At 64.1% G+C, this 40,641-nt stretch carries 35 protein-coding genes, 1 pseudogene and 2 CRISPR repeat arrays; of the genes and pseudogenes, 22 read left to right on the top strand and 14 right to left on the bottom strand.

The window, feature by feature from the left end; genetic code table 11:
• The 5 genes from cas5 to JZ791_RS28460 form a co-directional block, all read right to left on the bottom strand.
• Positions 1-658 (bottom strand): CRISPR-associated protein Cas5 (gene cas5, locus JZ791_RS28480; RefSeq protein ID WP_216898427.1); only part of this gene is annotated, 658 nt, incomplete at its 3' end.
• Positions 659-702: 44 nt separating this feature from the next.
• Entirely contained in the window at positions 703-1,752 is a 1,050-nt protein-coding gene (gene cas7i / locus JZ791_RS28475; RefSeq protein ID WP_216898426.1) for a type I-B CRISPR-associated protein Cas7/Cst2/DevR, read from the bottom strand.
• Positions 1,749-3,197 (bottom strand): hypothetical protein, encoded by a 1,449-nt coding sequence (locus JZ791_RS28470; protein ID WP_216898425.1) that lies wholly within the window; start codon positions 3,195-3,197, stop codon positions 1,749-1,751. Before JZ791_RS28470 ends, cas7i begins: the two co-directional genes overlap by 4 nt.
• A gap of 12 nt (positions 3,198-3,209) precedes the next feature.
• Positions 3,210-3,887 (bottom strand): CRISPR-associated endoribonuclease Cas6, encoded by a 678-nt coding sequence (locus tag JZ791_RS28465; RefSeq protein WP_216898424.1) that lies wholly within the window; start codon positions 3,885-3,887, stop codon positions 3,210-3,212.
• 553 nt (positions 3,888-4,440) lie between these two features.
• Positions 4,441-4,936: a CRISPR direct-repeat array (repeat unit 30 nt; unit sequence GTCCGCATCCGCCCTACGAGGGCTCGCAAC).
• Positions 4,937-5,036: 100 nt separating this feature from the next.
• Positions 5,037-5,605: direct repeats of the CRISPR family, unit length 30 nt; unit sequence GTCCGCATCCGCCCTACGAGGGCTCGCAAC.
• A 444-nt stretch (positions 5,606-6,049) separates the two neighbouring features.
• Positions 6,050-6,454, bottom strand: a complete 405-nt coding sequence (locus JZ791_RS28460; RefSeq protein WP_216898423.1) for a hypothetical protein — start codon at positions 6,452-6,454, stop codon at positions 6,050-6,052.
• A gap of 549 nt (positions 6,455-7,003) precedes the next feature.
• Between JZ791_RS28460 and JZ791_RS28455 the strand changes: the two genes are divergently transcribed.
• The 5 genes from JZ791_RS28455 (at position 7,004) to JZ791_RS28435 (ending at position 12,286) form a co-directional block, all read left to right on the top strand.
• Entirely contained in the window at positions 7,004-7,243 is a 240-nt protein-coding gene (locus JZ791_RS28455; protein WP_216898422.1) for a hypothetical protein, read from the top strand.
• Complete coding sequence (locus JZ791_RS28450) at positions 7,236-7,688, top strand: hypothetical protein (protein ID WP_216898421.1); 453 nt, start codon at positions 7,236-7,238, stop codon at positions 7,686-7,688. Before JZ791_RS28455 ends, JZ791_RS28450 begins: the two co-directional genes overlap by 8 nt.
• A gap of 87 nt (positions 7,689-7,775) precedes the next feature.
• Positions 7,776-9,716 (top strand): ParB N-terminal domain-containing protein, encoded by a 1,941-nt coding sequence (locus tag JZ791_RS28445; RefSeq protein ID WP_216898420.1) that lies wholly within the window; start codon positions 7,776-7,778, stop codon positions 9,714-9,716.
• Between the two features lie 129 nt (positions 9,717-9,845).
• Positions 9,846-10,964, top strand: a complete 1,119-nt coding sequence (locus JZ791_RS28440; RefSeq protein ID WP_216898419.1) for a DUF932 domain-containing protein — start codon at positions 9,846-9,848, stop codon at positions 10,962-10,964.
• An 878-nt stretch (positions 10,965-11,842) separates the two neighbouring features.
• Positions 11,843-12,286 (top strand): DUF6968 family protein, encoded by a 444-nt coding sequence (locus JZ791_RS28435; protein WP_216898418.1) that lies wholly within the window; start codon positions 11,843-11,845, stop codon positions 12,284-12,286.
• 755 nt (positions 12,287-13,041) lie between these two features.
• On the opposite strand, the gene JZ791_RS28430 is transcribed toward JZ791_RS28435, so the two are convergent.
• Positions 13,042-13,482, bottom strand: a complete 441-nt coding sequence (locus tag JZ791_RS28430; RefSeq protein WP_216898417.1) for an MmyB family transcriptional regulator — start codon at positions 13,480-13,482, stop codon at positions 13,042-13,044.
• A gap of 13 nt (positions 13,483-13,495) precedes the next feature.
• Positions 13,496-13,633, bottom strand: coding sequence for a hypothetical protein (locus tag JZ791_RS28425; RefSeq protein WP_216898416.1), 138 nt, complete (start codon positions 13,631-13,633; stop codon positions 13,496-13,498).
• 664 nt (positions 13,634-14,297) lie between these two features.
• On the opposite strand from JZ791_RS28425, the gene JZ791_RS28420 reads away from it, so the two are divergent.
• Complete coding sequence (locus JZ791_RS28420) at positions 14,298-14,681, top strand: hypothetical protein (RefSeq protein WP_216898415.1); 384 nt, start codon at positions 14,298-14,300, stop codon at positions 14,679-14,681.
• 541 nt (positions 14,682-15,222) lie between these two features.
• Positions 15,223-16,089, top strand: coding sequence for an NYN domain-containing protein (locus JZ791_RS28415; protein WP_216898414.1), 867 nt, complete (start codon positions 15,223-15,225; stop codon positions 16,087-16,089).
• 55 nt (positions 16,090-16,144) lie between these two features.
• On the opposite strand, the gene JZ791_RS28410 is transcribed toward JZ791_RS28415, so the two are convergent.
• Together JZ791_RS28410 and JZ791_RS28405 are read right to left on the bottom strand one after the other, a co-directional pair.
• The gene (locus JZ791_RS28410; protein ID WP_216898413.1) at positions 16,145-16,543 is read right to left on the bottom strand and encodes a hypothetical protein; all 399 of its coding nucleotides are present in this window, start codon (positions 16,541-16,543) and stop codon (positions 16,145-16,147) included.
• A 281-nt stretch (positions 16,544-16,824) separates the two neighbouring features.
• Positions 16,825-17,703 (bottom strand): hypothetical protein, encoded by an 879-nt coding sequence (locus JZ791_RS28405; protein ID WP_216898412.1) that lies wholly within the window; start codon positions 17,701-17,703, stop codon positions 16,825-16,827.
• A gap of 417 nt (positions 17,704-18,120) precedes the next feature.
• Here JZ791_RS28405 and JZ791_RS28400 point away from each other — a divergent pair, with 417 nt between their 5' ends.
• The 4 genes from JZ791_RS28400 (at position 18,121) to JZ791_RS28385 (ending at position 22,686) form a co-directional block, all read left to right on the top strand.
• Positions 18,121-18,630 carry a MobC domain-containing protein gene (locus tag JZ791_RS28400; protein ID WP_216898411.1) on the top strand — a complete coding sequence of 170 codons (510 nt, stop codon included), beginning with the start codon at positions 18,121-18,123 and terminating at the stop codon, positions 18,628-18,630.
• 26 nt (positions 18,631-18,656) lie between these two features.
• Complete coding sequence (locus JZ791_RS28395; RefSeq protein WP_216898410.1) at positions 18,657-20,342, top strand: relaxase/mobilization nuclease domain-containing protein; 1,686 nt, start codon at positions 18,657-18,659, stop codon at positions 20,340-20,342.
• A gap of 175 nt (positions 20,343-20,517) precedes the next feature.
• A complete protein-coding gene (locus JZ791_RS28390) occupies positions 20,518-21,627 on the top strand; it encodes a M20 family metallopeptidase (RefSeq protein ID WP_254206440.1) in 1,110 nt (369 codons plus the stop codon).
• A gap of 21 nt (positions 21,628-21,648) precedes the next feature.
• The gene (locus JZ791_RS28385; protein ID WP_216898409.1) at positions 21,649-22,686 is read left to right on the top strand and encodes an NAD-dependent epimerase/dehydratase family protein; all 1,038 of its coding nucleotides are present in this window, start codon (positions 21,649-21,651) and stop codon (positions 22,684-22,686) included.
• Positions 22,687-22,691: 5 nt separating this feature from the next.
• Here JZ791_RS28385 and JZ791_RS28380 read toward each other — a convergent pair whose 3' ends face one another.
• Entirely contained in the window at positions 22,692-23,984 is a 1,293-nt protein-coding gene (locus JZ791_RS28380; protein WP_216898408.1) for an NsdA family TPR-like regulatory protein, read from the bottom strand.
• Between the two features lie 790 nt (positions 23,985-24,774).
• On the opposite strand from JZ791_RS28380, the gene JZ791_RS28375 reads away from it, so the two are divergent.
• The 11 genes and pseudogenes from JZ791_RS28375 to JZ791_RS28325 form a co-directional block, all read left to right on the top strand.
• Positions 24,775-24,969: a hypothetical protein gene (locus tag JZ791_RS28375; RefSeq protein ID WP_216898407.1), complete on the top strand. Its 195-nt coding sequence runs from the start codon at positions 24,775-24,777 to the stop codon at positions 24,967-24,969.
• A gap of 11 nt (positions 24,970-24,980) precedes the next feature.
• Positions 24,981-25,796: a hypothetical protein gene (locus JZ791_RS28370; protein WP_216898406.1), complete on the top strand. Its 816-nt coding sequence runs from the start codon at positions 24,981-24,983 to the stop codon at positions 25,794-25,796.
• A gap of 125 nt (positions 25,797-25,921) precedes the next feature.
• Positions 25,922-26,290 carry a DNA-directed RNA polymerase subunit beta gene (locus JZ791_RS28365; RefSeq protein ID WP_254206438.1) on the top strand — a complete coding sequence of 123 codons (369 nt, stop codon included), beginning with the start codon at positions 25,922-25,924 and terminating at the stop codon, positions 26,288-26,290.
• Positions 26,284-26,916: a hypothetical protein gene (locus tag JZ791_RS28360; RefSeq protein ID WP_216898404.1), complete on the top strand. Its 633-nt coding sequence runs from the start codon at positions 26,284-26,286 to the stop codon at positions 26,914-26,916. The genes JZ791_RS28365 and JZ791_RS28360 overlap by 7 nt, the downstream gene beginning before the upstream one ends.
• A gap of 46 nt (positions 26,917-26,962) precedes the next feature.
• Positions 26,963-27,913, top strand: a complete 951-nt coding sequence (locus JZ791_RS28355; RefSeq protein ID WP_216898403.1) for an NAD-dependent epimerase/dehydratase family protein — start codon at positions 26,963-26,965, stop codon at positions 27,911-27,913.
• Positions 27,910-28,197 carry a ubiquitin family protein gene (locus JZ791_RS28350; protein ID WP_216898402.1) on the top strand — a complete coding sequence of 96 codons (288 nt, stop codon included), beginning with the start codon at positions 27,910-27,912 and terminating at the stop codon, positions 28,195-28,197. The genes JZ791_RS28355 and JZ791_RS28350 overlap by 4 nt, the downstream gene beginning before the upstream one ends.
• A 3-nt stretch (positions 28,198-28,200) precedes the next feature.
• Positions 28,201-29,148, top strand: a complete 948-nt coding sequence (locus JZ791_RS28345) for a formylglycine-generating enzyme family protein (protein WP_216898401.1) — start codon at positions 28,201-28,203, stop codon at positions 29,146-29,148.
• Positions 29,132-29,542: an NUDIX hydrolase gene (locus tag JZ791_RS28340; protein ID WP_216898400.1), complete on the top strand. Its 411-nt coding sequence runs from the start codon at positions 29,132-29,134 to the stop codon at positions 29,540-29,542. The genes JZ791_RS28345 and JZ791_RS28340 overlap by 17 nt, the downstream gene beginning before the upstream one ends.
• Before the next feature lie 140 nt (positions 29,543-29,682).
• The gene (locus JZ791_RS28335; protein ID WP_216898399.1) at positions 29,683-29,874 is read left to right on the top strand and encodes a hypothetical protein; all 192 of its coding nucleotides are present in this window, start codon (positions 29,683-29,685) and stop codon (positions 29,872-29,874) included.
• 330 nt (positions 29,875-30,204) lie between these two features.
• Positions 30,205-30,933: a hypothetical protein gene (locus tag JZ791_RS28330; RefSeq protein ID WP_216898398.1), complete on the top strand. Its 729-nt coding sequence runs from the start codon at positions 30,205-30,207 to the stop codon at positions 30,931-30,933.
• Between the two features lie 185 nt (positions 30,934-31,118).
• A pseudogene (locus JZ791_RS28325) lies at positions 31,119-31,567 on the top strand (IS21 family transposase); the annotation flags it as partial.
• 213 nt (positions 31,568-31,780) lie between these two features.
• Here JZ791_RS28325 and JZ791_RS28320 read toward each other — a convergent pair.
• The 4 genes from JZ791_RS28320 to JZ791_RS28305 all read right to left on the bottom strand — a co-directional run bounded on the left by JZ791_RS28320 (position 31,781) and on the right by JZ791_RS28305 (position 40,544).
• A complete protein-coding gene (locus JZ791_RS28320) occupies positions 31,781-32,326 on the bottom strand; it encodes a Pycsar system effector family protein (RefSeq protein ID WP_216898397.1) in 546 nt (181 codons plus the stop codon).
• A gap of 1,105 nt (positions 32,327-33,431) precedes the next feature.
• On the bottom strand, positions 33,432-37,295 hold the full coding sequence (locus tag JZ791_RS28315; protein WP_216898396.1) for an NACHT and WD40 repeat domain-containing protein: 3,864 nt from the start codon (positions 37,293-37,295) through the stop codon (positions 33,432-33,434).
• A 3-nt stretch (positions 37,296-37,298) separates the two neighbouring features.
• Positions 37,299-37,619 (bottom strand): hypothetical protein, encoded by a 321-nt coding sequence (locus tag JZ791_RS28310; protein ID WP_216898395.1) that lies wholly within the window; start codon positions 37,617-37,619, stop codon positions 37,299-37,301.
• Positions 37,620-38,306: 687 nt separating this feature from the next.
• Entirely contained in the window at positions 38,307-40,544 is a 2,238-nt protein-coding gene (locus tag JZ791_RS28305; RefSeq protein ID WP_216898394.1) for a hypothetical protein, read from the bottom strand.
• Positions 40,545-40,641 lie beyond the last annotated feature (97 nt).

Below are 40,641 nucleotides of genomic sequence, written 5' to 3'. Positions count from 1 at the left end.
GGGCGGGGTGAACGGGTGGCAGCAGCGCGACGGCCTGCCCGGATGCGGTGACCTGTCCGGCGTCGATCGTCTGGTTCGGCGGGGCGCCGGTACGGGCGTATTGGTATGTGTCCCAGCGTGTTCGGGTGCGGTCGAAGGATATCGCGGTACTCAGCCGCATCCTCGTCCCGGTGGTCTCGGGCAGATCGACCGGCAGGACGGCGTGGCCTTGGGTGCCGGGGCCGGGGTGCAGGGTGGTCGGTGTGGTGCGGGCGGTGGCGAGGTCTTGGCTGCGTCCGAGGCGCAGCGGGCAGACCGGTCGGCGGAACGCGTGCGCCCACAGGTCGATCTCACTGGTGAGCCACAGGGTCAGGGTGATTTGGGCCAGGAAGTTGCGGTCCTTGATCGTGGTGTTGGTTGGCACGCCGGGGGCGGCCAGGGGATGATAGGTCTCCAGATCGACTCCGGTGCCCTCGGCGCGGAAGGTCATCGCGAACCGGGTGTGCAGGGGAACGTGCTGCCAGCCGCCGACGGTGGCGGCGAGCATCCCGCCGACCGTCGAGGGTGGCGGGCACGGCAGGTCGACCTGGAGTCCGGCGTAGAGGTCGTTGCGGAAACTGACCACGGGGCAGGTGACCACGACTTCCAATGCCGGGGTCGGCTCCAACGCCTGGGTCACGATGGTGCTCCTCACTGTGGTGTCAGCCAAGGCGCGGGGCGCGGTCAGGCGGTGGGGTCCTCGAACCAGTGATCGTGGTCCCCGGCGACGAATTCGTCGGCCAGAGCGCGCAATACGGTGCGGGGATGGTCGAACAGGACCCGGCCGGAGTCGAGCAGGTCGGTCAGGTCGTTGCGGACGTTGTCGCGCTGTTCGCCGAGAAACCCTGGTGCCCAGCCGATCCGGACCGGTCCGTCGAGCTGGTCGGCCCAGGCGTCCAGTTCGGTGCGCAGGATATCCGCATCGACGTGGGTTTGCCCGCCGCGGTTGCGCACGATCCTGGTGAACGGGTTGATACCGCCGAGCATGGGCGCCAGGATCACCAGCGCCGGTGTCCGGTCCCCGTAGTGCAGGGCTTGCTTTGCCCCGCCCCGCATTTCGGCGATGGTCCGCAGCAGCACCGCGACCCGGTGGCGGCGTTGCTCGATCGGCAACCGCGCACAATCCACACCCCGCAACGCGGTCTTGTGCGCGGACCCGGCGAGGAGTTCGGTCGCGACCGTCGGCGACAGGGCGGCTTTGCCGATACTGGATCCGAGTTCGAAGGTGCCCACGCGCGGCAGATCCAGCAGGATGTCCCCGGCCAGATCGGCGGTGTACATCTGGTGCTCGTGGATGACCGGGTTCTCCTCCGAGCCGAAACCCCGGCTCATGGTCCCGAAGTCGATCACCGGCGGGTTCGGTACCACCGCTACCAGGGTGCCGGTCGCGAACACCGTGTCCCGCATGAACGTCTTGGACTCCTTGGCCCCGGAGGTGTCGGCCTTGACCGCGATCATGTACCCGAACAGGTCGTCGTCCAGGTACTGGTCCGGACGCCCGCTCGTGTACGCCTGCTGCTTGGCGCCCTTCCCGCTGCGCAGCACCGGCGAGGCCGTCTCGCTCGCCGGTAGCGAATCCCGAATCCACCGGCGGCACGCCTGCGCCGAGACGTACGGGTAGGTGTCGCGCCCGGCCCGGAACTGTTTGACCATGGACACATTCCCGTCGCCGCGCCCGTTGTTCGGCGCTCCGGCCTTGACTTGCAGCACTATCTGCCCCACGACGTAGGTCACGGTTGATCCTCTCCCTCACTTGCCGCGTCTCGCGCTTCTTCACTCATGTCGATGACCTGATCCTCGAACCCCTCGGGCACCCACCCCCTGTTCGCCAACGCCTCCAGTACGGCGAACACCAGCAAGCGGCGATGCGACCACCAGCCCTCGTCCTCGAACAGCAACCGATAATCCAGCGCCGACACCAGCACCGTCGGTGCACCGTTCGAAGGCGTCGTGAGCTGCCAGGAAATCGCCTCGGACTTCAACCACCGGTACAGATCGTTGGTGGTGCGCGTCGCGTGCAGGAATCCCTGCACCGGCCCCGGACGATTGTCTTTGCTCAGCAGGCTCGCCAACCGGTCCGCCAGGGCCAGGACCCGGTCGAAGTCTTTGGTTTCCATGTTCAATACCTCGCGGCAGTAGGAATACAGCAACGGCGCCAGCACAGCGACCTCGTCCGGGGGAGCCTTCCGGGACGAAAACCGTTCCAGGACAAAGTTGACCGACCGATAGAACACGACGGCCGGATCGGTGAACAGTCGCTTGGCCAGCCACGCCTCGCCATCGATGTCTTTAGAAGCCTGCGCGGTGAGCAAGGTCCGGTAGCCGGCGCGGTGCTCCGGTTTCGAGGAGCGAGTCGTGCGCAACCATCGCGCGATCGGCTGACTCATCAGTTTGGTGTGCAGGAATTGCTCCCGGTTGGAGTTCGACAGCACCATCAACTCCACATCCGCGGTGATGCGTCGCGCGGGATAGTCGCGCACCTGCTCGAGCACCATCCGTTCCCGCGCGTAGGGACCGAGTTTGGCTTTGCTGTACCCGGCCACCATCGCCGCCAACGTCCGATCGACCGCCAACCGGACCGTCCGGCCCAGAAACTGCTCGTCCCAGGAATGGACCGCGGCGACCCGGCCACCGGCCAGCTGGCACCCATACGGGAACGCCCACAAGCAGGCCACGCACGCGAAACACAGCGGTGTCCCCAGATGCCCCGGCGCCGTGGTGTTCCGATGCTCGATGCTGGCCCCCAGCGGGATATCCATCTTGCCGAACCAACCGCACGCCGCACGCTCGCAATACGCGCACGGCGCACCGGGCCACAGCTCGACGGGAGGGCAGGTACGCCAATCCTCCAGCAACGCAGCACGAGCGGGTTGCGGCTTGCGTTTACGGCTGGGATGCGTCAAGCCATCCACGTTCGGCCACAACCCGTACCCGGCCGACAGCCAAAACCCGCCCGGATCGGTCGCTTCGTTCACTGTCACAGTAGTTTTCAGATGATCGGTCATCTTCCCGACTGCGGATTCGAACCGCTCTACCGTCAACTCGTCCGGCGTTTTCACCTGCGCCAGAGCCGCCAGGGCGTAGGCGCCGATGCGTTGCAGCGGACTGGAGGTCAGCAGCACCCGATGCTGCTCGGCGTCGAACACTGTATCCGCATGCGGATTCGACGTATCGATCACAGCCACGCCTCCTCAGACTGCGGCGCCAGCGTGCGCCGACAAGAGTTTCGAGGCCGGCGAGCGCGGGGACTCGATCCAGCCCATCCCCGTGGCGTTGGCCTGACCCAACCCCCAGCTGTGAATGGCGGCAAGAGTTTCCGGCGCCCCGACCACCTCCACCTCGACACACGCACCGGGCTTCTTACCCGCCACACCCGACTGGCCCGCCACCGCGAAGGCGCGACGCGGGCCGACCCACCGCACCCTTTCCAGGGCCACCGCCGGATCCAGACCGAGGGTCTCGGCCTTGCGCTGGAGGTTGCCCGTGAAGTACACCTCCCACTCCGGGGCACCGGGCAGCACCCACGCCTGCCTCGTCGTACGCGCACCGGAGTCATCCCGCCCGGAGCCCTTCATCACCACCGGTGTCGATGTCCTGAAAACCGCGGTACCAGAACCGAAATCAGGTACATCGAGCAGCTCGACCTGGTCGACGATGAACGCGACCGGACCCCACGCCAGCACCGGAGTCGACTCCAACGCCCGCGCCCACGCGAGAATCACCTCCGGCAACGGACTGCCGAACTCGATCACCCCCGGACCACCCACCGGATACGCGCCCGGGCCTCGACGGCCCGCCGGAAACACCGGCGCCGAATAACCGAACGGTACAAGTCGATGCCGACCGAAACCGTTGTCGTGCAAGCTCACACCTAACTCCGGGTCTGTCCGATGGAACAGTGAATAGCACACCGCACGCCCCGGACTGAGCACGTGATCCCACGGCAACGTCCGCGCCGAGGTATGGCCCGTTACACGAATACGCATAGTTCGTACCTGATTTCGGAATCCCCACGGACGGCCACCGGGCCGTCGCGAACCGTTTCTGTCGGTGCCAGCTGTCACAGTGTGCAAGCGGCCAGCCCGCAGCAAGGCTAGCTGAAGCTTCAAGCCGGTGCAATACCATTGCCAGACCCGAAAATTGGGATCCGGACAACCCCGACAAGGACCCTCGAGGCAGCGAAAGCTATTGTGAGAACGTTCGATACATCGCCCCGCCCGCCAAGCAGCGAACACGGGCTCGCAACGGCCTCGCAATCGTCTTCACTCGCTTGCGAACCGCGTCATCCGCCCTTCGAGGGCTACATCGGACATCCCGGATTGCAGCGACACGCCGCGGTTCGGTGCACAACCGGAGGTACGCTGCAAAATCGGAGCGCAACACTGCCTGAAAACTATTCTCTGCCTGCTGTTTTACCTTCGGGTCCGCATCCGCCCTACGAGGGCTCGCAACGTTATCGCGGATTCGGTGAGTTGGTCGTCCGGCCCGGTCCGCATCCGCCCTACGAGGGCTCGCAACCGGGGTTCGTGGGCGAGCCCTGCTGCGTCGTCGTCCGCATCCGCCCTACGAGGGCTCGCAACATCTGCTCGGCCAATCCCATCATCGCGGGCGCCAGGAGTCCGCATCCGCCCTACGAGGGCTCGCAACATGAACTACGGGCGCATTCACCGGGGCGAGATGTCCGGTCCGCATCCGCCCTACGAGGGCTCGCAACACTTGTCCGCCGAGTACCTGGACCTGTCGCTGCGCACGTCCGCATCCGCCCTACGAGGGCTCGCAACGGGGAGAACTCCGAGGGCGCGACGCGCAGGGCGCGGGCCAGTCCGCATCCGCCCTACGAGGGCTCTCAACTACAGGTAGGCCACCTGCGGGCGCCCATACCGGTAGAGTCCGCATCCGCCCTACGAGGGCTCGCAACGCAGGTAATCGGCAGGTAATCGGCAGCCCGTCGGCAGGTCCGCCGCCCTACGAGGGCTCGCAACGTCTTCATCACGCACACGCGGGTGCCGTTGGCCGGCGGTCCGCATCCGCCCTACGAGGGCTCGCAACAGATAATGCGTCGTGTGCTGACCACCGATCGGGTACGTCCGCATCCGCCCTACGAGGGCTCGCAACCTCATCAGTGCGTTCCGCACCCGGGCGAGGTTGACCGTCCGCATCCGCCCTACGAGGGCTCGCAACCTACTAGGCACGATAGGCAAGCGCAGGAATCCACTCGGGGTCCGCATCCGCCCTACGAGGGCTCGCAACGCGGTCATCGCGGCAGCGGGAGTAGAGCCTCCGCGTCCGCATCCGCCCTACGAGGGCTCGCAACACAGGCACATGCGTGACGGCCATGATCCGGGAGGCTTGTGTCCGCATCCGCCCTACGAGGGCTCGCAACAGCATGCGGCGCAGCTGATCGGCCTGCGCGAGAACTGGGTCCGTACTCGCCCTACGAGGGCTCGCAACGTGCCCGGTCCCAGGATCGACAAGCACAACCGTCCGATGGTCCGCATTCGCGCTACGAGGGCTCGCAACGTCAGACCGACCGAACGGGCGTATCGGACGGCGCCGGGTCCGCATCCGCCCTATGAGGGCTCGCACTACAGCAAGTCCCGGCAGGTCGACCTGGGGCGGGTGGCGCCCGGTATCCGCCCTACGAGGGTGTAAACGGCGCGCCAAACGTATTCACGTGCTGTCGAGTGCGCCAGGCGGGCGCTGTTAATTCGAATGGAGGTGAGAGACCTTCGACGCTCAATCGCGCAGGTACCGCGCACCATCGGTGCTGATCGACATCATCAACAGTACGCGCGTTCCAAAACCAGGCGCACCATGCAGGTCGGCCACAAAAGGCGTGACCGACCCACGAGCAGAACGCGTTACGTGTTGCGGTCCCATCACCTTTCCGTTTCTGGGCGCACCGGACATGCAAGACCCCCCGGTTCAGGGGGATGTAATTCATTAGGGAATGGATTGCGGGCGTCGGGCGTTCATCGCTCTCGATGCTGGCCCCGTTCCCGGGACAGTCCCTCGCGCTTTCTGGCCTGTTTCATTCGGAGGGCGTCATCGGGATCAGGCCCTGTGCTTTGTCCCGGGCCACCTCACCGGGCGAGGTGGGGAACTCGATCTCCAGACGCACCCGCATATCGTCTTCACGGATTTGCTGGGTGCGGACCAACTCCCGCAGCGTCTTCTCCCGCTCCACGCGCCGCGCCTGCCATTCCGTATCCCGTTGCGCGACAACACCTCGCTCGCGCGCCTCCCGCCCCATCGCCTCGATGCCACGTGTCACCCCCTCGCGCTGACACTCACGCCCCTCCGCTAACGAGTTCTCCATCTCCCGCGCCGCCTGCCCCGTCAACCCCAAACCCGCCACGAGTTCACGCGCGTCGGACCGTTCGAACGCCCGCACCTGCCGCAACGACTTCACCGCCGACCGATGCGCCTCCGACAAGTCCCGTACCGAAAAGAATCTCCCGCCAACACGTCAACCCCGCTGACCTTCACCGACAAATCCCGCCGGGATTGACCGTCGTAGCCAGCGCCTAGAGCCACGGAAGCGATGGCTCTCGCTTCGCAGACGTACTCGGATCGCTGGCGCACCTTTTTCCGCCAGTGACCCGCGTAGATCACAGCGAGGGAACGTGACTTCAGATCATCGTGACGCCCGGATGCGACAGCCTCCTGCGGTGAGAATCGGAAAACGCCCGGTTCGACCGGCTCCGGCGTCGCCGGACAATCGTTGCCCGGGTGGGCGTTTCGCTGAAGGTTTGTTTTCTTTTTCCCTTCCGGCGACCGATTTTTGGCCGGGCCTCCGGCGGTCCGCAACCCCGGGTCAGGAAATTTCCGCTCCTGGCGGCGGGCTCGCTTCGCTCGTGCGGAATTTTCCAGTCCCGGGGGTTGCGTCCCGGCGGATCTCCCGGCCCGAAATCTCTTTCGCCGGAAGGGCAAAAAGAACGGGCGGTTGGGGGACCGTTTACGACAGTTTGGAGGCGAACGCACGATGAGTGATACGACCGATGTGTTGACCCGCAGTGAGTACACCCGTAAGCGCAAGGCGCAGCAGGCCGGGCCGGTATCGGAGTTGATGCCCGGGACCGTGGAGCGGTTCAAACAGCTGTATCCGGATTGGAAGGCCAAGAATTGGCATGTCTCGCCGGGCGCGTACGGGCTGCATTTGGGGCCGGTGAACCTGGTTCGCGACACCCCGCAGGACGAGGTGGCGGGGAATAGCGATGTATGACGGGGAGATCCTGGGACTGTTCCCGAAGAATCGTGTGTACCGGTATCGGTCCGATCCCACAGCGGAAAACCCGTACGCGGATGTCAGTGCCGAGGCCACGCGGTTCGGGTTCCGGTTGCCGGTGACGTTGACCGAACCGGTGTGGCGGTCGGTGATCTGTTGGGACGAAACGAATTACATCCGTCCCGTCACGCAACCGCGCCCGTCGACGCGGCATCACATGCGTCGAGTCGAGGCACTGTTAGCGCACGCTGATTCGGCGTTGAAAGCCGCCCGCAACCGTCGCACGGCCGGATATCCGCCCGCCCCGACCCGGTTCGACCATGACGTCCATGCCGGTCCGGCAGCCGATCGGTACATGCTGGGGCTTTTCCTCGGGTACTGGCACAACGGCAAACCGATCCTGGTCATCGATATGGACCCCGACGGCTCACGACCCCTATAAGCCGTTTCCCTCTGCGGCACAACCTCATTCCATCCGGCGCACACCCATCGTTCGCGCCGATGACCACTCACCAGAAAGCACACCATCATGACCCCGAACACCGACACCGCGAACACCACCGACTCCGGCGACATCGAGACCACCAGCACCCCCGCCGAACCCAGCACGGCCGAGGACGAAACCAGCACGGCCGAAGCCGATTCCGGTAGCGAACTGGCGGTGTTCGATGCTGCCGGACTGGACGCCGCCGCCGTGGTCTACGAGGCGGAACTGATCGAGGAGCAGCCGAACGAGTTCCGCCCCCTGTATCTGCGCCCCGATCTGCTGGATTTCGATGTCCCCGAGGACGAACCACGCTACGACCTCGACAACGATCCGGAATTCGTGGAGTCCGTACGAATGTGGGGCGTACTCGAGCCGGTCACGGTGTACCCCCTCTCCAATGGCCGATACCAGGTAGCGCGAGGCCGTCGCCGGGTGCTGGCCGCCCAAGCGACCGGGCACACGGTTCCGGTCGCCGTCCAAGCTCCCGCGCGGGCAGATCATTCGGAGACGATGATTCAAACCCTCGCGGCCGAGGTGCACACCAATGACCGCAGGCGTGAGTACACCGATCGTGAACGCGCGAACCGGTGGGCGCAGATGTCGCTCTACGGGGCGAGCGTGACCCGTATCGCGCGTGACACCGCCTGCAAGCGCGAGGAGGTGAAAGCCGCTCTGACAGCGGTCGATTCACCGTCTGCAATGGACGCGGTGGATTCGGGTCAGCTCACCTTCGAGCAGGCGGCCGTGGTCGCGCGGTACGAGCAGGCCGGGGACCTCGATGCGGTGGTGCGGTTGATGCAGGCTCCGACCGCGCGGTTCGGGACCGTCGCGGGGGAGATCGCGGCCGATCGCGAGCAGATCGCCGAGCAACTGCGCGAGTCCCTGCCGTATGCCGAACGCGGATTCTCGTTCGTTCTGCGTGAACCTGGTTGCAGTGCAACCGAATTGCCGGATGGTGAGTTCCTACATCATGAGGAGTTACGAAACCCGGACGGGGGCGAGGTGACCGCCGTGCAGCCGTCGCTGTGGACGGTGTGTCTGGAGGTGGAGCCCGAATCGGTGGCCGTGGACGCCGAGACCGGCGAGCCGGTCGAGTTCGCCGAAATCGATTGGGACACCCGCCATGACCGCAGCGCGCCAGCCCAGGAGGGATTACGGCACTTCGACAGCATTTTCCTGCGTGATAGCTGGGTACCGGATTTCTGGCTCCCGCTCGAGCACCTGGGCGCGTCCGGTCTGATCGTTTACGAGGAATACGCCCCCGGTCTGATTCCCGACACCGACACCCCCGACACCGACCGCGAGGCCAGCGACCCCGAGGAGACCGGCACCGAGGCCAGCGAGAGCGAGGAACAGCGCCGGGCCGACCCATCGGCAGCGGCCGAGACAGCCGAGGCGGCGCGGCGGGCAGCCGAGGAGCAGCGCGAGAAGGACCGCCAGAAGCGCCGGATGGTGATCGCGCTCAATATTCAGGGCACGGTCGCCAAAGAGGAACGCTGCGCGTTCGTGCGCCGCCTGCTGTCGCGTAAGACGTTGCCGACCGGTGCCGCTGCGTTCGTGGCCGAGTCGCTGTTGATCGAGCCGGAGTTGGTGAACCGGCACCTCGCGCAAGCCACCGCGCTCGAGCTACTGCGGTTCGATGACCGGGAGTCCGCGCAGGAGTGGAACGCGACGGAGGCGTCGGCTGGTCAGAGTTTGGTGCTGGTGTACGGGTTGGTGCTCGGTGCGCACGAGGCACGCATGGATCAAAGCCATTGGCGCGCCGACGCGGGCGGATGGTGGGGAGACGGGCCGGGCTACCGCCGGTATCTGCTGCACCTCGCCGGGCAGGGCCACACCCTGACACCGGTCGAACAGGTCACCACCGGAGCACTCGAGTTGACCGACATCGACATCGACGCCCTGCGGGCCGAACAGAAAGCCGCCCGCGAGGAAGAAAAAGCTCGCGTCGAGGAACAGAAGGCCCTCACCGCCGCAGCCTGACCACCCTCGCTGTTCAACCGGTCCGCCCCGCAAGGGGTTCGGGGTGGACCGGTTGCACCCCAACCGTAACCCCGCGCACCCGCTAGCCGACGCGGACACAACGAAACATGTTGTACGAAAGGATTTTTCATGTCACAGGAAACCAGCGAGTGGTTGAACACGCAAACATTGATCGGGATGACCGACCAGCGCGGCACCGCATGGCACTACCGCGCCGAGGACCAGGGCGCAGAACCCAACCACTACCCCGGATACATCCCCGCCGCCGACGTGCGCCGACGACTGTTCGCCTGGCGAGCTGAAGCGGTCACGCCGCACTACCCAGTGCCGTTCGGCACGACGCCGGAGACCCCGGCAGACCCTGCCAATCCTGAGTATCAGTTGGTGCAGGCCCCCGGTTCACCGGTTCCGATGATCGCTGATCTGTCGCGGCGCATGGTGTTCCGCTCCGACACCGGTCGCCCGCTCGGAGTGTTCTCGGCCAAGTACCCGATCATGCAGTACGAGCAGATGCTGTTGGAGGGGTTGGCTGCGCTGGTCACCCCGGACGGGTTGGCGGTCTCGGATGACTCGCTGGGGATCGGGTCTGCCGGACTGCTCAAAGGCGGCGCGGTCGCATGGGTACAGATCGAACGCCCCGACACCGTCACCACCCCCGAAGGAGTCGACTTCCGCACCTCGATCCTGGCCACCGCCTCCATGAACGGCACACTGCCACTGTCGTACGCGGCCGTGAATCAGGTTGTCGTGTGCGACAACACGCACGCCTGGGCGTTGGACGAGGCCGAACGCTGCGGGCGGATCTGGAAACTACGCCGCCGCACCACCTTGTCCCAGCTCGATCTGAAGGACGCCCGCGAGGCGTTGCGGATGATCGTGCGGGCCGAAGACTCGTTCGCGGCCGACATCGCGAAACTGTGCGACCTGACCGTCACCAGCGGCCAGTTCCGTCGATTACTGGACGACTTCGCGTCGCTGCCCGAGGACGACACCGCCAAAGCCGCCCGCACCCGCGCGGAGACCAAACGCGAACAGATCGAACTGTTGTGGACCTCCGACGAGCGGGTGAAGCCCTGGACGGGAACCGGTTTCGGATGGCTGCAAGCGGTGAACACGTGGCAGCACCACATCCGCCCCGGCCGCACTGATCGCGCCGGACGCAACACCACCAACGCCGTCACCGGCAAGACCGCCCAAGCCGACGCCGAAACTCTCGAGCGCATGTTCCGCGTACTCACCCCCGCCTGACCGGAGATGATCCCGAACAGCCACCGATCACGCTGACCAACGCCCGCCCCGCATCCAGCGGGGCGCGGCGCGGCCCCGCCCCGGGAGGACCCGAGGGCGGGGCCGCGCCCGCAACGGGCACGCCGACGTGCCCCCATCGAGCCCGCCGCCGACCCCAGGCGGCGGGCCGCGACATCTCAAGGCCCAAGGGCTCCGACCATCGGTCGGAGCCCTTGCGGCACGGGTCTGTCACCTCACACTGGTGAGGTGACAGACCCGCCAGAACGGCGCGCATGCTGCGACCGATAGAGACCACCCTGTCGAAAACGGACCCTCAGCCTGACGCCCCAATACAACACCAGGGCCTGCCCAGGCCGCAGTTTAGTGGTTGGTGGAGGGAACTCGGATCATCCGGTCCCGCAAGAAAATTCGGCTGCGGGCTCTGCGTTCCATGTTATTCTTATCCCTGGTAAGACCGGCCGATCCGGCCGGCAACTCTCACGGGGGATCGGTGGGGCATGGGGAAATCATCGGGTACGTCGCGTCGGCTGGTCCGTGTTGGCCTGCTGTTCACGCTCATCACGATCTGGACGGTCATGTTCGGTGCGGGAGCCGCCTTCGCCGATTACTGCGACGAGGGCCATCAACAACTCATCAACGAGTGCAACCAGGACTACCCCGCGGGCTCCCGCGGGCGGGCGGTCTGTTACAGGAACGCTCAGGACTGGTATTCGAATTGTGTTGCACGCAAGTGCAATCCGAATGCCATGGGCTCGATGCTCGGCTGCTGAACATCACGCCGCTCTCTGCTCGCAGCGTATGGGCCGGGCTTACCGGCCCATACGGGTTCTCTCTGCGATACTCGTTGCACAACCGACAATGGAGAAAGGCAGTCTCTGGTGGCCAACCTCGGGATGCCCGACGATATCGGGACGGCCATGGCCACCCGGGAACTCGAATCCCCCACGGGGCCGGTAGTCGTGGAAATCGGGGCACCGAAACAGATGCCCACCGGTGAACCGAAAACCTGGATGTGCGGCACGAAGATCACCGGTTTGACACCCGACCCGGTGATCACGTGGGCACCCGGCAGCGACGCCATCCACGCACTGATCCTGGGTCTACGCATCGTCGGTGAGCAGTTGGAGGGCTCCGGGATCTCGTTGACCTGGGACGGCATTCCCGCACTGGGCTTTCCGGTCGGCTTGCCCGGCGGCGACATAATCGTCAAGGCACCGACCGACGACCAACTCGCGGTCGTTCTCGGTCCGGAGGCTGTAAAACGAATGCGGCAACGAGGACAGCAACTGCTCGATGACATGCCACGCGAAGACGACAACTAGCGAACACGACGGTCGGGCGCCGACCGGATTGGTGTCAACACTCTCGACGCGCTTGCGCGAGCGCGCCTCGCGTATTCGACTCGCACGGGCCCTCGTGGTTGATCGCCGCAGGCAGGCCGCGTGGACTCAGACGTCAAACCAAACGCTGGCACGTCGTACAACTAGCCTGACGTCATCGTGTGTCGCCACAGCGCGAATTCCTACTGTCGTGCAGCCTCCGGTGGCGCCACGAATGTAAAACGATCCCCGCACGCGCGGGGCGGGTTGCCGCATGTTGTTGACCCACTGGTCCACGTCGGGCCAATCCCCGCACGCGCGGGGTGTGACCGGATAGACGATAACAGCGCGCGGGCCGAGCCGGGTAGTCAGCACCGGAGTCGCCGGAATTAGCGCCGAACTCCGGCCCGGCCGCCGCGACGGGGCGTATGCACTCCGGTGACCGCTACCCCGTACTCTCCGGTCGGTGTTGCAGCTGCACCGCCTCAATCCGCTATCGCGCTCCTCGGGCAATCACCTCGTTGTAGATCTCCGCATGCACTGTCAGATCAGCCAGCTTCCGGCCTTGTTCGTCGGACCGAGCGCCCGGGGTCGGCGAGGGTGGGCTGCTCACCGAATCACGGTATGGCCAATGACCGTAGCCGCGACAGTCCGTCCGAGGACATCTCCCCACGTGTGACAGCCCACAGTGCGGTGTGATCTGAGCATTTGCTTCCGGCACTTCACCGCCGTGCCGCGAATCGCACCGGGGATGACCGTCAGGGAATGGGGACTGCGACCTGTAGCGTCAGCCATTCGGTGCCGGGCACGGGTTCTTCGCTTACACGAAAAATGTTCCCGGTGTCGTGATCGTGCCAGCACATGGGTGTCACGGCGGGACCGTCGGCGAGCACGGTGACCGCGTCCTTCCATCCTCTCGCGAACAGAGGATCGCCAGTGAGGTGCTGTAGCAGTTCCATGATCTCGGGGTCGTCGCGGTGGGCAACGCACACGAATCGGAACCGTCCGATCAAATGGAGGGCCTCGCTCGGATAGTCGATCACTACCGACCGAGAGTTGTCGTCGAGGAACAACCAGTCCAGGAAGTTATCGTCCTGGGCATCGAGTCCTTGGAGCACTCGCAGGTAGTCGGTGTTGGCGTAGAGGATGTTCCAGCGGCGATCCAGTAACGCGGCCGGGTTCGGTGAGTAGGCGTCCACGAGGCGCCGGTGGTCATCGTTTACGGTGGTGTCCGGGATCGGTACGGGTCCCTGGGTTTTCGACGCGGTACAGCAGTTCGGTGAACCGACGCTCCACCGGGGTCATCTCGTAGTGATCCTCGAACGCGATGAGTTCGTTCGGGGTCGGCACGAGTTCACCTGCCTCAAGGCGACGAAGGTATTCCTCGGTGATCGGTCGGTCACGCTGTGGCTCACCTGATGTGCGCTCGGTCATGTCATCCCTCCCAGATGGTGCCGATGCAGAACCGATCAGAATGCCGGGCTGCGACCAGGATGCCAGGAGCCGATCCTTCTGTGCTGTATCCCTCTGTGAGTCCCGCGGAATCAGCGAGAACGTTCTTCTTCCCTCCTGTGCTGTAGCGGCTCAACTTGCTTGCCATGGTGGACTCGTCGCCAGCCCGCCGGATGATGCAACCGGTGCCCTGGGCAGGTTCTCCCGGCCCAGCTGACGGGCCGTCGTGGGCCGTGACCAGGCAGTGTCTGTTTGGTAGGCGCGGTGCCGCTGTGGGTGGTCGTCGCGCTCTCGGCGAGGGGCGCGTCGGTGTGGCCCTTTCGGTGGATCCTTCCCGGCAGATCTCGCGACTGTAGTGCGGGCGTCCTCGAGGCCAAACGGGGCTCGCGTTGCTCGGCCGGGCGGGCGAAAACTTTCTTTTCCGGACACGGTCCGGTCGCTCGCGGGCTCGCTGAAACAAACTTTGTCGTCCCTTGCCCGGCACCCCCGTGTGGCATCTCCGCCGTCCCGCCCTGGGCCCCGAGACAAGCCAGACAGGACACCAACCGAAAGGGACATTCCGATGAGCACCATCGTCAAGGGCAACATCGCCAAGATCAGCGACCTGGTCACCTACCAGGCCACCGCCACCCAGCCCGAAACCGTCGCGGTCTACGTGACGATCATCGACAACCACCAGCGCCGCACCGAGGACGGCTATCAGGACACCGGTTCCACCTCCTACGAGGTCCGCTACGCCGGCACCATGGCCATGCGGGTGCTGCACACCTTCGACAAAGGCGACGCGGTCAGCGCCGAAGTCCGCAACCTGCGCACCGAGATCTTCACCTCCCGCAAGGGCGAACCCCTTGCCACTATTCGAGCCCTGGGCATCGACCTGAGCCTGAGCTGCCGCTACCGCGAGTTCCAGGTTCTTCGCCCCACTCGTGAGGACACTGCGGCCTGACCCGGCCCCGGTCCAACCCGCCACCGCGCGGGTGTGGATTGCGGGGGTCGTGTCGGCACTCGACTCGCTGTCACCCGCCGCAAGGAGGGTGGCTATGCGACCCGCCCGGCACGGGCCCCGGAGTCAATACCCGTACGCGATCACCACCTCCAGGAGCACCGTCATGTCGAACAGCGCCCACGCGCCCGGAGGCGCGCGCGAATCCCGAGGACAGCCCGTACGCCTTTCTCCTGTCCGACGCTCGCCGCGTCTGCCACGAACCGGTGGTGGACCGTCACGGCGAGGGCAGTCAGGACCTTCAGCACAGCCGCCGAGGCGATCGAGGTAGCAGCGTTCCGTTCGATCACTGACTGTCCCGCTCGTCCGCCCCGGCGGTGCGGGGTTCGAGCGAGCCCCGGCGCGCCCGGACAGCCCGGAATGCGCTGGCTCGGTTGCGGTGGCGATTACCTTCCTCGAGGTGATATTCACCCAGACCAGCGAGGCAATCGATCCGGTTACGGGGCACCGTCGCCCGCGGGGCATCAGGGGATGGTTGCGGTCGGTGTCGCGCGCTGCCGCCGCACCGCCCGATCGCGTGCCCGTGGTCCAGCGTCCCGCCGCGAGGGGCGAGGAGATTGCGGTGCTGTTCGACGCGGACAATATCGCGCCGGCCAAGGCGGGCGCGATTCTGGCTTCGGTGCGGGAGTTGGGTTCGGTGCGGTTCGTGCGGGCGTACGGCGATTTCTTCCAGACGCACCTGGCCGGGTGGCGGCCCGCGATGATCGCGCACGCGATCCGGGCTCACCAGGTCACCACCGTGATGCCGGGCAAGGACACTGTCGACCACGCGATCGTGGCGGATGCCATCACGCTCGCGTACACCACGGACATAACTACGATGGTGATCGTCTCCAGCGACTCGGATTTCGTCGACCTCGCCCTGCGACTGCGCGAAATCGGGCTGTCGGTACACGGGTACGGGGAACGCAAGACACTGTCCGCGATGGTCACCGCGTACGACCGTTTCGTCTACCTCGAGGACCTCCCCGCCCGCACGGCAGCCGCGCAGACCTCGAGGGCAGCAGCGCCGGTCAAGGCGGCGAAGCCAACCACCAAACCGAAGACCGCTGCCGCGCCGAAACCGAAGACCGGTGGTGCCGAGCCGCTCCGGTGCGCCGGGCTGCCCGACACGGTGGCGGCCTCGGTGTGTGAGGTGGTCAACGCTCTGGCCAAGAAGAACAGCTGTGGCGCGGATCTGGCCACGGTGTGCCATCGCCTGCACGCGAAGGGAATCACCGCCCAGCTACCCGAGAGCACCCGCGTTCAACTGGGCCGCTTTCTCAAGGAGTGCGGCCTGTTCGATGTCGACGAGCAGGAAAACGGGAACTCCAAACACATATACCTGCGCACCAAGACCCGCCACCGGTAGCCGCCTGGCGTCGCAGCGAGTGAATAGCTCGACAACGGTTTCCAGCGAGACAGGGTTACCCGGTCGACGCCGATTGTTCCGACCCGGCGGAGCGTGAGGCTGCATCCGCCCCCCTCGGCGGTGCTGCGGCGGCGACTGGCTTGCGCGTGCGCCGCCGGGTAGCGGGGGTCTTTTTCGCGGCGGGTTTGCGCGCGGTCGCCGGTCTGGTCAGTTCGGTGGTCTGCCGGTAGCCCGCCTCGTTCAGCGCGCGCTCGGTGAACCCCGCCTTCAACGCCGCCGCGCGTGCGGCGCGCACGGCGGCCACGTTCTTCGCATCGCGTGCCGTGAATTCCTCGCGGTCGGCGACGAGTGCGCGGTAGGCGTCCGCGAGTGGCTTGACTGCGGCGAGCTTGGCGTCCGCTTCGGCGCGCACCAGATCCTCGAGCTGAGTATGTTCCGGTGTCGGTGTGCTCACCCCTCCAATGTAGACCGGACGGTCTCTAGCTCTGCGGAAGACGCGCATTTCCGGCGGCCGAACTGCCTGCCGGTAGCGGGTCGCGCCGCAGGGGCGTATGTGCTGGCGGCGGGGCGGACGAGGCCATCATGGCATCGAACATTTCCGGTGTGCGTGTAGTCACCCGCCCAAATGTAGACCGCACGGTCTCAAGTTTGGTCGAAGGCGGCCGGAACGGTCCTCCGGCGTGGGGGTATTGAGGTCAGCTTGCCCCGCCCCAACAGGGTGATTCGATCTTTTGGTCAACCTCGAAATATGCACTCGCCGCGCACCGGCAAATGAGGTGAGACGAGACCCTCCCGCCGCACTGTTCGCACAGGGACCTTTGCTACCTGGCCCAGACCCCAGGTATCAACCGGAACATCCACTAGCAAGCGCCAGGCTCCGACCGGTGGCCACCACATCGTGGGCCTCTGCGGCGGCCAGATCGGCATAGTAATTGATCGGAACTTGTTGTCGATCTGTTCCTTCATCGGGATTGTTTCCATGTGACCGAGGATGCAGAACACGACGTTCAGCAGGCAGATGGTGATGCGGTACAGACTGAAGTTGATGGTGCTGTCATCGGTAATCGGGGTGCCCTCGATGGGCGTCAACGAGTATGCGGCAACGTGTTCACCCTTCGATGGGTCCAAGGGCGGGACCGTGCTCATACCCATCCGGACCCCTACGTGGCGAGGCGGCTCGTCGTTCTCGTAGAACTCACGGCGGTGTTCCTTGGGAATGAGTTCCAGCTGACTCTTGTCAGAGTAGGCGCACACCACCGCAGTCTTGAACGCCCAACGCGCCAGGGTGAGCTGGGCATCCGTTTCGAGTGGGATCGACCTGCCATGCGACCTGAACAAACGGATAAGGAGCGGCTTCGTATCCTGTTCCAGTCGGCTCATCCACCCGTTGTTGCAGGAAGCGCAGACGATCTTGACCTTCTTGGTGAAAGGGCCGCCTCGCTGGACGATCGGAGGGTCACCGATCTCTCGAAGACCCTCACCGTTGTAACCCAGCTTGCGTAGCCAATCACCGAAGATGTGTTCCTCGGTCAACCGACTCGGCACGCCACAGAACGCGCAGGTCTTTTTCGTTTGCACTGCAGTGCGACGGGAAGCATGCAGTTCGTGATCCACGAGCGAAAACGCTAGCCGAACGCACACCCACGCGGCCACTGCAATACTCCTGACACCACTGCAAAGTTGGCTGCAATATTCTCAGCGGCGTACTGCTATCCCTGACCAGCATTAGATAAGGCTAGCCATATTAATCCCGGAGTCGCTTAGCAAGCTGGGGTCTTGGATATCCAAGTGGCTGTGGGTTCGCTCACGCTCCAGTACGCCACTCGGGGCCGGGCCGTCTGTCGACGTGGCGCTGCGCTGGGCATTTCCAAGGCTAACTACGGTGCGGCGGTCTGGAGGATTCGAATTGCAGGCGTGTAATTAGTGGTGAAAGCCTTGTGAAGCCCTGTGGCGCCTCCGTAGCGTGGGGCGGCACCCCGTTAGACTGGCCAGTTCGGTTAGCGGGCAGCTAATGAGAGGTATCGCAGATCCATGGCTTCGTCCGAACCCGGCCCCAGGAACAGCCCGCTGGTCGACGGCGTGCAGCCGCAGACAGTCGACTCGTTGTCTGATCGGGGAGCGGGCGACGCGTCTGTGATCGCGTTGCCGGTGTCGGTGCGGGCCAGGGCGCGGCGGCGGCAGCGGCAGGCGAACACGCCGGGCGGGCGGGCGAAGTCGCATTGTGTGAAGGTCACCGCCGAGCAGGAACTCGAGCTCGTCGCGCGGGCACACCGGGCGAAGGTGTCGGTCTCGCGGTTGCTGGTCGAGGCCGCGTTGTCCGAAGCCGGGCGTGAGGTCGGCGCGGCGCGGGATATCGCGGACCGGTTGATGGGGATCGAGCGGTTGTTGGCGAATGTGGCGAACAACGTCAACCAGATGGCGGCGACAGCGAATTCGGGCGGCGGCATCGATCACCGGCAGCTCGCGGCGAACATGGCGTTGCTGCGGCGGATGCGGGAGCGCCTCGATACCGTGCTGGACGGGTGGAGCGCCGCCGCGTGATGCCCAACGTGACCCGCGGAGCGAACATGGCTGGACTGTTGGCTTACGTCGTGGGTCCGGGCCGCTCCGACGAGCACACCTTTCCGCACCTGGTCGCCGGGGACGCCACGATCACCGTCGATTATCCGACCGGTGTCGAGCTGTCCCACGCCGGCGCCCTGGCCATCGCTCGTCGGTTGGACCGCGCACGGCGATTGTTCGGTACCCAGGTGAGTGTGCCGAATTACCTGCGCGAGAGCGACGGCCGTATTCGGCTCGATGCCGAGGGCCGCAAACTCAAGGACCCCGCACGCCCGATGACGCGCGGCGATGTGTGGCACTGCTCGCTGTCGCTGCGCGTGTCCGAAGGTCAGCTGACCGAGGCGAAATGGGCCCGGATCGCGACCGGGTTCATGACGAAGATGGGGTTCACCGCCGACGGGTCCGGCCGGTCCCCGGCGCGCTGGGCCGCGGTCCATCACGGGCAGTCCGCGGGCGGGAACGACCACATTCACATCATCGCGACCGCCGTGCGTGACGACGGCACGAAAGTGGATCTGTGGCGGGACGAGAAACACTCCCAACGCGTCGCCGGGGAACTTGAGCTCGAATACGGGCTCGAGGTACTCGAATCCCGGCACACCGGTCTCGGCGAACGCGGCCTGGCCCCGATCGAGCTCCCAACCCGGACCCCGGAACGCCGCACTGCGGAACCGGCCCGGCGACGGCTGGAACGCATCGTGCGGGCGTGCGCGGTCGCCTCGCGCGACGAGGGCGAATTCGTGCGCCGCCTCCGCGGTGAGCAGCTCGCGGTCTTGCCTCGCTACGCACACGGCGACACCAGCCGGACCGTCGGCTACGCGGTCGCCGATACCAGCCGGACCGTCGGCTACGCGGTCGCCGACCCCGCCCTGGGCGGCGGACGCGCGGTGTATTACGCCGGTGGCCGTCTCGCGCGTGATCTCACCCTTCCGGCGCTGCGCCTGGAATGGGACACTGCCCCGCGGACCGACGCCGAAGCGCGCGCCGAGTGGCGTGCCGCGCACCGCAACCGCCCGGTCGCCAATACCGACGGTGTGGAGACCGTGCGGGTCTCCCCGGCGCAGATCCAGCGGGCAGCGCAAGACCTGCAAGCGTGGAACCGGTACCTCGCCCGGATTCCCTTGGATGACCGGGACCAGTGGGCACGCGCCGCCGCCCGCGCCGCCGGCGTGGTGGCCGCGTGGTCCCTGCGCACCGAACCGACCCCCGGTCCTCTGGCGGCGACGGCCCGCGCGCTGGCCAGGTCAGCGCAGCGCCCGGCGCATACCCGCTGGCACAAACCCGCCAAAACCCTGACCGCCTCCGGGGCCGCGCTGATCATGCTCCAAACCCGCCATCGACCCGCCGCCGCGTCGTATCAGCTTGTGCTCGTGCAGCTCACCCGTACCGCGCAAGCGCTGCGTGACGCGCACACTGCCTTGGGTGATCTGCACCGCGCCGCCGAACTCGACCACACCCTGCGCACCGAGCTGGCCGCCGTCCACGCCCGCTACACGGCTGGGCGTGATCGGCAGCTGTCCCCGCAGATGCAACGCATCGTCGAGGGTGTGCGCGAATTCAGCAACGGCACCATCCCAGGCGAACACCATCTCCAGGCACAGCAACCATCCTCTGTCGACATCAGCCAGCCGCCGCGCGATCGGGAGCAAGACCTTCGCCGCCCGGGAGATGATCCAGAGCTTGAGCGGTAGATGTGTTCCGAGGTACTGACTGCACCACAGACGACTTCGCCCGAGGCGGAAATACAGCTTCGGCACTAGGACATGATGATCCCGTCGTATCTCTTCCAGATGGCTTTCTTCTGCGCGGTCGCAAGGGGGAGCATCACGTGGAAGTATCGATTTGATGAGTAGTGGTAACCACTTTTTGAAGGGCGCCGCCGACCTGTTGCCGGTCATGCTGGAGCGGTTGGAAACGCTAGTGAACTGTGAGTCACCCTCACGATCGCTGAAGCACCTCCGCGCGTGTGCCGATCTTCTGCACCCGTGGTTGTCGTCCGCCGTGGCGCGCCCGGTGGAGGTTGTGGCGGTTGGTCAGCATGTGCATTTGCTTGCGCCCGCGGTCGAGCCGACGGTCTTGTTGCTCGGGCATTTCGACACAGTGTGGCCTGCTGGGACCACAGCGGAGTGGCCATTCTCTATCCAGGACAGGATCGCTAGCGGTCCCGGCGTCTTCGACATGAAAGCGGGCATCGTGCAGCTGATCGCCGCGCTCGACCTACTCGAGGACACCAACCATGTGAGTGTGCTGCTCACCAGCGACGAGGAGATCGGCTCCGAGACCTCCCGGGCGTTGATCGAGGAACAGGCCAAGCTTGCTGGAGCAGTGCTGGTCTGTGAACCGAGCGCCGACGGAGGTGCGGTGAAGATCGGGCGAAAGGGCATCGCAAATTATCGAGTGACTGTGCACGGCAGAGCTGCTCACGCTGGGTTGGAGCCTCATCTCGGTGTCAACGCTGGTATCGAACTTGCACACCAAGTGTTGTCGATTGCCGGTCTCGCGTTCGGTGACACTACGGTCACCCCAACAGTTCTTGCCGCTGGCACCACTGTGAACACGGTTCCAGAACAGGCTCAGTGCGACGTGGACGTGCGGTCGTGGACGAAGACCGAACTCGAGACAGTCGACCGAGCCATGTTCGCGTTGTCACCGCGACTACCAGGAGCCGAGGTCGTGGTCACAGGAGGAATCGACCGTCCACCATTCGAGGAGCACGCCGCTCGCGCTCTATTCGCCGAGGCTGAGACGGCGGCGAAGAAGGTCGGACTGGAACTCGACGCGGTGAAATCCGGTGGCGGTTCGGACGGCAACCTCACTGCGGCTGTCGGCGTTGCGACGCTGGACGGACTTGGTGCGGTCGGTGGCCATCCACACGGTCGTAGCGAACACGTCGATGTCTCGACGATGCCCGAGCGGACCGCCTTGCTGGCCGCGCTCCTCGCGCAGCTCGGCGACGGCCACTCGCCCCGGCCGTGAAAGTCAACAACAATGGGCGATGTGACACGGACGATACTGATCTTGGGTGGCTCCTGGTTCCTCGGCCGGACGATCGCTGAATCGGCTGTTGCGCAGGGGTTCGAGGTGTCGACATTTCGGCGCGGCGTGAGCGGCGTTGATGTTGACGGCGTCACCACTTTGCGCGGTGATCGCACCAATCCGGACGACCTGGTCCGGTTGGCATCGTCGGGCACCTGGGACGCGGTGATCGACACATCGAGTTACATCCCGCGGGAGACGCTTCAGCTTGCGCGGGCGCTCGAGCCGGTGACCGCCCGATATGTGCTCGTGTCCACCGTGTCCGTTTACGAGGGTTGGCCGCTGGACCCGCTCACCGAGTCGTCGACCGTGCTGGACTGCCCGCCCGACGCTGGGCCGGATTTCGGATATGACGGCGATCCAGGGCCGTCCAAGTACGGGTTCGGCAAGGCAGGCTGCGAGAACGCGGTGACCGCCGTGTTCGGCAGCGAGAGGACCACGATCCTTCGGCCGGGAGTGATCCTGGGGCCGAACGAATACGTAGGGCGCTTGGAATGGTGGCTACGGCGGATGCAGCGTGGCGGTCGCATCCTCGCCCCCGGTAGTCCGTCTCGTTTCGTCCAGCCTATTGATGTGCGGGATGTTGCAAGTTTCGCCCTCAGTCTCGACCGTGGGGGGATCTGGAACGTTGCGTCATCCGGGCGCGAGACGATGGGGGACATGCTCGGTGCGTGTCGCGTGATCACCGGGAGTGGCGGTGCCCTGGAGTGGATTACCGACGAGGAATGGTTGGCGTCCCAACGCATCACCCAGTGGACCGAACTGCCGCTATGGCGAACATACAAAGGGGCATGGGCCGTTGATTCGACAGCAGCACGCGCCGCAGGTCTGACCTGTCGCCCCGTCGCGGAGACGGTTGCCGACACATGGGCGTGGCTGTCCGACGGTGGCGCAGCGATCGACCACGAACGTGCTGGAGAGCTGGGGATTTCACCCGAACGCGAGCGAGCAGTGCTGGAGTCGTGGGATGCGTACCAGCTCGACCACTGCGGAGCCTGAGGGAGTTACGACGGAGGGGCGATCGCGCGCATCCCCGTTGTCCGCGCCAGCGAAATAGACGTGAAGTCCTCGATCGCCAAACCGAGGTCGCGGGCCTCGATCGCCCCGCGGAAACGATTCGTACCCAGAACGTGAGCCAGGGAGTTCAGCCGCTGTACGACTGCTTCGGTCCGCTGGGCTGGGCTTACCTCGAATACTGATTCCAGGGCATCCTGGGCACCCGCGAGATCACCTCGGAGGGTGCGGGCGGCCCCAAGGTCGACTTGCGCTCCCAAAGAGCCTCCGCCCCAACGCAGGTCGTCAGGTATAGCCGCGAACAGCTCGAGAGCGGCTTCCGCTTCTCGCTCGGCTTGATCGCCATCGCCGAGGCACACGTAGGCCGCGCCCGCGCACAGCGCGCGGCGTGCTCGGTCAAAGGCCAGTTCGCCGCCGATCTGATCGAGAAAACTGTCATCGCCTGCGCGGTCCAGCTCATTTTCGGCGGCATTGAGTTCGGCGCGGACTTCGTCCCGCGCGCCGACCATAGCGAGCGCCCTCGCATGCACGCTGTGCAGTCTCACTCGTGCTGTCCCGGTCGGCGCCTGCGGGATCGCGGCGGCCGCGATTGGCGCGGCGCGGCGGGGCCGACCTGACCAGAAAGCGGCGGTGACTTGAAGTGACCGTGCCCACGCCTGAAGCGACGAGTGGTCAATGATCGATCCATACGTCAGCGCTGCTCGAGCCTGCTCCTCGGCAGCGCCCACTCGTCCGAGATCCCAAGAGACCGAGGACAGCAAACCGCACACCTCACCGGCCATGAGGTACAGCTGAGCCTGTTGGATGGGTTTGTGCGTACGGTCGAGCTGGGCGTAGATCGTGTCCCGCAGTGCGACGAGGTCGCTCAGCATCTCCAGCGCCGGGGTGGTGTAGTAGGCCCGAGCGGCTTCGTCCGCGGCATTTTGCATGAGTTCGAGCGCCGAGGGATCCAGTGCCGTCGCCGCGGCGATCGCATGTCGGACCGAATCGTGTGCGGCATCCACTGCAAGCTCCTGTTCAATGCCCGTGGTCTGATGACGCGGCGGCCCGAGTAGGACGTGGACAGGCTCGCCGAACCAGGCTTCCAAAACGCGTTGCGCCGCAGAGCGCGGTACTCCTGATCCACCATGAAGCCAGCGTTTTGCCTGACTCCGGGATACATGGATTCCTTCACCGAGATTCGCGGCAGTAGCGGCGAACTGTTCTATGAAGTCGGCCAGTCGCAACTTGCGCTGTACGGCCAGTTGCTCCAAGCGGGTATGCGGCTTCCTGTTTCCGTCCATCCCCTACCTCCGCCAACGAGTTCCACGGTAGACACATTCCACCCTATTACGGGAGTCGGAAACAGAAATGGGCCACAAATGGACCCCAATGAACCTCAAATGGACCCCCCATGAACCTTGCTTTCCGGGAGAAGGTGAGACCGGCCCGTCGCCGACCCCTCTTTTGATCGCTCTGGGCGGCGGACGTTTCTTCCAAGACGAGCAGGGAGGGAAGGGCAATGGGTTCAGCCGGGCAAGAGATCACCGGTCTCGTTGTTGCGGGCCTCGGGGTATTCGTTGCGGCCGTGTTCGACGTCCTCGCGGTGTCGGCTCGTAACGATCGACGCCGACCGCGATCCCAAGGCGTGGTCAGCCTGATGCCGGCGCGTCCGGCCGGAGTCTCACTGCACGAGACCCCGAAACGGCCGCTCACCATCTGCCAGGCACATTCGACCATGCAGCAACACTGTGGGTGTCGCCGCAGTCAGTGCCGCCAGAAGGACGCGGCGTACATGACCTTGGTTGATGTCGGACACATCAAACCTGCCTGGCGAAGTGACTGGTCATGAGCGGCTGCACCACTTCCAGATCGATCCGACAGACACGGACCGTAACTAGTGCGGCAAGAACACATCGTGACTGCGAGACAGATCCGAGCGGGTTCGCCACCACTGACGAGGCATACGCGGTTCTCCGACAGCACGACGCGCACGGTTTTGGGTGCATGCCTTTTCTGGCAGCCCACGCCTACGTCTCAGCCGATCTAAACGACGACTGAGGCCCGCGCGGCGGACGGGAAGGTGAGACGGACATGCAACTGCACGTGATTGTCGAGTTCCTGGAGATTCCCGCTCTGCCGCCGCTGCATTACCGCGCGGAGGAATCCGCCGCCAGGGAGTTCCTCGCCGGGATGGCGCGCTGGCACGGCCGGGCTGTGGTCCGGCTGGATCGGGCGATGTCGGCGGGTCTCGCTCTACTGCCGTGTCACCGACTGTTCGAGAAATAAGTAGGAATCCAATGACCATCAGCCATAGCCCGCTTCTTCCCCAGCACACGTTCGGGACAACGCCGATTCCGGCGGCGGCAAGGCCGCTCGAACGCGAAACGGATCGGTATCACATCGGTCATGTGCTGGCCGGTCTCATGGCTCTCCCGCCCGATTCCGCGGGGGCTCAAACAGATTGCCTCGATCACCGATTGGAAGAGGAGCAACAGCCTGTGCAGTCCGACGAGGAAGTGATCCGCCTTCTCATCCCGGCCGAGTCAGTGCAGCTCGACGTGGACGTTTGGAACGCGGACGCTTGGAACATTGTGACGTTGACCCGGCCGCGCGGTGGCGGTGAGTCGGATTGGCAAGTGTTTGCGGCGTACGGCCCTATGCGGTTGGACAAGGCGAGCGAATTTCTTGCCAGACTCGGGGGCAAGGTCATCGGTGTCGAGAAGCAGTCCGACTATCCGATTCTCGACAGTCTCGATCTTCCCCCGGCCGAAGCCATGGTCAGCGCTGCCGACGGCAGTCCGCTGCCGCGCGCCACCGCGCTGGTTGTGCAGTTGACCAGCGAGTACGGACCCGAGTACACCGGGTTGCTTGCCCGTGCCGTCTCGGACGCCTCGCACGGCAACCAGGAGAGCTATATGGCGGGCCTGAACGCGGCGATCGATGTAATGGCCGGGGTGGCTGGTGATCGGCCGAAGTGTAAGGCGTTGGCCATCAGTCATGTTGGCGTCTTCCTAACCGAGCTTCGTGCTGATACGCGCAGCGCGTCGCACGGCGGCACGGTGCCGCGCAATTCGCCTCCGGCGGGTGGGCTATCCCGGGAGGCGCGGTCATGACCGCCGCTTTCGAGGCCACGACGGTTCTTCCAGCAGTACCCGCGGATACGCTCACCTCTCGGTGCCAGTTCTACCGGCGAACCTGTCGCATTGATGCTCGTATACGGCCTGAGCTGCAAGCCATCATGGCCATGGTCGATGACACGCTCGGAGCGATCACCATGCCCGCGGAGCTGGCCGCGCGGGTCCGGCTTCATATGCAGCGGCAGGGCATCCGTTTGGGGCCGATCATCTCGCATCCTCGGTCGTCCCGATGGACCTGGCTTGTCCGGCCGGACATCCCCGATGACGTGGCGACGTTCGCCAGATTGTTCCGGGCACAGATCGCGGTGGCGCGGCCCGGAGGAGAGATCGCGCTGCCGTCCCCGGTCCGCCGTCATCGGGGGTTCCGATGCTGGTCACAGGCACCAGCGGACGGATACCGCCCGTCCGGGATGGTTGTGCTCACCGCAGTCGATGCCTGCGGCGGACTGAGTCGGCGGCACCGATGCTGATCTACCCGAGCCGGACGACGATTCTGGACACGATCGTCCCGATGATGCTGGCCCGACGCACCACGGACACCGCACGGAGCGCTGACGGGGCCTGCACCGCTCATCTGTGGGGGCTGGCCTGCACCGCCGCCAATACCGCCTCCGGCCTCGCCTGCACGGTGGTCGACCTCGATACCCGTCAGGTCGTCGGATCACCGATCCTCGCCGCCGCCGAGGGATTACTCGCCCGGCTCGCGGGCCGCCGGTTGCGGGGATTCGGGCTCGCCTCCTCGGTGCGCGGCGAGCTGCTCACCAGCATTGGCGACGCATCGGAGGAGGAAACGGTGCGCGCTGTCGCCGAGGGATCGTTGAAAGACCGTCCGACCGCCGATGATTCTTGTGCGGCAATGGTTTTCGACTCCCGCGGCCGGTTGTACATGTCGGTGAAGTACACCCATATGGCCGAACTCGGCGTGACCAGCTGGGAGGGCAACACCCTCGAGGACAGCGCCTCGATCGATACGTGGATAGACCGTCTCGAGGCCGGCATCCCATCCGCCCATACATGGGCATTGGCGATGACGCAGGACCACACCCGCAACAGGGCCGTTCTCCAACGCATCAATCAGCCCTTGCGGCAGCGCTGAAAACCCTTCGCCTGATTGTCAATTCAACACACAAGGAGTGATACCCATGCATACGGTGATTACCGGCGGTGCCGGACTGATCGGCAGCCATCTGGCGCTCAGACTGCTCGATCTCGGACACGAGGTGACCGTGATAGACAACTTCTCCACCGGGCATCGAGCCAATCTCGATCAGGCTATCGGCCACCGCAAGTTCGCCCTGCGGTTCGGTGACATCACCGACCGGTACTGTCTCGGCAGCTTGAACGCGGTCACCGGGATTGTGCACCTGGCGTGCCCGGCCGCGCCCGCGATGTACTCCCAGATGCCCATCGAGACGTTGCGGGCCGGATCGCAGGGCACCATGAACGCGCTCGAGGTCGCTGAGTCCCACGGGGCGCGCATAGTGCTGGCGTCCTCGAGCGACGTATACGGCGATACCACGACCCACCCGCAGACCGAGACCTGCCGGGGTGCGATAGACCCGCTCGGGCCGCGCTCGGCCTACGAGGTGACCAAGATGTTCACCGAGGCCGCCGCCATCGGCTACCAGCGCAGCGAAGGTGTGCGTGCGGGGGTGGTACGCCCCTTCAATGTCTACGGACCGCACATGTGGCGCGGCGACAGCCGGGTAGTGCCCGCGTTCTGCGCCGCCGCCCTGGAAGGGCGGACGTTGACCCTGCACGGCGGGACGCAGACCCGCAGCCTGCTCTATGTCTCCGATGCCGTCGACGCGATATGCGCGATGCTCGAATGCGACGAGTTCGGGCCCATCAACATCGGCGCGACCGAGGAAATCAGCATCAAGGAACTCGCCAAAACCGTGATCGAACTCGCCGGCGCCGGTGACCTTGAGGTGATCGAAGCCCGTCAGGCCGACGCGCCGTCACGATGCCCGGACATGAGCCGGGCCGCCGAAATCCTCGGATGGACACCGCGCGTCTCGCTGGCCGAGGGCCTGGCGCTCACGGTGGACTGGATGCGCGAGCACCGCGACGGGCCGGAGGCCGCGGCATGAGCCCCGTGCGATTCGTCGTTCCCGGTAACTGGGGGGCGCTCACCGGGCGTGACATGTCGAACCTGTGGACCGAAGCCGATACGCTCGGCGACGCCCTTCGGTGGCTGACCAGCGAGTTCCCCGCTGTAGCGGATCGCATCCTGACCGCCGAGGGGACGATCCCGCGCTACGCCGCGGTCGCGCTGAACGACGAGCGCGTCAGCGCCGCCGAAGGCATCGATATTCCACTGACCGGCCAGCAGCCGCACGAGGTGTGCGTGTTGTCGGCCTTCATGGGCGGGTGAGTGATGTACGCGCCTACCGACAACATGGTGTGGGTTCCGCCGGGGCTCGTCGAAATCGGTTCACCGGAACAGCATTTGGCGTCTCTGGCCGACACACAGCATTACTCACGAACCTGGTTCGACGATGAGGCCCCGCAGCACACCGTCACCATCGATGGGTTCTGGATGGATCGTTACCCGGTCACGAATGCCGAGTTCGCGGAGTTCACGACTGCTACCGGGTGGGTCACCGCCGCGGAGCGGAACGGCGATGGCCTGGTCTACGGCCCGGACTACTGGCGGCCGATACCGGGCATATCGTGGCGGCACCCGCACCCCGATATCGACGCAGTCGCCGACCGGCCCGACCATCCCGTCGTGCACGTCGATCACAACGACGCCACCGGGTACGCGCAGTGGGCGGGCAAACGCCTGCCCACCGAAGCGGAATGGGAATACGCCGCCCACGGGCCGAGCTGGCAGGCGTGGCCTTGGGGGTCGGAGTGGTCGCGGCTGCTGGCCAATACTGCCGAGTACTGGGCGAACGCGCCCATGCGCGAGCTGGCGGACTGGAAACGCTGGTACACGGGCCACTGGACCGATCACGGACCCGCACCGGCGACTACCGCTGTCGGGATGTTCCCGGCGTCGATATCGCCAGTCGGGTGCCATGACATGGCTGGCAACGTCACCGAGTGGACATCGAGCCCCTACCGCTTCTACGGATCGGCGAACTACGCCGACGGATTCGGCGCGGCCGCCCGCCTCGGATACATTGTCGCCCGTGGCGGGTCATGGAAGATGATGCGTTTGCAGACCCGTACCAGCGAACGAATCTGCGGCATCCCGGAGTACGAAGCGTATGATCTCGGATTCCGTTGCGCCGCAACCGCGCCCGCCCCGAACCAAACACCCGCGACCGACAATCCATCCAACGACCACCAGGAGCAGCCGAATGACGATCACGCATGAGGGCTCGAACATCATAATCCGCAACGCCGACGATCAGATCCTGCTGTTCCTGCGCGACGACAAACCCGAGATCCCATGCCCCAACATGTGGGCGCTGCTGGGCGGCTACCGCGAGCCCGAAGAAACACCACTTGAGAACGTCATTCGCGAAATCAAGGAGGAAATCGGTGTGGTGCTCGACCCCGCCGAGGTTGAACACCACTGCACCCGAGAGCGTCACTGGGGTCTGCTCGAACACACATTCCGCACCCAGCTCGACTTGGATCTGGACAAGATCACGTTGACCGAGGGGCAGGAGTTGCGCTGGTTTAGCGAGACCGATATCGCGGCGACGGTCCTGGGATTCGAAGAGAATGAAATGCTCGCCGAGTATTTCACCCAGATCCGGCAGTAGTCGATCGGGCTGAAAACCGGGCCGCCCCCGCTAATTCCCAGGCCGCCCGGTTGGCTCTATCGACCCGCCAGGGCGATTGGACGACCCGTCTAAGATTCCAGTACACCGCAGAACGAGTCGGGCAACGAGAGGGGTAGAGCATGGATGATGATGATCTCGACTATGACGAGGCCGCTCAGGATGATTCCCGGTGGGTGCAGTGGGCGCGGCCGGGCCGGATCTCCGATCAGATCGAGCGGCTTTTCGCCGAGACTCTGCGGACGGTGCCTGATGTGCCGTGGTGGGATACCGCCAGCTCGGTCCGGTGTCATTCGCGTTCGCGGAGTCAGTAGCTCTGCTTCGGGATTCCCTGTGACACAGTGCCTTTCGTATACCTGGTGAGGCTGGCGGACACTGAAGGTGATGGCAGCATCTGAGCCCATGGGGCGTTGCGGAACTCAACCGGCCCAGGTGTGCAGTTGCTGAAGTCCAGTTTGCCAGTTCGCCTCTTACAAAGCGAAGGCTATCAAGAACAGACTGCTCAGTCTCAGCCAAGCGCCACCGCTGGAGGCCGATCGCTTGCTAACGGAGGCCGCAAGCGAGACGAATGTCCTTGCCTGGCAGGACTATCTCCTCCAAACTAGAGCTGGTGCTCCTAACCACGCCCAGCAAAGAGGATGTGCATGTCGCAGCCGGACTCCCCGCCACGGCCACAGGAAGATCCATCTAAGTCGCCGGGTGATGAGTCCGGATCGCAGCCTAACCCTCAGCCGCCTGAACGCAAGTCGATCTGGCGTGAGCCTGTTGTCGTCGCTGCGATCATCGCAATGATTAGTGCTGTTGCCGTCGCGCTAATTGGTGTCGGCTTCGGTGTAACGAAGAATCAGCCGTCCGCATCGACGAGGGCGCCGACTAATGTAGCCACTTCTACGGCCACGGGACCGACCACCAGCTCCGTTCTAAGTGTCTCGGAACCCTCGACCTCTCCGCAATCGGTGTCAGTAGCATGGGACATTGTCTATAGTGACAAAGAAATCGATCTGCCACCAATTCAAGGGCTATGTAACGCGTGGACTGCGGATCTTGAAGCTGGGAAGCTGCTCGACGGCGGAGGGACAGATTCCGATCTTGATGCGATGGTCGGTTGCGGGAACGACGGTGTACGCCCAGATGCGACCAACGGCGACTCTTGGGGGAGTGCGCCCTCGACAAAGCCGACAGCCCAAGAATGTCTTTACGCTGTCCGGAATAACTCAATAGGCGCCGTATCCTTTGATGATTTTGCGCCAGGTAATGCGTACTGCATGATTACTCGGAAAAAAAATATCGCCTGGTTCAAGGTGGTTACCAAGAGCGGAGAATATGGCTCAGGATTTGATATCTCAGTCACTCTATGGAAGCCGCGCACATAATTAGGCGGCAGGGCCTTGGCTGTATGTTCCGGAAAACATTGGAAACGGTAGACGTTTGTAGATGTCCGCGAGTTTCGTGCCTGGTCTCGGCAGAACGTGAAAAATGACAGTCGCGCGGCAAAAACTCAAAACGGACCATCTGGTCGGTAACCCTGGCTCTATCCGAGCCAGGGAGGACCGAAGGGATGCTTGCTGTGGAGGATTGGGCTGAGATTCGTCGTTTGCGCCGGTCGGAGGGCATGCCGATCCAGGTGATCGCCCGGACGCTGGGCGTGTCCCCGCAACATCGTGAAGCGGGCTCTGGCCTCGGACGGGCCGCCGAGGTACCAGCGTGCGCCGAAGGGGGCGATCGTGGACGTGGTCGAGCGCAGATCCGCGAGTTGCTGAAGATGTATCCCACGATGTCGGCGACGGTGATCGCCGAGCGGATCGGCTGGACTCGTTCGGTGCCGGTCCTGTCGGGGCGGGTCGCGGAGTTGCGGCCGGCGTATCTGCCGCCGGATCCTGCGTCGCGGACCTCGCGTATGTCGCCGGGGAGATCGCCCAATGCGATTTCTGGTTCCCGCTGATCGAGTTGCCGGTCGGGTTCGGGCAGGTCCGCAGCCCGAAACAGCTGCCGGTGCTGACGATGGTGCCCGGACGCGGCGCGCGTTGGGGTGTGCACCAACCGACCGGATCACCGCGGACCGCCAGGCGACGCTCGGCGCGGCTGCCGCGTGATCGACTACATTCGCTTGGATTCCAACGACTATTCGGTGCATCCCTCGGTGATCGGGGGTCCTGCTGGATCAGTCCGATCAAGGAGCGATGGCCAAGGAGATGTGATGCGGAGCGGCTGCTTTGGGAATCAGCGGGCTAATGCAGCCAAGATCACGGTGGCTTGCAGGAAGCCGATTGCGGTGATCAAGCAGCGCATCGCCACGCGGAGCTTGAGATACTGGTACCGGTGCAGGTTGGTGGTCTTCCACAATTCGACGAGAGCGCCTCGAACCTGTTGCTCTGGCGAGAGGTTCATGACCGACTCGCGGAAGTCCTCGAACGTCGTCCAATGCTCGCGGACATAGGGGTAGGCGTGAAGTATTGATGCGTCGTTGTCGATCGGAAGGATGGGCCAGTTACGCATCGTAACTAGCGCGATCGATGCGGATATAACCGATCCGGCCACAGCCAGGAGAGCGCCGAAGGCGGTGCAGAGGACAGCGACGCTGGGATGTTTGGCATCCTCTATGGAGAAGGCCAGTGCTGTCCCGGCCACAACGAGCGCATTCGTGCTCAGTACTGCGCCTGCGCGCGTCCAGACGGTAGTGCGGATTTGATCTTCTCTGTTGAGATGCCAGCGAACCATTTCCAGGGGGAGCCCTCGTGGTTTGCCGACGGGTGCCCCCGACGTCATCGTCCGATCGTTGCGTATGCATCGGCGAGAGTAAAGATCGAATCGGCCGCGGTTCGCGAACGATCCACGTGGTGGACGATGAGGCAGCTGTCGGTGGACAGGATCTGGATCAGCTTGCGCTGCGTGCACCGATCAGCTAAGGGATAGCCAGGATGGGCACAATCCGGGCAACTACTGATAGACGGCTGTGGATTCTGTGGGCTCGGGATAAGAACTGCCTCAGAGTCTCCACGCAGTACTCGATCTCGCGACAAGCTTGAGACTACGAAACCAGTTTGCCACTGCGAGAGGAAGTTTGATGGACGGTAGCCTCCTGTTCATGTTTATTAAAAGGGTTCTTCTCGGCGGCGATTGCCTTTGAGCTCGTCAGCGTCCCGTGGCCTGCGTTGTTGTCCCTGGGTTTGATACGCGCCTCCCGGCACGGCGCATGGCGAAAATGTTTGGCTGCCAACGTATTCACGAAGGAGCCCGGCTGTCATGCAACTGAGTAAGATCTACTTCCTGGTAGTAGTGTGCTTCCTATCCCCGCTGGCGATGTTGGCCCTTTGGATAGCTGCCTGGGGAATCCTGTACAGCTGCGCCCCCGACGAACAGTCGACCACGGTGAACACGCCGCCGACGGCCGAAATTGTGACCACCACGAGTACCACGCCCCGCAGCCGTGCTTCCCGTTCCAGCCATGCCCGTCCGGCTCTGCTGGAGCCAGCCAATAGATACGCGCTGTAATGGAATAAGTGCCGGCCCCGGGTCATGTTTCGCGCGAATCTGTGCATAGTGGCGCCGGAATGTCATGGGTCCGGCAGTCAGGTGGGGTCGGGGTGGTCGGCGAGATAGAACAGCGTCGCCTGGGGATCCCGTGCCACTGATCGCCTCGCGCGAAGTCGTTCCCCGCCTGCCCCTTGCGTCGAGTCAGCAGGCGACCGGCTTTGTCTTCTTCTGGACGACGGCCAGACGTCTTCGGCGCGACTCCCGGAATTCGTCTCCTCGGTGATTCTTTCCCCGAAGCTCTCATCCTTCCAGTTCGGCGTAATCGAACTTCAGGCTATTTGATGTAATATGCGAGCTGAAGCATGTTTTGAGTTGCGGCCGAGCATTCTTAATTTCCTCAATGCCACAGGCGAATCTTCTTGTTGTCTGCGATGGCGAGCATTCGCCCGTCACGGCTGAAAGTGACGGGCAAATTGAGGCGAGAATGGCCGGTGAGGGGTTCGCCGACCAGCGTATATGTAGCAGTGTTCCATAGTCGTACCGTCCGGTCCCAGCTCGCAGTGGCAAGAAGGTGACCGTCAGCCCGGAACGTTATGGCATCGATCCATTTGGTATGGCCGGTGAGAGGTTGGCCAACTGGTGCGGTTGTGGTGGTGTTCCACAGGCGCACAGTCCGGTCGTCGCAGCTGGTTGCGAGCAGTCGACTGTCAGGACTGAATACCACTGGCGCTGCTAGCCGGGGATGGCCCGTGAGAGCGTTGCCAACTTGCGTTCCGGTGGCGGTACTCCAGAGCCGCACGGTCCGGTCACCTCCAGCGGTAGCAAGCAGGCGGCCGTCAGGACTGAATGTCACGAGAGTGACCCAATCTCCCGTATGACCTGTGCGGTGACCTATGAGGGGATGGCCGATTGGTTCACCTGTGTCCGGGTCCCATAGCCGCACGGTTCCGTCATAGCCTGCGGTGGCGAGCATAGTTCCATTTGGATTGAAGGCCATCGACACGACCCGGCTGGTGTGTTCGGTGAGTTGCCTACAGACCTGCATACCTGTGGTGACGTCCCACAGCCGGACGGTTCTGTCCCAACTCGCGGCCGCAAGCAGGTACCCGTCGGGACTGAACACTACGGGAAGCCGCCCAGTTCCGGATTTAATGGAGTTTCCAACCGGGCTGCTGATGGGGGTACCGGTATCGGTGTCCCAGACCTGGACTGTTCCGTCTTGAGCGCCGACGGCGAGCAGATATCCGTCGTGCCTGAACGCCACGGTGGAGATCAATTTGGAGTGACCTGCCAGGGGTTCTTTACAGACCGGCAAGCAGGTTATTGGATCCCAGAGACGAACGGATCCGAACGTGCTCGCGGTGGCGAGCAGACGCCAGTCTGTGCTGAATGAAAGTGCCTTGATGTCGTTCACCCAACCCGTGCAGACATTCACTGTTTTCGATATTTTGCTCGGCGCTGGCGCTCGTCCGTAGCTGGCGGTAGGTAAAACAGGAAGGGTCCGGGGGAATAGATTCCTCGAACGCGGCCTTATCGGGGTATTCTGCAGTGTAGTCGACACCCCGGTCGGGGCGGTTGCCCGTTCGCCCGGATTACCGTGTAGGTAGATTTTCGCCAAGGGCCGAATGGTGAAATACCCACCCCAGTACACATTGCATAACAAGGCCCAACCACCTGTATTGAAGGCGAGTGCCGCGACAGAGACTGTAGCGCTAATTATCACACCTGCGCCTGCCGTCACAACGGAAGGATCGCGAGAAGCGTTACCAACGGCGAGTAGCCTTATATTCGAGGGTATTCTAGCCCGAGCGCGCATCACCGTCACACTTACTGCAACCGACGCGACAGCGGCCGAGGCGATCCCGAGTTCACGCCGTGTAATGCAGTGGTGACTCATTGCGAACCAGCCGCCTCCGGCGGCGCAGGTGATCAGCATTGTCACCTGTGCGAACCTCGCGAGCCCGCGCACCGTAGACGCCGTGTCCAGAGTCTCCATTAGGGCGACGGTAGCTACGACAAGTCCTATTATAGGTAGGGGTGCGGAACCATTCGCCAACGCCGAACCGCAAATGACGGCGACAGTTGCGATCGCGATCGCTCGCGATACATTCTGTAACGCCTTGCGTATCGTTGACACCGAGTCGTATCGCACCTGAGGACTCAGAGTAGAAGCCTGCCGGTTGCTCACACGGCGATCGGCCTCCCGCGCGAAGTACTCCTGTAGTTCCCGATGACGAAACTGGTAGCCCGGGCCTGCGAGACGTAACAAACCGGCGCCATAGCACCACTGCAGAAAGCGATCCAGCTGCCAGGGCAGCCAGATTCGAGATCTACGGGTGAGCACCAAAAGGGCGACATAATACCATCCGATATTATGAAATCGTGTCATGTATAGAGTTGCCGGCAAGTAGGCTATCAGCATCGGAAGAGCCAGAAATGCCAATCTTGGATCTCTACCGTCATGACCTAGCGGAATATTGACAAATTCGGCTATGATGAGACAGGCGGTGCCGACGAATATCCCGGTCAAAGGCCAGGTAATGAAGCTCCATAAGACAATATTTCCGGGCTTGCCACGCAGATTGTCACCGGGTTCAAGTTTCCTGAATATTGCCGACAGTGCGACAGTGAGGCTGATTACAATCGCGCCGACCAGGGTGAGCCGCCAGGCGATCACACCGAGCGCGGCCGCCAAGACAAACACAAGAGCGAATCTTAGACGACTGCGTCGAATTGGCAAATGTGTGAACAGTCTTGCGCGAGATGGTATAGGCCATAATCCTCCGCCCGGACGTTCCGGTTCCACGAAAATATTAGCGATGTCGCCCAGGACAATCGGAGGGATGCAAACGAGGATAATTAACCATACAGCTGGCGATAGCGAGACAGGCACTATAAATTTCTGGGCGATCCAGATAAATAACGGAAACCACACGAATAACTTCAATGCGGAAACGACTACCCTGGGTGCCACAAATCCGGACAGCGGCCAAAGATCATGTAGAACAATATCGGTTCCTGATAATACCCGGCCATGGAGAATCCGCGCGGGACGAGTCCTTGTCGGCAGGTTATGCTCTAGATAATCCGCGAGTACGCTTAGCCCGCGACTAACCCTGTCGGCCGAGTACCGATCAGGGTGCCGATGATCGCGATAAAGCTCCTCCGCTGCGGGGATGAGCAAGCCGAGCAAGTGGTCACGAATCTTGTCCGGAGTATCGAGGCTATCGTCAAGTAGTTCATTGGGATACCGACGAGGCCCGCTAACTCGATTGACCGGTTCGTAAACTGTCGCTGCGAGCGTCAAACGCCACGGTGTCGCTAACGCCGTGGCGATGGGTCCGGACGAGTGGCGCATCGCTGCAACGACCGGCTCCCAGGATTCGGGGTTCCTTGCGCGACGTGCCAGGAATGCCTCCGCGGCGTCGACTGTGACGGGTTGAAGCTGAATCCGGGCGGAATCCAGCATCCATTCGCCTGCCTGCTCCAACGCCTGATACTGATCATCTCGGCATGTCAAGATCACGGAGGCTTTGCTGTCGCCGTCGCGTTCCAAGAATGCGTTGCAAGCAACAATGATCTGGGCAGCCCGAGACGTCAATCCGGGTCGTTCGTCGGCATCGACTTCGTCCAAGCCGTCGACGACCGGCAAAACCATGCGTGCTTGCACCAGGCTCCGCGAGGATTTCATCGAGAGACCATAAACTTGGTGGAGATGCAGAATGAGCCAGTCCTGCAACCATTCACTTTCGGGGTTCTGGCCATTCGAAACAATATCGAGGGACGATGCTGAAAGACGTACCGGCACCGCCTCTCCCGCAGAATCATCACCGATCAGTCTAGAGATCAATTTTATCGCAAGAACCGTCTTGCCAGATCCGCCCGGCCCTGTAATTACCATTCGGCGAGGCTGCAGCCGACGAAAGTAGTCTACGACCTCGGCCAGAGTGCCCTCACGGGCCGCACCCACTGCAGCTTGGCTCCTGGCCCGGATGTACTCGAATTGCACGTCGATGGCCCGGTCGGCTTGCCCTCCGCCGCCCAGTAACTGCTGGGACGCTGTCCGTTCCCGCTCCGCAACCATCCGCCTCAGATCGACAACTGCGTCGGTGACCGAGCTTCGTCGGTTGAACAGTGAAATTTCAGTGATGGTCAGGTCGCGGCCCGCCTGATTCACCTGCGCATGCCCGGACGCCGTGACCCTTTGATGTGTAGGAACTTCAGAATGCCCTGGCAAGTCGGGAGCATCGGGTTCGCCCATGAACTAATGCTTGTCCTTCGGCTTCTCGGTAATGGTCAAGTCGCGGCCTGCCTGATTCACTCGTGCGTATCCTGACGCTGTAACCCGTTGCTGGACAGTGGCTGCCGCATGCGAGTCACCACCAACCTCGTTTTTGGTGCGATCCGCAATCGTCAGCCATGCTTGCAGTCCGGCCCCAACAACAACGAGGGCGGCGGTCGCGGCCCACCAGGCGATCGCCCAGTGCTGAGTCAACACCCCGGTTGCTACATTGACAGCGGCAGCGATCACTACTGTCGCTCCCGCCGCGATCCCGCGCTTCACTGCTGTGCTCACAGAATCCATCCCCCCGACCTCGCCCGAACAGCGGATTGCCCTGCACGACCAGTTGCTGTAGCAACGCCTCCAACCGCACTACCTGCAACTTGCGATACCTGCAGTCCAGTTCGCCAACGATCTACCTTGGTGTAAGCCCAATTCTGCACTCCCCCACCTTGTACCGCAAGCAGTGAGTGCGCGCGACAACTTCGACTCAAGCGTCTGTCTTGTGAGTGCCCGTGTACGAACTGATCAGTTAGTGAGGGCGAAGCGACGCCGCATCAGGATGATCATGGCCCACTGAACCATGGTTTCGTGGTGTTCGGGCAAGCATCGCGAGCACACTCCGAGCCCGGCGTGACAGCGCAGCTCCCCGCAGGACGCGCAGAGCATCGGCGGGTTCTTGGGCGGGTTCGGTCGCGAGCAGAAGCCACACCAGCCCGTTGCTTCCTGCAGATAGCCCATCGTCTGGTGCTGCGATGCGCGCGAACGCAGCAGCGTACCAGGCGAACTGCGCTCCTGGCCGAAGGCCAGCACTGACGACTCAACCTGGAAATGTACTCGGCCTACCCGTGTGGGAGCATGGTGCGAAGGCGATCGGTACGCGTGTCTCGCGTTGTACTGGCGCTGGTGCGGAGGCCCCCTGGTGACGGGGTACATGATCGTTTGGGCGACCGATGAGCCACGTTACGGTTCGCTACCGTCGTCAATGGGTCAGCGTTCGTGTCCGTATTCCTGCTGTTCGCGGGTTGGTTCGAGATCTGGTGACGTGGTGTCGTGATCTGTTGGGGCGCCGGGTGTTTTCGTGATGACTGCGTTCAGGGGGACGGCGTTGTCTTGTTCGAGGTTCATCCGGATGCGTTGCAGGGCAGGGGATACGTTGCGGTCGTCTAGTTGGGCGCGGATGGCTGTGCTGCGGTCGGTGTCGTTGTGGTCGGTGATGCCGGAGAGGCGGACGGTTTCGCGGATGGCTGGGTCGGGGTGGGTGGCCCGGTGGTGGCGGTCCACGATGGATTCGTGGACGCTGTCCCGTCCGTATTCGGTGGGCATGTTTCGGAGTTTCCAGGCCCGCACCGAGAGCCATTCCGGATCGTGTTTCCCCAGCCAGGCGCGGGCTTCCTCGAGATCGGTTGCCGTCCAGGACGGTGTCCGGGGACGTGGTGCGCGTTCGTGTCGGTCCGGACCACGGCGCGCGGTGGTGCGTCTGTTGGTCTTTCGTCTCGCGGTTGGCGCCGGCGTTTGTTTGATTTCTGTTGCGGTGTAAGGGTCTTCGAGGATTTTTGCGATGGCGGTGTGCGGGTTGATGTGCCATCGGTTCAGCCAGCGTTGGCCTGGTTCGCCGGTGGCTTCCACGGCGGCGATGGCTTGTTCGCGGGTGGGCCGGGGTGTGCGGGTGGGGCCGATGAGGTCGCTGTCGTGGAGTTGTTGCACGGCGGCGTGCAGGTGGCGGCGGGTTAGGGGGTCGGGTGCGATCAGGACGCGGGCGTACGCGCGGTGCGGGTCGGTGTCGAACTCCCGCACCCACTGCTGCCCGGCCGGGCCGAGGTCCCGCAGCCGGATCTCCGCGGTGCCGATCGCGGCGGCCCGCTGGTCGCGGCCGGGATCGGTGCGGGTGGCATCCTGCTGGTTGTCGCCGTGCGCCCGGTATTCGGCGGTGGCCTCGGCGTGTTCGGTCACCAGCTGGTAGAGCTGGTCGCGTTCGTGACGCTGCTGTGCTTGGGTTTCGGCTTCGGCGGCTTCCAGTACAGTGGTGTCCATTTTGGCGGCGGCTACTCGCCAGGCCGCGTGGTCGATCATCTCGCTGACCCGGTCGACCTCGGCATCGTCGTGTGCGGTGAGGTCCACACCGAATCGGGTGAGGATCAGGTCGTTGAGGCGGTCGTGGGTGGTGGCGGCGAGTGGCGAGTGCTCGCGCCAGGTTCGCGCGGTGTCCCAGGCGCGCAAGATCTCCGCGCGCCCGGCGGTGGCGAACCATTTGTTCCCGGAGCGCTCACGTAGTGCCGCCTCGGCGGCCCGCTGCTGGGTGTTGAACATGTTCTCGGCTCTGGTGGCTAGTTCTTGCTGGAGGTGGGGGTTGTGCAGGACACGCTCGTAGGCGGTTGCCGGATCGGTTCGCCAGGTGTCGAGCCAGAGGCGGCCGGGTTCGCCGAGCTGGTCGAGCGCGGCGAGGTGTTCGGCGCGTTGAGTGTCGTCGTGGTGGGTTTCGTTGTCGAGTTGGTGTAGTCGTTGCGCGCTGTCGTGGAGTGCGAGGCGGGTGGGGGTGTCGGGGGCGATCAGGACGCGGGCGTAGGCCAAATGCGGGTCACGGTCGAATTCCCGCAGCCACGCCGCTCCGGGTTCGCCCAGGGCGTTCAGGCCCGCTTCCGCGATGCCGGCATTGGTGAAAGCCGCGTGGTTGCCGGTTTCGCGGTAAGCGGTAGTGGCGTTGGAATGTTTGGCGACCAGGGCGTACAGCGCTTGTGCGGCAAGGTGTTCAGTGTGGTCGTGAATGGTGGTGTCGGGGTTGTCGGTGTGGGTGGCGTGTCGCCATGCTGCTCTGTCGAGCAGGTGGCTGATGGCGGTCGGGTCAGCGGGGGCGGTCGCGGGCACGGTGTGTGTGAGGTCGATGCCGTAGCGTTCGCGGATCTGGCCGTCCAGGCGCCGGAGGGTGTCGGCGGCGAGCGTTGAGTGTGTTTCCCATTGGCGTGCGGTGCACCATGCTTCGGTGATGTGGGCTCGGGTCGCGGTGGCCCACCATTCGCGGGTGCGGGTGGCGCGGAGATAGGTTTCGACGGTGCGGCGTTCGGCCTGTAGCCGGCGTTCGGTGTGGCGGGCGGCGGCGTGGTGGCGGGCGGTGGCTTCGCGAGCGCGTGCCTCGCGGGTGCGACTCCAGTGTTCGGCCAGCAGGCCCGCTACCTGGAGGGTGGTGCGGAGCGCGGCGGCGGTTTCGCGGCCGATCTCGTCGTCGGTCATGGACTGTCGTCTCCAGTGGTCGTGTGCGTGGTACGCGTCGTGGTGTCGCGCGAACCGGGAGGGGTCAGGCGGTTCGGTCGGCGGCCCAGGGGTCGAG

Origin of the sequence: Nocardia alni (genome assembly GCF_019038435.1) — a bacterium.
GTDB lineage: Bacteria > Actinomycetota > Actinomycetes > Mycobacteriales > Mycobacteriaceae > Nocardia > Nocardia alni.
This window is presented reverse-complemented; position numbering and strand designations above follow the sequence as displayed.

Excerpts from the sequence above, each read along its gene's own strand:
- JZ791_RS28380 (WP_216898408.1), bottom strand. The coding sequence starts at position 23,984 with ATGGACGGAAACAGGAAGCCGCATACCCGCTTGGAGCAACTGGCCGTA.
- JZ791_RS28365 (WP_254206438.1), top strand. The coding sequence starts at position 25,922 with ATGGCCATGGTCGATGACACGCTCGGAGCGATCACCATGCCCGCGGAG.
- JZ791_RS28335 (WP_216898399.1), top strand. The coding sequence starts at position 29,683 with ATGGATGATGATGATCTCGACTATGACGAGGCCGCTCAGGATGATTCC.
- JZ791_RS28305 (WP_216898394.1), bottom strand. The coding sequence starts at position 40,544 with ATGACCGACGACGAGATCGGCCGCGAAACCGCCGCCGCGCTCCGCACC.
- JZ791_RS28395 (WP_216898410.1), top strand. The coding sequence starts at position 18,657 with ATGGCTGGACTGTTGGCTTACGTCGTGGGTCCGGGCCGCTCCGACGAG.
- JZ791_RS28355 (WP_216898403.1), top strand. The coding sequence starts at position 26,963 with ATGCATACGGTGATTACCGGCGGTGCCGGACTGATCGGCAGCCATCTG.
- JZ791_RS28340 (WP_216898400.1), top strand. The coding sequence starts at position 29,132 with ATGACGATCACGCATGAGGGCTCGAACATCATAATCCGCAACGCCGAC.
- JZ791_RS28450 (WP_216898421.1), top strand. The coding sequence starts at position 7,236 with ATGTATGACGGGGAGATCCTGGGACTGTTCCCGAAGAATCGTGTGTAC.
- JZ791_RS28370 (WP_216898406.1), top strand. The coding sequence starts at position 24,981 with ATGACCATCAGCCATAGCCCGCTTCTTCCCCAGCACACGTTCGGGACA.
- JZ791_RS28360 (WP_216898404.1), top strand. The coding sequence starts at position 26,284 with ATGCTGATCTACCCGAGCCGGACGACGATTCTGGACACGATCGTCCCG.
- JZ791_RS28345 (WP_216898401.1), top strand. The coding sequence starts at position 28,201 with ATGTACGCGCCTACCGACAACATGGTGTGGGTTCCGCCGGGGCTCGTC.
- JZ791_RS28400 (WP_216898411.1), top strand. The coding sequence starts at position 18,121 with ATGGCTTCGTCCGAACCCGGCCCCAGGAACAGCCCGCTGGTCGACGGC.
- JZ791_RS28445 (WP_216898420.1), top strand. The coding sequence starts at position 7,776 with ATGACCCCGAACACCGACACCGCGAACACCACCGACTCCGGCGACATC.
- JZ791_RS28420 (WP_216898415.1), top strand. The coding sequence starts at position 14,298 with ATGAGCACCATCGTCAAGGGCAACATCGCCAAGATCAGCGACCTGGTC.
- JZ791_RS28320 (WP_216898397.1), bottom strand. The coding sequence starts at position 32,326 with ATGACGTCGGGGGCACCCGTCGGCAAACCACGAGGGCTCCCCCTGGAA.
- JZ791_RS28440 (WP_216898419.1), top strand. The coding sequence starts at position 9,846 with ATGTCACAGGAAACCAGCGAGTGGTTGAACACGCAAACATTGATCGGG.
- JZ791_RS28350 (WP_216898402.1), top strand. The coding sequence starts at position 27,910 with ATGAGCCCCGTGCGATTCGTCGTTCCCGGTAACTGGGGGGCGCTCACC.
- JZ791_RS28330 (WP_216898398.1), top strand. The coding sequence starts at position 30,205 with ATGTCGCAGCCGGACTCCCCGCCACGGCCACAGGAAGATCCATCTAAG.
- JZ791_RS28315 (WP_216898396.1), bottom strand. The coding sequence starts at position 37,295 with ATGGGCGAACCCGATGCTCCCGACTTGCCAGGGCATTCTGAAGTTCCT.
- JZ791_RS28375 (WP_216898407.1), top strand. The coding sequence starts at position 24,775 with ATGCAACTGCACGTGATTGTCGAGTTCCTGGAGATTCCCGCTCTGCCG.
- JZ791_RS28310 (WP_216898395.1), bottom strand. The coding sequence starts at position 37,619 with ATGGATTCTGTGAGCACAGCAGTGAAGCGCGGGATCGCGGCGGGAGCG.
- JZ791_RS28455 (WP_216898422.1), top strand. The coding sequence starts at position 7,004 with ATGAGTGATACGACCGATGTGTTGACCCGCAGTGAGTACACCCGTAAG.